A 57671-nucleotide genomic window follows, 5' to 3' on the forward strand; every position below is an offset into this window, starting at 1 on the left:
ACCGGCTCGCTGACCGTGAAGGTCAACGACGACACGCCCACGGTCGAGGTCGATCAGGCGCAGAACGGCCAGCATCAATATGTCACGCTTGATGCCGTGAAGATGGACGAGTCCATCCACACGCTTGCCGGAGATACCAACGCGGCCGCCGACAACGTCAACGGTGTCACGGGCCCGACGGTGACGTCCACGCTCAATCCGGCACTGGCGATCGGCATCCTGTCGACGCCGACCTCGAGCAATGGCACGTCTGTCAAGGAGCTGTTTGATCCCCAGGTCAGCTTCGGCGCCGACGGCGCCAAGGCGGATGCCACCTACACCTACAGCTTCACGCTGAAGAACGACAGCGGCCAGACGGTGAGTGGGCCGACGACGCATGGCGTCGAGACCAACCTGGTGGTGACTGCGCTGACCGGCACCTCGCTGGCCGGCCTATCGGACGCCCAGCGCACGATCTACCTGTTCAAGCAGGCCGACGGCTCGATCATCGGCCGCGTCGGAGACGATCCGAACGGGGCCATCGCGCTGCATATCGTGATCTCGGGTTCGGCCACCGACCCGCAGATCATGGTCGAGCAGTATCTGCCGATCCAGCACGGCAACACGGCTTCGAACGATGAACCCGCTTCGCTGACCTTCGACGACCGCGATGCGAGCCTGGGCATCACGCTGACGGTGTCCGCGACCGATGGCGATGGCGATACCGCGACGGACTCGAAGACCGTCACGATTGCCAGCCAGAGCTCGTCGTTCCTCGTCATCGAGGACGACGGTCCGACTCTGAACGTGACCGCGCCGGGCGCCATCAACGGCCTGGATTTCGGCACGTTCAGCCTCAACAACAATGAGTGGGGATTGGGGAGTGGCACCGCGACCGGCACCAACGGCGGCTGGACCATTGCGGACACCAACAGCGGTCATTCCGGCGGCGATCTGGTCCTCAATGCCGGCGGCGGAGCCGTTCAGCTCGAACGCGTCGGCGATGGCTACCAGGGCATGCATTCGTCGACCGGCAGCTACATGGTCGACCTCGATGCGTCGCCGCACGACGTGAAGATCAGCCAGGTCGTCAATGGCTTGACGGCAGGTCAGACCTACGACCTGAGGTTCGAGGCTGGCGCGCCGTATCCGAATTCGGCGCATCTCGAAGTTTGGTTCGGTGGCGCCAAGATCGCCGACATCTCGCCCACCGGGCAGATGCAGGAATACACGATCCAGGTGGTGGCCGGGTCCGGCCCGAACCAGGACAACGTGCTCGAATTCCGCGAGACCGGGACACCGGACAATCAGGGTACCTATCTTGCCAACGTCTCGGTTGGCACGCTCGTCATCGACGAGACGGCCGGCTTCCAGGCGGATTCAAACGAAGTCAGTTCCGCAACTCTCTCGCCGCTGTTCGCCGCGATCGCCCATCAAGCCACCGATCCGGATATGGCGGCGCAGTACGCGCAGGGGACGACGTCGGCGGTCAGTGTCAGCGCCGATTACGGCGTCGACGGCAAGGCTGCCACCAACGCGATCCTGTACGCGCTGAGCACTGCCGCCAATCATACCGACTCGTCCCTGCAGACCACGGACGGGCACGAGATCTACCTGTTCAACGAGACCTATAACGGCGTCGGCTATGTCGTCGGCCGCTACGACGTGGCCAATGGCACAGTCGACGGCAACGATCCAGCCGCCTTTGCGTTCACGATCGACCCGGCGACGGGCAAGCTGTCGGTCGCGCAATTCGTCTCGCTGCATCAGCCGAACACGAACAGCAACGACGAGGGCGTTTTCCTCGGCACCGGCTCGCTGTCCGTCACGGTCACCGTCAAGGATGGCGATCGCGACACTGCGACCAAGAGTGCCGACATCTCCGCCAGCATCCGCTTCGACGATGACGGTCCGACCGCGTCCTTGGCTGTGACCGAGACCACCGTGACCATCGACGAAACGGCTGGGCAGGATGCGGGCACCAACGATGTCGCGCATCTGTCCGACTATGCCGGTCTGTTCAGCTCGATTGCCGGGACGCCGATCGAGATCGCACAGAGCGGCGTGGCCGTCGTTTCCGCGGCTGGAACGGCCTACGGTGCCGACGGGCAGGGGGCCGCTCCGGTCTTCGCGTTGAACGTCTCCACCAGCGGCGTCGATTCCGGTCTCGATGCGACCGACGGGCGTAGTGTGTTCCTGTTCAAGGAAGGCAACCTCATCGTCGGCCGCGAAGGCCTCGCGGATGGCACGGCCGATTCAAGCGGCAAGGTCGCCTTTGCAATCTCGATCGACAGCGCGACCGGCGTGCTGACGGTCGCCGAATATACGGCGCTCTATCATCACAATCCGCTCGATCCCAACGAGGCTTCGAGCCCGCTGTCAATCGCCACCAATGCCATCCAGGCGAGCGTGACTGTGACGGACGGCGACGGCGACACCTCGGTCGCCTCGGTCGGCATCGGCGGCCAGATTCATTTCCTGGACGACGGCCCGACTGTGGCTGCGGCTCCGCTGAACCAGATCCTCAACGGCGATTTCTCGCAAGGCGTGTGGTCTGCGCCGGACTGGTGGGGTTCGGTCTCGTACAACGTGACGGGTTGGAGCCTCGCCCCATCGCCGGTCGATCCCGGAACCGTCGATCTCGAAAGGGCGCCCGACGGTCTCTACGGCCTGCATAGCTCGACCGGCGGCTACATGGTCGATCTCGGCAGCTCGCCGGGCAACATGCAGATCACCCAGGATTTCCAGGCTGGTACGCTCGTTGCCGGCCAGACCTACGCAATCCAGTTCGAGGCTGGCGCACCGTTCCCGGAGACGGCCAAGCTCGAAGTCATTTGGGATGGCCAGGTGATCGGCACGATCGATCCGACCGGACCGATGACGTCCTACAACTTCATCGTCACGGCGAACGGCACGGCCGGCGATATCCTGACGTTCCGCGAAATTGGCACCGGCAATGCTCCGCTGGGTTATGACTCGCAGGGCCACGACCTCCAGGACGAAGGCTATCAGGGCACCTACCTGGCCAACGTCAAGCTGGTCGCGACCTATGTCGTCGACGAAGATGGCCTACCTGCGGGCAACCACGACCTGCCGACCCCATCGGAAGGCGATACTGCCGGAATTGCGACCTCGATCACCGGCGCCCTCGGCATCAACTGGGGTGCCGACAATTTCGATCCGTCGAACGATGGCACTCATGCCGACGGTTCGTTCGCTCAAGACAACAACGGCACCGCGCTCACCGGCCGCTACGTGACCTTCACCGACGCCACGGTCGACGTCAGCGGCATCGCCGGGCACGACCTCACCTCGAATGGCCAGACCGTCAGGTACCTGTTGACGGACATGGGAACCACGCTGATCGGCTATGTCGGCGACACGAACCACAGGGTCTTCGAGGTTTCGTTGTCCGACGACGGGACAGGTGCGTTCAAATTTACCCTGCTGGGCCAGCTTGATCATGCTCCGAACGGCTCGGAGAACGACATCGATCTGACCTTCCACTTCACCGCGACGGACTCCGACGGCGATTTGGCGACCGGCAGCTTCATGGTCGGCATCGACGACGACGTGCCGGTGGTGACCGCAGCAGGCGATACCGTCAGCGTCAACGAAGCCAACCTGCTCGACGATCGCAACCCGAACCCGGTTGCGCTTCCGGGCGGCGGTTTCGCCGGCGAGGCGCAGGCCGTGACCGGCTTCTTCCACATCAATTGGGGCGCGGATAACGGCGATGCGAAGCATCTCGCCTTTGCCAAGGACGCCCAAGGCAATGTGATTGGTCCGCAGCTCAGCTCTGACGGTGTCCAGCTCGATTACGTCGTCCGCTTTCCGAGCGACTCGCCCGACAACGAGCAGATCATCGCCTACAAGCATGGCACCGACCCCGACGTTCAATCCAACGTGGTGTTCTCCATCACGCTCTACGAACAGGGCCATGGCTACTTCACCTATACCCAGTACCAGAACATCGACCATCAGGGCTCCGGCACCGATGTCACCCAGCTGAACTTCAACGTCATTGCGACCGACGGCGACGGCGACAGCGTCCAGACTTCGCTCACGGTCAATGTGACCGACGACGTGCCGCAGCCGGTCGTGACCGCGCCCACGACGCCGGTTTTGATCGTCGACGAAACTGCTGGCCAGGACAGCGGGACGAACGACGTTGCGTCGACCCCGGCATTGCAGGCGCTGTTCACTGGTGTATCGAGCTCGCCAGTCATCCAGTTCGCGCAGAGCGGCACGGCCCTGTTCTCGACCACGGGCTCGACCTATGGCGCCGACGGCGCCAACGGTTCTGCCTTCGGTCTGTCGGTCACCAACGGGACCGACTCCGGCCTGACGGCCACCGACGGCCACAAGATCTTCCTGTACCAGGAAGGCAATCTGGTGGTCGGCCATGAGGATAACGCGATCGGCAAGGTTGCGTTCGCGATCGCGATCGACCCGGCCACGGGCCAGCTCAGCATCGCTGAATACACGGCGATCCAGCATCCGAACCACAGCGACGCGGATGAGGCGACCTCGCCGCAGACCATCGCGAGCGGTGCCCTCAAGGTCACGTACTCGCTTGCGGATGGCGATCACGACACGGTGGCCGCGTTCGCCGACATCGGAAGCCTGATCCAGTTCCGCGACGACGGTCCGACGGTTACGCCGAAGACGACCCTGATCGTGAACGGAAGCTTCGAGGCTGGCCACGCCGATCTGCAGGCCGGCGGATGGTCGATCTACCACACGCTGGACGGGACCTGGACGTCGGTCGACACAGGTAACGGCAACGTTCCGTTCGAAGTGCAGGTCAACACGTCCAACGGCCCGGCCGTCAGCGGCGTGGCCGCGCAGGATGGACAGGCCTATATCGAGCTCGATTCCGATCTCAACAGCGGGACTCTGTCTGGAGGCGACCACTACAACGACACCGGCCACACCAACGCGACCGTCCAGCAGGTGATCGCGGGCACGGAAGCCGGTCAGACCTACGAGCTGACTTTCTGGTATGCGCCGCGGCCGGGCGAAGGCGGCAATGACAGCGGCGGCCTGAACGTGCTGTGGAACGGCCAGGTCGTGAAGTCGATCAATTCGGACGGCCTGACTGAAGGCCAGTGGCAGCAGGTCACGGTCTTCGTGGAGGGCACCGGGCCCAACAACACGCTCGCGTTCCAAGGCGAGGGCGCCGAAAATACGTGGGGCGCGCTGATCGATAATGTCAGCCTGGTTGCCGCGACGGTCGTCGACGAGGATGGCCTGACGAAGGGGCGCCACGACCTGCCGACCGCATCCGTGGGCGATATCGCTGTCCCCGATGCCGATGGCGACCACAATGAAGCCACTGCGACCGGACTGCTCGATATCAAATGGGGTGCCGACAACGCGGACGCCGGCAACGATACGACCGGCGCCATGGGTGCGTTCATTCAGGATCACCCCGGCGGAGCGGGCAACCGCAGTGTCACCTTCGCCGACAATGCGCTGGCGGCTTTCAGCGGCACTTTGACCGCGGGCGCGCTGACCTCGGATGGCCAGGCGATCACGCTGTCCTACAACGCGGACCACACTCTCCTCACGGGTACCGCAGGCACCGGCGACAACGCACGCACGGTGTTCGAGGTCTCGCTGTCGGACGATGGTACGGGTTCCTATCGTTTCATCCTGCTCGACCGGCTCGACCATGCGAGCGGCAACAATGAGAACAACATCGTTCTCAGCTTCAACTTCGTCGCGACGGACTCCGACGGCGATACGGCGCCGGGCACGTTCACGGTCGTCGTCAACGATGACGTCCCTGTGCTCACCGGCTTGACCGGATCCGGCACGGTCAATGAGGCGAACATCCCCGTCCCGACCACGACCGGCTTCAATTTCTCGTTCAACAGCGATACGCCCAACCAGGCGCCGAATCTCGGCACGTCGCATCTGCACGTGACAGGAAGCTACGTCGCGCTGGTCAGCGCAGAGCACGTCCTGTTCGGACCGGATGCGCCCGGAGGCGTTGGTGCTTCGCCGTTCAAGCTGACGGCGGATGCCGGCACGACCTTCACGGTGGACAGCGTCAAGCTCAGCCTTTGGGGCTCGGGCACGACGACCGCAACGGTCATCGGGATCGACGCAGACGGCGTCCAGCATACGGTCCAGTTGTCGTTGCACAACACTTTGACCCCCGACACGCTCTTCACGGCGTTTGCGGGTCTGCAGCTCACGGGCCTCGAGGTCGATCCAGCGTCCGGCTTCGCGGGGCGCGTGGTCCTTGACGATCTCGGCGTGCATACGACCACCACCCCGGCGGTGAACTACACCCAGTCGACCGTCGACCTGACACCGCTGGTCGACGTCGGCCCGGATCAGCCCGGCTCCTGGTCTCTGGCTTCGTTCTCGTCGCCGCAGAACGTGGGTACGCTGAGCTACAACGGCACCCAGATCACGATGACATCCGATGGTCACACCGTCACCGGCGTTGCCGGCGGCACGACCATCTTCACGATGACGGTAGACCCGGCAACGGGCCACGCTACGTTCGATCTGTTCAAGCCGATCGATGGTGGCCTGCAGAAGCAGATCGACTTCTCGAATCTGGTGAAATTCACCGACTATGACGGCGACAGCGTTACGCTAGGCACCGGTGAGCTCATCATCAAGATCGATTCACCGACCGACAAGTTGCCGACGGTGTCGGCACCTTCGATCACGGTGAACGAGGCTGGTCTGCCGCCGCACAACGGACTGCCGGCCGGCTCGGCCGAAGCCGCCGACGGCAATCCGACCAACAGCAGCGATCACAGCGAGACGCAGACGGGCACGATCGCGGTCTCGCTCGGCGACACGCCGTCGGTCGTGACCATTGCCGGCCACGTCATCGATGTGAACTTCGTCGGTCAGACGATCGATGGTCAGTACGGCACGCTGACGATCACGAGCTTCAGCTCGACCTCGATCGGCTACAGCTACACGCTGACCACGAACGTCACCACGAATCCGTCCGCCAACGACGGCGCGGTCGTATCCGGTCAGGACGACTTCACCGTCAAGGTCACGGATGTCGACGGCGAATCCCAGACTGCTACGCTCTCGGTCAAGATCGTGGACGACGTCCCGGTCGTGATTGCCTCGGGCAGCGTGACGGGAGAGGTCGACGAGGACGGCCTGGCGGCCCCGAATCTGTCCACCGGAAATGCTGATGCCGGCCGGGCCGGCGAAACGGCTGGAACGGGACATGCGACCGTGTCGGGAGATGCTGGTTCGCTGAAGGCGCTGGTCAATTTCGGCGCAGACGGTGCCGGAGCGCATCCGTTCAAGCTCGTCGATCAGACCACCGCGTCGGCCTGGATCAACGGTCTGCATCTGACGTCACAGGGCAAGGCGATCGACCACGCAACGGTTTCGGGCAATACCGTCACGGCGCAAAGCCAGGACGGTCGGAACATCTTCTCGCTCACCGTCAACGACGATGGCTCGTGGACCTTCGCGCTCAACGATCAGCTTGATCATCCCAAGCACGATGATCCCAGCACGCCGACGGTCGAGAAGGAGTTCGAGGACACGATTTCGGTCAGCCTCGGCGGACTGATCAATGCAGTCGACGGCGACGGGGACGTGACCTCGCTCGGCTCTGCGAACTTCTCGGTCACGATCCGCGATGACGAACCCTATTTCGGGACGATCAGCACGGGTTCGGTGACGCAGCTCCATACAGCCACGACCGGAACGTTCGATTTCCACGTCGGTGCCGACGAGCCGGGGCACATCACCGTGACGGCGCCGACCATCAGCGGCGTCGATGTCTCGACGTCCACCGACAGTAGCGGCGTTACGACGGTGACCGGCACGTTCCACGGCAGTGGGCTGACCTACTACGTGCTCACGGTCAATCCGAACGGCACCTACAGCTTCGAGATCGACAATCTTCCCGCCGGCACGCAGACGCTCAATGACGTTTCGGTGGCAGCTCCCGGCAAGCCCGTGGACACCATCGATTTCGGTGCGTTCAAGTTTGTCGCCGACACCGGCCAATTGCTCAACAGCTCTGGGCAAGGAATGGGTATCGGCAGCAATAATTCCAGCAACGGCGGCCACGTCACGATCATCTTCGACAACGAGATGTCTGCGGTCACCCTGCACTTCAAGCAGGGCGGCAACGGTCCGGTGACCGTCAGCTGGGTCGCAACCGACACCGCGACCGGGCACACGGAGAGCGGAACCTTGCCAGCCATTCTGGCGAGCGAGAACGGAACGACCGTGTTTACGGTCGACCCGTCGCTGCTTCCGTCGTTCGACAAGCTGGAGCTGACCACATCGGCGGACGACAGCGGTAAGGTCAAGATTCAAACCGTTGGCGGCACCGAGGTTACGCAGAACGATGCAACCGGTCCGTTCGAGTTCACCCTGGCCGGTGCCGACTCCGACGGAGATGTGGCGACCGGAACGATCCACATCAACGCCAACATCGGCGTCAACGGCATCCCGTCGATTGCGTTGGCCGCCTCCGCGGAACTGAACGACGCTGACGGCAATGATCACGCCGCTGGCCCGACCCCGGACCCCTTCGTTGCACAGTCCGTGACGGGATCCTTGCACATCGACTATGGTCCGGACGGAGCAGGTACGCCGAAGTTCACCGCAGTCTATGACGGCGCCCTGGGATCTGCCGTGTCGCAGACGTCCGCGGGCGGCGTGACGACGATCACGACCGCGTCGTGGACGCTGACCATCAACGAGACCACCGGCGACTACACCTTCAAGCAGGTCGCCGCCTATCACCATGACGCCGGTGCCGACACCGATAGCGGGCACGTCACCGTCACGATCAAGGACACCAGCGGTGACACCGTAACGGGCACCCTGACTCTGTCGATCAACGACGACGTCCCGACGGCGCATGCGGACAGCAATTCGGTCCAGTCGGCTGCAATCGTTGCCGGCAACGTCGAGAGCAACGACGTCGGCGGCGCCGACGGCATCGCGTCGATCGCTTGGGCCAACGTGTCGGTCAACCACACCGTGACGGGCGCGCATGGCGTGCTGACGGTCGGCACGGATGGCTCCTACAGCTATCATGCCAATCCGAACGCCGCGACTGGTTCCGACCAGTTCACCTACACCATCACCGATGGTGACGGCGATACGTCGACAACGACGTTGACGATCAATGTCACGAACGGTCAGCCCGCGGTGACGGCTGCGGTCGCAACGGTCGACGAGGCCGCGCTCGACACCACGAAGGACACCGGGGATCTTGCCTCGAGCACCGTCACCGGCTCGCATCCGGCCTCGGCTGCGGAGACGGCCACGGGAACGCTGTCGATCACGGACGCGGATGGCGCCACGGTCACCGGCGTTGCGGCCGGCACCGGCGGTGGCGATGTCAGCGGACAGGTCGGGACCCTGGTTCAGGGCACCTATGGCGTGCTCGAGATCGATTCCGCGGGCCACTACACCTACACGCTGACAAAGCCTGTCACGGAAAGCCCGGCTGCCAACAACAGCACCGACACCGTCAACGGTGCTGACGTGTTCACCTACACGGTGACGGACGCGCTCGGAAACACGTCGACTTCGACGGTTTCGATCAACATCAAGGACGACGTCCCGACCGCACAGGGGGAGACGGCGAACGTGGCCGAGGCTTCGGCGACCAACGTCGTGTTCATGATCGACACGTCGGGCAGCACCGACGGCACCTCGCTCGTCCGCGAAAAGGCGGCTGCTGTCAGCCTATTGAACGCCGGCATCAATGGCGGTCAGGTCCTGGTGGTCGATTTCAGCGACACCGCCCACGTGTCAGGCTGGATGAACGTGTCGGATGCGATCACTTACATCAACCAGCTCAGCGCTGGCGGTGATACGAACTACGACCTCGCCTTGAGCACCACGCAGGCCTATATCAACAGCCACACCACACCGGACGCCGGCCAGACCATTGCGTACTTCCTGTCGGATGGTCAGCCGAACGAGCCGTTCGGCAGCGTCGGCATCAACGGCTCCGAGCAGACCGCGTGGAATTCGTTCCTCGCGACCAACCACATCAGCACGGTCTATGGCGTCAACGTCGCCTCGACCAGCGCCGACTCCGACATCGCGCCGATCGCGTACCCGACATCGGGCAGCAACATCGGCATCGGCAGCAATGCCAACGGATTGGCGGGCACGATCCCGGCGACGGTGCACACCGCAACCGGCAACGTGCTCACAAACGACACGTTCGGGGCGGACGGCCATGGCGTGGGGGCGGGGATCCTGTCGATCAAGGTCGGTGCCACGACCTATACGTTCGACGGGACGAACTTCAATGACGGGCAGGGTCACACCACGTCGGGCGCCGTGCTGACCGCAACGACATCGCTCGGCACGTTGACGTTCAACTTCTCGACCGGCGCGTATTCCTACTCGACCTCTGCATCCGTCAGCGCCGACCAGACCGAGACGTTCCACTACACGCTGGTGGACCGTGACGGCGATCAGGCCGGCGCCGATCTGTCAATCATCATCAAGAACTCGCCGCATGCGCCGACCGGGCTCGATCTGGCGTCGGCCGATGACAGCGGAAACAACAGCGACAACGTCACCAATCACACGACCGGCCTGACGATCTCGGGTGCGGCGGAGAACGGAACCACGGTGACGCTGTACGACGATGCCAACAACAACGGCACGCAGGATTCCGGCGAAGCGACGCTCGGGTCTGGCAGCGTCAGCGGTGGCACGTTCAGCATCGACGTCGCGCTTTCCGAGGGGGTGCACCACGTCCGTGGTTTCGAGACCGATGGCTCGAGCAATGTGAGCCCGTCGTCCTCAAAGCTCGACATCACGGTCGATACGACCGCGCCGGTCGTGACGATCACTAACATGGTCAACGATACTGGCAGCTCGTCGAGCGACTACATCACCAACGACGACAACAAGCTGACGTTCAACGGGACCGGTGAGGCTGGCGGCATTGTCACGCTCACCCGGGGAAGCACGGTCGTTGGGACGGGGACAGTAGACAATACCGGCCACTGGACCATCACCGACAACAACAATTCCATCAACGATGGGCAGTATACCTACAAGGCAACCGAGACCGACCTGGCCGGGAACATCGGCACGGCAACGGTCAACGTCACGGTCGATACGCAGGATCCAAATCTGCTATCGGTCCAAATGAGCGATACTGCTATCAAGATCGGTGATACCTCGACGGTCACGGTAACGTTCTCTGAGGCCGTCACGGGGCTGTCGATCGGTGATTTCAGTGCGCCACATGGTTCTCTGTCCGGATTGTCCTCGTCGGATGGCGGCAAGACATGGACCATGACTTACACGCCGAACGCCGGCGTGACAGATAGCTCCAACCGGATTTCGCTGGACGACAATTCGTTTACCGACATTGCGGGCAACAGCGGCAACGGAGGCAATTCGGCAAACTTCACGATTGATACCCAGGCACCGAATGCGCCCGTCATCTCCTCGGGTAACGGTTTCACCAACGATACGACGCCAACGGTGACTGGCACCGCAGAAGCGAATTCGACGGTTACGATTTTTGACAATGGCGTGGCCGTCAAGACAGTTACGGCTTCCAACGGGGGGAACTGGACGTTCACCCCCAGCAGCACACTGGCCAACGGCAGTACTCACGTATACACGGCCACGACCACAGATGCCGCCGGCAATACCAGCATCTTGTCATCGAGCTATTCGCTCACGATCGACCTCAACGGGCCAACCGTGAATTCGATCCAGATGAGCGATAGCGCGCTCAAGATCGGCGACACGTCCATCGTCACCGTTACCTTCTCGGAGGCGGTCACGGGTCTTTCGACGGGCGATTTCAACGCACCGAACGGCTCCCTGTCCGGACTTTCCTCGTCGGATGGCGGGAAGACGTGGACGGTGACTTACACGCCAAATTCCAACGTGACGGATACTACCAACCAGATCACGCTGAGTACGAGCTATACCGACTTGGCCGGCAATTCCGGATCTACTGGTGCTTCGGCGAATTTCACGGTCGACACGAAAGCGCCGACTGTTGCGATAACTCAGTCCCACGGTGGTGGAACTGGACTATTTACGTTCACTTTCAGCGAGGCTGTTTCAGGTTTCACGTCGACTGATGTCAGCACCGGAAGCGGGATCACCGGAACTTCGAACTTTCAGCATGTTGGAGTCAACGGTTCGGGCCAGGATGTCTACACGCTAAACTTCTCCTACCAGTCTGGAGGGAGCCGTTCGGCGACCGTCACCGGCGGTTACACCGACCTGGCTGGAAACACCGGAGCCACCGGAGCCTCAACGAATTTCCCCGCCGGCACCTCCGGCGAGGCGATCAACCTGGCGCTTGCCAGCACCGTTGCCGCCTCGCATGCTGGTCCGATTTCGCTGACGATCTCCGGCGTGCTGGACGGCTGGACCCTGAGCGACGGCACGCACAATGCCGACGGCACTTGGTCGGTTCTGTCCAACGACATCTCCAGCCTGTCGGTGACCTCGCCGGACGGCTTCACCGGTGCGCTGGTGTTCAATGTCATGGAAAGCTGGACCAACGCCGACGGCAGCATCGGCACGGCCTATGTCCTCGACAACGTCGAGGCCTATGCCAAGGGCGCGCCGATCTTCGCCTGGTCCGGCGACGACACGCTGACTGCGTCGAGCGGCAACGATACGCTGGTCTTCGCCAACCGGATCGGCATCGATGTCGTGCACAAGTTCGACGTTGCGCATGACAAGATCGACCTGATCGGCTTCGACGGCTTCTCGAGCTTCGCCGACGTTCAGGCGCATCTTTCGACCGATGCGGCCGGCAATGCCGTCGTCACGCTTGGCGACGGCCAGACGATCACTCTGGTCGGCGTCGACGCGAAGACGCTGACTGTTGACGATTTCGTGTTCAACGAGACGCCGGTGATCCACAATACCGGCGATATGGTCCTGGGCGACGGCGCGATGTTGCCGCTGAGCGGCATCGTCGACAATTCGGGCAGGATCGAGCTCGGCTCGGCCGGTTCGACCACCGAGCTCGAGATCATCCAGCATGGTGCGACGCTCCAGGGCGGCGGAACGATCGTGTTGTCCGACAATTCGGAGAACCTCATCGTCGGCAGCCAGGGCGATGTCACGCTCACCAACGTGGACAACACCATCATGGGTGCGGGCGAGATCGGCGACGGTCAGCTCACGCTCGTCAACGAAGGCACGATCGTGGCGACCGGCGTGAACGCGCTGGTGATCGACACGGGGACGAACGTCATCACCAACTCCGGCACGCTCGAGGCTGCCGGATCAGGCGGCCTGATCATTCACGGGACGATCGACAACGAAGGCCTGCTGTGGGCCAACGATGGCGATCTCTCGGTGACGGGCGACGTCAACGGTGGCGGGTCAGCCCTGATCTCGGGCCACGGCCTGCTCGAACTGGCCGGCACGTTCGGCGGCGAGGTCAAGTTCGACGACAATGCATCCGGAACGCTCGTGCTCGACAATCCCTCGGCTTTCCACGGGATCCTGTCCGGGTTCGATAGCAACGACACTCTGGATCTCGAGGGCTTCCTCGGAAGCAACACGACCATGAGCTACAACGAGAACGCGCAAGGCAATGGCGGCGTTCTGACGGTGACGGATGGGAAGACGACCGCGAATATCGCCTTTACCGGCGAGCACACAGCGTCCGATTTCCATGTCGATACGGGCGGCTCTGCGAACCAGATCCTGGTCCATCTCGAGAACCAGGCCCAGCAGCAGGCCGCTGCGATGGTGCACGCAGCCTAGTCGGCTGACCAACCTCTAACAGAAGAAAGGCGCTGGTTCGTCCGGCGCCTTTTTCTTTCTATCGCGGTTGACCCGTGGCGAGCGGTGCTCGCGAGTTGATCACAGCAGGAGCGGCAAGGAGTGGAGGCCGCCAAGGCCACCGCCACCGAGTGTCTCCTCTCCAGTCCATTCGATGCCATCGTTGCTTTCGGCCGCCGGCGCGGCCGCGAGTTCGCCGGTGAGCGGCTGCCGTTTCGCATAGGGTGTCGCGAACAGGTGGACACCGTCATGATTGATCGCGAACAGCGGGGTGAGGCTTGTTGCCTCGCCGTCCTCGATCAGGCTGTTGCGACGGTTGTCGAGAATGAGCCAGTGGCCATTGAGGCGTGCGGCAAGCACCGCATGATCCTGGCGCACGGCGCGGTCGCGCACCAGCACGAGCCGCATGTCCCCGCTCGGGAATCCGGCTTCGCTGAGCGCCGCGAGCTTGGCGATGGCGTAGTCCTCGCAATCGCCCTTGGTCGTGGCAAACGTCTCGAGCGGCGAGCTCCAGCGGTCGGCCTCGCCGTGCTGCGCGAAGTCGCTGACGTAGCGGACGACCATGTTGACGGCTCGGTTCGCCTCGTCGAGGCGATCCCGCCCGGACTTCGATTTGACGGAGGCGATCAGCCGCAGGAACTGCGCGGCATAGGCGGGGCAGTCGCCGGCATCAGCCTGGCACCGTTTCAGTGTCTCGGCGTCCTTCGTGAGCTTGGCCTCGAGGCCACGCCACTTGTGCCACAGCAGCCCCTCGGGCGCGCGGAAGGTGAACAGGCCGAATGGCTCTTCGCCCCTGGCGGGCGCCGGCTTGGGCTCTGGTGCCGCGTCGGTTGCGGTACCAGACGGCGTGAGGGCGGCAAGGCGGACCGCCTTCGGGCCGCGGCCTCGCATTGCGTCGAGCTTGGCGAGCACGTCGTTGATGCGGAAGAACGTCGCCGGCGGGCGCGAAGCGGCATCGATGCCGGGCGCGAAGGCTTCTTGAGAATCCGAAGCCACGGAGTTCGAAGCCATGGCCTCATCGGCCCGGGAGGGCGATGCTGCGCCAGTCGCGATCAATGCAACCAGGCCGACGCCAAGCGCGCGCAAGCCTGCTCGCTGCAATTCCAATTGCAGTGCCATAAACGACGTCCCCTGCCGGGAGCGTCGTCAACGTCTATTGCGTCGATCCACGTCCCGATCCTGTTGTTGGATCGAGACTGCGGCCTGCGCCGCTTAGGTGAGGTTAAAACCCGGAAAGACCAAGGCGATTGTCGCGAAGGCGGTCAATCGCACGCTTCGCGCGGCTGCCAAATTGTCACACCCGGCCTTACGCCTCATTAACCCTATGGCGGCTCAGTGCTCGCGGAGCGCTTCGTCGCGCAGGGTGCGGGCCGGCTTGACGATGTAATCCAGCACCGATTTCTCGCCGGTGAGGACTTCGACCGTGGTGACCATGCCGGGAATGATCGGGAGCGGCTTCTCCTCGGTCCCCAGATGGTTCTTGTCGGTCCGGATCATAACCCGGTAGAAGCTCTCCTGCCGCTCCGGCGTCTTTTCGGCCTTGTCGTCGACGATCGTATCGGCGCTGATGCGCTCGACCTTGCCCTTCAGCGAGCCGTAGACGGAGGAATCGTAAGCCGAGATCTTCACGACGGCATCCTGGCCGGGCCGGATGAAGGCGATATCCTGCGGCCGAATGCGGCCTTCGACCAGGAGCGTATCGTCAAGAGGAACGATGTCCATCACGTTGGCGCCAGGCTGCACGACAGCGCCCACGGTGGTGACGTTCAGCTTGTTGACGATCCCGTGCACCGGGGCCTTCAGGTCGGTTCGCCTGACCCGGTCCTGTGCGGATTTGATGTTTTCGTCGAGCACGGCGAGGTCGCCCTTGGACTTGGCAAGGTCTTCGTCCGCCTGGGAGCGGAAGGAAGAGACCGTGCTCGCGATCTTGGATTGAGCCTCCGCGAGTTGCCCTCTCATTTCGGTCGCCTGGCGGTCGAGGCGCAGCATCTCGATCTCGGGCACGACCTTCTGCTCATACAGCTTCCGTGTCAGCGCCAACTCGCGATCCAGCAGCTTGAGCGTGCCGGTCAGGCGCGTGACTTGCTGATTCAGCACGTCGACGTCCTGCGCCAGCTTCTGCGCGCGCATCTTGAACACGCTGGTTTCTGCGGCCACGGCTGACGGCACGACCTGGTCAAGCTGATCGGGAAACGCCAGCTCGGTCTTTCCCCTGGCTTCAGCCTCCAGACGGGCGACACGTGCGGCCATTGCGGCACGCCGCTCCCTGATCTCGCCGAACTCGGATGCGAATTTCGTATCGTCGATGCGCATCAGCGATTGCCCTTGCTGGACGATCGCTCCTTCCTGCACAAGGATCTCGCCAACGATACCGCCTTCGAGCGACTGCACCACCTGGATCTGGCGCGCGGGCACGACGCGGCCGTTGCCGCGCTTGACCTCGTCCAGAATCGCGAAATGCGCCCAAGTCACGAATACCGCAAGCATGGCGAGGAATGTGAGCAGGAGCATGCGCGAAGTTCGCGGCGTGCGCGTGAGCGCGGCAGCGCGGACGTCATTGGCGAAAGCAAAATCGGAAGAAGCCATGGATCAGCCCTGCGATTGAGCTCGGGACATAGCGGGGTGGGGCGCATTTTCGGCGGAAGGCGCGCTCGGCCTTCCCTGAAGCAATGCGAGGACCTTGTCGCGCGGCCCGTCGGCAACGAGGCGGCCGCTGTCGAACAGCAGCAGCCTGTCGACCGCATTCAGCAGCGAGAGGCGGTGCGTCGAGATGATCAAGGTCATGCGATCGCCGTGGATCGCCTTCAGCCGCTCGAGAAATTCGGCTTCGCTGCGCACGTCGAAATGCGCCGTCGGCTCGTCCATGAACAGAACGCGCGGATTCCTGATCAGGACACGCGCGAGGCCAATCGCCTGCTTTTGGCCGCCCGAGAGGCTGCGACCACCTTCGGCGATGGGCATGTCATAGCCCATCGGATGGCCGGCAATGAAGCTTTCTACGCCAGACAGACGTGCGGCATGAAGCACTTCCTCATCGGTCGCTTCCGGCTTGCCGAGGGCGATGTTGTCACGCAGCTTGCCGAAAAAGAGATCAGTATCCTGCAGGGCGAAGCCGATGCCGGCGCGGAGATCGGCGGGATCGTATTGACGTGAGTCGACGCCGTCGACGAGAATCCGGCCCTCCTGGGGCTCGTAAAAGCCGAGCAAGAGCCGGCCAACTGTCGTCTTCCCTGATCCGACACGCCCGATGATGCCAACGCGCTCGCCGCTTTCGATCTTGAACGTGACCTTGTCGAGCGCCTTGCCCGGCGCGTTGGGGTAGGTGAAGCTGACGTTATCGAAGCTGATGCGCCCCTGATCGATCTTCCTGGAGACGTAGGCGCGCTGCGGGGACCGTTCCCGTTCCAGCGTCATGATGCGATCGATCGACTTCAGCGACGATAGCGTCTGGGTGCCGCGCGTGATCACCGAGGCGATACCGGCGATCGGGGCCAGCACGCGACCGGCCAGCATATTGGCCGCGACCAGCGCGCCCATCGAGAGCTTGCCGTCGAGGATCAGGAGCACGCCGATCACGATGAGAAGCAGGCTGGTTGCTTGCTGGGCGGCGTTGGTGGCGGTCAGCGCCATCGAGGACCAGAAATGCACGTCCTCGCCCGAGCGGGCGGTGGCCGCCACGGAGCGTTCCCAGGCCGTTTGCATCCGGGACTCTGCGCCGGTGGCGCGCACGGTCTCGATGCCGGACAGCGATTCCACGAGCACGCCGTGACGCGCGGCAGACTCCGCCTGGAGCCGCTTCATGGCGCGGTTCAACGGACGCTGCAGCGTGAAGCCGATGATGATCATAATCGGCAACATTGCGAGGGGGATCCAGGCGAGAGGACCCGCGATCGTGAACAGAACGCCGATGAAGATGATGGCAAAGAACAGATCGGTCGCCGAAACCACGCTGCCAGAGGTGAAGAACTCACGGACCGAATCGAAGTCGCGAAGCTGGTTGGCGATGATGCCGACCGACGACGGCCGCTGCGCCATCTTGACCGACATGATGTGCTCGAAGATGTTCGCGGCCAGTACCACGTCCATGGTCTTGCCGGTCGTGTCGATCATCTTGCTTCGTACCATTCGCAGCACGAAGTCGAACAGGATGGCCAGGCCCATTCCGATCGAGAGCGCGATCAGCGAAGGGACGGCTCCGTTCGGCACGACGCGGTCGTAGACGCTCATCGTGAACAGCGGCGTGGCGAGCGCCAGCATGTTGACGAGCAGCGCGGCGAGCGCGATGTGCCCGTAGCTGCGCGAATGCACTTTGGCGGTCGACCAGAACCAATGAGTTCGCGGCAGGTCGCCGGCGACGACGACACGTTCGTTGCTCTCGGCTGCGGCCCTGACGAAGAACGCATATCCGGTGTAACCCGGCGAGAGAGACTGGATTGAGTGGATCTCCGGACTATTGGTCGTCAGGGACGGATCGACGACCCTGACGTCGCGCTCGGCGTTTTCGAACCCCAGAAGGATCAGCGTCGTCCCGTTCTTCATGATCAGGACAGCCGGCAGCACCAGTGCGGGTATGTCCGCGATCTCGCGCTTGACCGCTTCGGTCTCAAGTCCTGCGCGCCGGGCCGCGCGATCGTAGAGCGGGACCGACAATCGCCCGTCGAGGATCGGCAGACCTCCAAGGAGTGCATCTCGACTGACGGCACGGCCGTGATAGGCGCCGAGATACATTAGAGACGATGCGAGCGGGTCGTCGCGACGGGGAGCGGCTGCCGCTTGTTTCGGTGCGGGCGCAGCCGTCACTTCCGCGACGGGGCGCTCATGCGTATGCGTTGACTCGGTTGATCGGAACAACAAGTGCAAATGCCCAAAATGAAAATGACGCGCATTGTTAACGGTCGCTCATTTGAGCGTAGCGGAAAATGCCGAGAAATCATTTAGTTAATCGGCTTAAGTCCGACTAAAGGTTAATCGTCAAGCATACTCTTGTGGTTTGGCGAGCCGCCAAACCCATTTTCGGCCCAATTCCATTCGCGAAGTCGGAGCTATCTCTCAATCGGATCAAAGGCTGTCGCCAGCCAATGCGGCTTCTTGTCTGCTGAATAAGCGGTAACAGGAGAGGCCTCGAGCGCCACCGGAGCATTCGGGCTTTGGTGCTGCGTGAGCCAGGCGTTTGATCCCGTCAAACTTGGCAGATAGGACGATTTTGGCCACCTGTCCTTGAACGCATCAGTGCCAGGCGCTTCGCTTGCGTAGCCCAGACGCTGCGGCGCCGCCTCCGGCGCTGGCACCGGAACTTTCAAAGGCTCGGAGCCGGTCTGCGGCAAATTCACGCGAGGCGTGGGCAATTTGTAGGTGGGCGTTCCGAGGAGCCCGAGGTCCACCGGGGCAGCATCAACCGGTGGAGGAGCCTTCAGGTACTCAAGTAAGGTGCCCATGGCCGCGAGGAGCTGATAGTCGGCAAAGACCACGACGCCACGTGCCGAAGTCAATGAGACCAGCCCATTGAAGTACTGATTCTGGGCGTTCAAAAGGTCGATCAGCGAGCGCTGGCCGAGCTCATATTCTTTCTGGAAGGCCGCGATCGTCTTCCGACTGGCCTCGTTCTCCCGTATCAGCGTTGCAATCCTCGTCGCCGTTACGGTGCGCGCCGCCCACGCCTTGTCGATCGACTCGATGGCGTCGCGCTGCAGGCGTGCATGGCGCGCCGTGCTCTCGACATAACGCTCGGCCATCTCAGACCGGCGCCAAACATCCTGACCGCCCCGGAACACATCCCAGGACATCACGACCTTGCCGCTGTAGTCGTCGTGCGTAACTCCGAGGTACGGGTAGGTATTGTCGTTGTGCGTCGCGCGGCCTTCGAGTGAAAAGGTCGGTACAAATGAGCCGTCCGTTACCCGATAGGCGTGCTTAGCCGCGTCAGCGTCAGCCTGAGCGGCCTGAATTGTGGGGTTGAACCGGACCGTGGTTGCAAGAGCTTCGTCACGGCTCGGCGGCATGCCGGCCAAGGAGGCCGGGAAGCGAAGATTGATGGGTTCGAGCCCGACTACCTTGCGGTACTTGGCACGCGACTCCTCCAGGCTCCGGCGGAACTCGATGAGAGTTGCACGCGCACTTTCAACCCGTTCGCGGGCCTGCTCGAGGTCACCTTCGCCAGCCCGTCCGCCCGAGAAACGGCTGTTTACGTTGGAGAGGATCTTCTCGTGGGCGCTGACGTTTTGCTCGCCGAGCTGAACCAGCCGCAAATAGCGCACGACGTCGACATAGGCTTCTGCCGCGTCCAGAGCAATCAGTTCGGTACGTTCGCGCACCCTGAAAGCCGCCGCGTTAACACGGGCCGTCTGCCGCCAGATGTCCTGGATCGAAGCAAAGCCATCAAACAGAAGTTGCCGGACCACCACAGATTCCTGCGATCCGTTCCGCCACAAACCGTTGCCGGCGATCGGAATGGGCTGGGCCGTGCTGCTTACAACAGCAGCGCTCTGGTCGAATTTTTCCGGCCCCCACCGTGCTTCGACACGCACCTGCGGCAACAGAGTGCTCTGGGTCTGCCGAAGTTCGCTCTCCGTGGCGCGACGGTTGGCAGAAGCCTCGCCGACGCCTGGGTTGGTTTTAACAGCTTGCTTCAACGCATCGTTGATCGAGAACGGCTCCGCCAAGGCGGTTCCGCACGGAACGAGAAGCAAAGCACCAGAAATGAGAATGCGCCCAAACAATTTAACCTCCACCCGTGTCGGTTGAGACGACCGCGGGGCCCCCTAGAAATGGGGCAGACCTTCGCAAGGACTGAGGCGACAATCTAGGCCAATCGAGTAAAAGGTAAGCAAATCTGAGCTAGCTGTCGCATTTTCGCCACTTATTGCGAGAATAAAGGTATTTAATTACCTATTTTATGCGGATGAGAAGTCTCGCGCTCATGATTTGTTTACCTTGTCGCGCGCGAAACAGTCCGATTCTCTTGCGCGCGATGAGAATTCAGCCAAGTCATTGATACCTATAAAGAAGTGCATGCCTCTTTATTGCGGGCTGGATTGCAGGTTCTCCATGTTCATCTCCCGCACCATCGGCACCACCTTGCGTCCGTAGAGCTCGATGCTCTTCATCAGCTTTTCATGCGGCAGGGGGCCGGCCGAGTACTTCAACTGGAAGCGCGAAATACCCAGCGTCTTCGCCGTCTTGGCGATCTTGCGCGCTACCGTCTCCGGCGAGCCGACATAAAGCGAGCCGTGTTCGGCCTCGCTGACGAACTCGTCGCGGCCCATCGGCGGCCAGCCGCGCTCTTTGCCGATACGGTCGCGCATCGCCTTGTAGTCGGGCCACAGTTCTTCGCGCGCCTGTTCGTCGGTCTCGGCGACATAGCCGGGCGAATGCACGCCGATCGGCCTTGCCGGGCGGCCGAATTCCTTGAATGCGCGATGGTAGAGATCGACGTAAGGCGCAAAGCGCGCGGGATCGCCGCCGATGATGGCGAGCATCAAGGGCAGATCGTAATGCGCCGCGCGCACCACCGATTGCGGGCTGCCGCCGACGCCGATCCAGGTCTTGAGCTGACCATTCTCGACCGGCGGATAGACCAGCTGGTTCTTCAGCGGCGGCCGCAGCTTGCCTTCCCAGGTCACAGGCTTCTGCGACAGCAGCGCTGCAAACAGATCGAGCTTCTCCTCGAACAGGTCTTCGTACTTGCGCAGGTCGAAGCCGAACAGCGGGAAGGATTCGGTGAACGAGCCGCGGCCGAGGATCACCTCGGCTCGCCCGTCGGAGAGCGCATCCAGTGTCGCGAAGCGCTGGAATACGCGAATGGGGTCGTCCGAGCTCAGCACCGTCACGGCCGAGCCGAGATGGATGCGCCTGGTGCGCGACGCGATCGCGGCGAGCACGGTCTCCGGCGAGGAGATCGCGAAGTCGGTGCGGTGATGCTCGCCAAGGCCAATGAAATCGAGGCCGAGTTCGTCAGCCAGCACCGCCTCGTCGACGACGTTGCGGATCACCTGCGCATGGGCAAGCATGGCGCCGCTCGCGTCCTTCGTCACGTCGCCAAAGGTATCCAGTCCGAATTCAAGCGGTGCGGTCATCGATCGGGTCTCTGTGGGGGCAAGTGGCGCCTGCCACTATGGGAGGGATGGTTTTGCGGTGGAGCTAGGCCGCGATCGGCGGTTCAACAAGGTCGCTCCGGGAAAGGCTGGGTTTCCGGTTTTTCACCGCGCCGGCTCAGTCGGATCTGGCGAACATCTCGACCAGGGTCTCGCGCAGCCAGCGCTGCGCCGGCACGGTGTCGTTGCGCTGGTGCCAGAACAGGCTGACGATGCGCGGTGGCGCCTTGAGCGGAAGCGGCATGGCGTGCAGCAACGGCGCGTGCCGGGATTGCGAGCGGAGATCGCTCGGTAGCACGGCGATGAGGTCGGACTGACGCACGACCTCGTAGGCGGCGCTGTAGTGATTGACGGTCGCGACCAGATTTCGCGACAGCCCGCGCGACGCGAGGAAAAGATCGTAGGACGGCAAGGTCTTGCCGGCGAGGCTCACATCGACGTGCCCCGCATTCAGGAAGGTCCGGGTGCTCAGCCGCTTCTGGGCGGCGAGCGGATGGCCGCGCCGCATGAAGCAGGCATAGTCGACCATCCACAGCGAGCGCGAGCGAATGGCGGCCGGCTGCTGCGCCTCGTTGACATAGACGCTCAGCACGCAATCGACCCTGTTGTCCTCGAGCTGGTCGGCGATCTCCAGAATGGTGTTGGGAACGGTATGGACGCGCGCCTTGGGCGCGACCCTGCCGAAATGGTTCAGCAGGTTCGGCATCACCAGCGAGGCGACGTAGTCCGACATCGACAGGCTGAATTCGGTCTGCGCACGGGCGGGATCGAACACCTGCTCGTCGAGCGCGCCACGGACGCTTTCCAGCGCCTCGCCGATCGGCTCCCACAGCACTACGGCGCGCTGGGTCGGACGAATCCCGGTGCCTGATCGGACGAACAGGGGATCGCCGAGCGCGTCGCGCAGTCGTGCGAGTGCGTTGCTGACGGCGGGCTGCGTCATCGTCAGCGCGCTCGCCGCGCGGGTGACGCTGCCTTCGGTCATCAATGCCTCGAAGACTTTCAGGAGGTTGAGGTCGAGCGCGCGGAACGACACAGACATTCACCGTAGTGATATATTAGATCATGATTATAAATTATGACGATAATGTCACTTTGTCTATGGTTCCCCCAAGGGACACGCGGAGCGCCGGGCCGCCAGACTGAGGGGACTTTCATGTCGATGATCTCGGCGCGTATCGAGCGCCTTCCATTCGCGCGCTTCCACACGCATCTGCTGTTGATGGGCGGGCTCGGCTACATGTTCGACGCGATGGACGCGGCCGTGCTGGCCTTCATCCTGCCGGTGCTGCGCACGGCCTGGAATCTGTCGAGCGTGCAGATCGGCGTGCTCGGCAGCAGCACCTATATCGGCTTCCTGTTCGGCGCGTTGCTGGCGGGCACACTGGGCGATCTGATCGGCCGCCGTGCGGTGATGATGTCGGCGCTGGCGCTCTACTGTGCCGCGTCCATCGTCAGCGCGGCAGTGGACACCTGGTCGTCGTTCTTCGCCGCTCGTGTCGTCGCGGGCATGGGTACCGGCGCCGAGAGCGCGATCATCGCGCCGTATCTCGCCGAGTTCGTCGCGCGGCGCTTCCGCGGCAGTTTTACCGGCGCGCTGGCCGGGTTCTTCTCCTTCGGTTTCGTCGCGGCGGCCTTGCTCGGCTACTTCATCGTTCCCGCCTACGAGAACGGCTGGCGCATCGTTCTGGTGATCACCGCGGTGCCGGTCGTCATGCTGCTGTGGTGGCGCAGGGCGCTGCCGGAATCGCCGCGCTGGCTGGAAAGCCGGGGCAGGGCGAAGGAAGCCGAGGCGGTGCTCGACCGGATCGAAGCCGGCTTCGCACGCGAGGGGCACGTCCTGTCCCAGCCGGTCGTCGACGCGGTCAGCCCTCCTGCTGCCGGGGGAACGCTGCTTGCGAATTTCGCGGCGCTGCTCGCCGGCCGCCAGACGCGCATCACCATCATGACCTGGATCATGTGGCTTGCGATCACCTTCAGCTATTATTCCTTCTTCGTCTGGATCCCCGGCCTCCTGGTTCAGAACGGCATGAGCATCACCAAGAGCTTCGCCTATTCGATCGCGATCTATTGCGCGCAGATTCCGGGCTATTTCAGCGCCGCCTGGTTCAACGAGCGGATCGGCCGGCAGGCGACGATTGCGTCCTACATGCTGCTCGGCGGCGCCAGCGCGCTCGGGCTCGCCTTCGCGCAGAGCGACCAGCACATCATGCTGGCGGGAATCCTGCTGTCCTTCTTCATGAACGGGACCTATGCCGGGGTCTACGCCTATACGGCGGAGGTGTTTCCGACGCCGATGCGGACCACGGGCGCCGGGCTTGCATCGGCGATCGGCCGCATCGGTGCGATCGTCTCGCCGATCCTGGTCGGCTATCTCTATCCCAATTTCGGTTTCGCCGGCGTGTTCGGGGTCACCACCACTGTGCTGCTGCTCGGGGCAGTCACCGTCGTGCTGATGGGCGTGCCGACGCGCGGCCGCTCGCTGGAAGAGATCGCGGCGGGTGAAGTTGCATGACGCGGACGAAAGTTACCGCTGATCCCTTGCTCTGCGCCGTCGCGGCGGCGCAGGGCAGGGCGGATCAGCCGGATGCACTATTCGCGGCACTCGACGAAGCCGTGAAGTCGGCGATCGGGCACAAGCTGTTCACGATCCTGACCTACGACGGCGACACCGGCGAAGCCGCACGGGTCTATTCCAATCTTCCCGGCCCGTATCCGACCGGCGGACGCAAGCGCCTCGCGCCGGGCCCGTGGACCGAGGCCGTGCTCGACCGCGGCGAGGCCTATATCGGCCGCACCCTGGACGATCTGCGCAACGTCTTTCCCGATCACGAGTTGATCGCCTCGCTCGGCTGCGAAAGTGTGCTCAACATGCCCGTACGCTGGCGCGTCCGCACGCTCGGCTCGCTCAACCTGCTCCATGAGGCGGGCTGGTACGGCGAGGACGATGTCGCCACGTGTCTCCCGTTCGCTCAGCTCGCGCTGCCCGCGCTACTGACGACTGACCAGTCTTGACCAGACAGGAAACGACCATGCCCAGCATCCTTTTCAAGAACGCGGCTCTGCTCGACCCGCTCCAGCCGGACTTGCTGGAGGGACATCACGTGCTGGTCGAGGACAATCTGATCAAGGAGGTCTCCGACCGGCCGCTCCAGGCCGCAGCCGACCGCACCATCGATCTGAAGGGCAAGACGCTGATGCCCGGCCTGATCGACCTGCATGTGCACGCCATCGCCGTCGAGCTCAACCTGGCGCAACAGGTGAACATGCCGAACGTGCTGGTGACGCTGCGCTCGACGCTGCTGCTGCGCGGCATGCTGCGGCGTGGCTTTACCACCGTCCGCGATGCCGGCGGCGCCGGCCATGCGCTGAAGCAGGCGATCGAGACCGGTCTCACCGACGGCCCGCGGCTGTTCGTCTCCGGCCGTGCGCTCAGCCAGACCGGCGGCCACGGCGACATGCGGGCCCGCTCGGATTACCTCGCGAGCGACGCGCCGTGTCCATGCTGCGTGCGTGTCGGCGCGCTGGCACGCGTTGCCGACGGCGTTGACAGCGTGCGCAGGGCGGCGCGCGAGGAGCTCCAGATGGGCGCCGACCAGATCAAGATCATGGCGTCCGGCGGCGTCGCTTCACCGACCGATCCGGTCGGCGCCTTCGGCTACTCCGAGGACGAGATCCGCGCCATCGTCGAGGAGGCACGCGGGCGCCAGACCTATGTGCTCGCCCACGCCTACACCGCTGCCGCCATCGAACGCGCTGTCCGCTGCGGCGTGCGCACCATCGAGCACGGTAACCTGATCGATGCTCCGACCGCACGGCTGATGGCCGAGAAGGGTGCCTATGTGGTGCCGACGCTCGTCACTTACGAGGCGTTGGCCAACGAGGGCGCCCAATATGGCCTGCCGCCGGAGAGCGTGGCCAAGATCGCCGATGTCCGCGACGCGGGTCTGCGTTCGCTCGCGATCTATCGCGACGCCGGGGTGAAGATGGGATTTGGCAGCGACCTGCTTGGAGCTTCTCAACGCCTCCAGAGCGACGAATTCCGGATTCGCGCCGAAATTCTCGGGCCGCATGCCGTCATCGCCAGCGCGACATTGATCGGCGCCGAAGTGCTCGGCATGGAGGGCAAGCTCGGCCGGATCGCGCCCGACGCTATTGCGGACCTGCTCGTGGTCGACGGCAACCCGCTGCGCGATGTGGCCTGCCTGCTCGGCCAGGGCGAGCACATCCCGATGGTGATGAAGGCAGGCAAGGTCCAGTTCGACAGGCTGAACGCTTAGCCGGACCTACCGCCACATTCCCCGCATCCGCGCGCCGATGTCGATCTTCGGTCCCTGTGCCGCGCTGCGGGCAGCGCCCGCCGCGACCTTCGGCCAGGCGGTGCGCTCGAACAGATAGACCAGGGATTCCGGGATGAAGCGGGTGCGCGAGGCGTAGACGTGGCGGTCGCCCTTGGCGGCCTGGCCGTGGACAAAGAAGCGTTGCGGCACGACGAGGTGCAGATCGTCCTTGGCACGCGTCATCGCGACATAGAGCAGGCGGCGCTCCTCCTCGAGCTCCGCGCTGGTGCCGGCGCCGAGATCGGAGGGCATGCAGCCGTCGACGACGTTGAGCACGAACACCGACTTCCACTCCTGGCCCTTTGCGGAGTGGATGGTGGAGAGGATCAGATAGTCCTCGTCGCGGAGCGGAGGACCTGATTTGTCGCTGGTCGCATCCGGCGGGTCGAGCGTGAGCTCGGTCAAGAATTTCTCGCGCGAGGCATAGCCGCTCGCGATCTGCTCGAGCTGCATCAGGTCGGCGCGGCGCGTCTCGGAATCCTCGTGGATACGGTCGAGATGCGGCTCGTACCACAGTCGCACGCGCTCGAGATCGGCCGGCCATTCCGAATAGCGTAAATTCTCGACGGTGCGGACGAAGTCGGTCCAGTCCGCGCCGGTGCGCGCCGGCACCGGAAGTTGGCCGAGCGCGTGCAGCGGGTCCATGCTCTCGGCCATCTGGTCGAGCACGCGCTGCGCGGTTGCGGGGCCGATGCCCGGCAACAGATGCAGGATGCGGAAGCCCGCGACGCGGTCGCGCGGATTTTCGGCAAAGCGCAGCAGTGCCAGCACGTCCTTGACATGCGCAGCATCGAGAAATTTCAGTCCGCCGAACTTGACGAAGGGGATGTTACGGCGGGTCAGCTCGATCTCCAGCGGACCGGAATGCGAGGACGTCCGGAACAGCACCGCCTGGTGCTTGAGCAGCGCGCCTTGCTCGCGGTTGGCCAGCACCTCCTCAACGATGTAGCGCGCCTGATCGGCCTCGCCGTGCACGGTGACGAGCTGCGGTTTTTGCGTGGAGGTGCGGTCGGTCCAGAGGTTTTTGGTGAAGCGCTCGCGCGCCAATCCAATCACACCGTTGGCCGCCGCCAGCACGGGTTGCGTCGAGCGATAGTTGCGGTCGAGTGTGATCATTTCCGCGCGGGGGGAGAAGCTCTGCGGAAAATCAAGGATGTTGCGGACAGTGGCGGCGCGGAACGAATAGATCGACTGCGCGTCGTCGCCGACCACGGTGAGCCCGCGCCCGTCTGGCTTCAGCGCCAGCAGGATCGAGGATTGCAGGCGATTGGTGTCCTGATATTCGTCGACCAGCACGTGATCGAAGCGGCCGCCGATCTCTTCGGCGATCAGCGTATCGCTCATCATCTGCGACCAGTAGAGCAGCAGGTCGTCGTAATCGAGCACGTGCTGGGCCTGCTTGGCCTCGACATAAGCCGCGAACAGGCCCTTCAGCTCGGCTGCCCAGCCCGCACACCAAGGATAGTGCTGGCCGAGCACCTTTTCGATCTCCATCTCGGCGTTGACGCAGCGCGAATAGATCGACAGGCACGTGCCCTTGGCCGGAAAGCGGCTCTCGGTCTTCGACAGGCCGCGCTCGTGCCGGACCAAATTCATCAGGTCCGCGGAATCCTCGCGGTCATGAATGGTGAAGGCGGGATCGACGCCGATCCGCTCGGCATATTCGCGGAGCAACCGCGCGCCGATGCCGTGGAAGGTGCCGGCCCAGGTGAGGGCGTCGCGCATGATCGCGGCGTTGTTCTCGCCCAGCACCTTTCGGGCGATGCGCTCGACCCGGCCGGCCATCTCGGCCGCCGCGCGCCGTGAGAACGTCATCAAGAGGATACGGCGCGGATCGGCGCCTGCGACGATCAGGTGCGCGACGCGATGAGCGAGCGTGTTGGTCTTGCCGGAGCCAGCGCCGGCTATGACGAGCAGGGGAGCGCCCACGGTCGCGCCATCGGCCACGCCATGCTCGACGGCGCGGCGCTGCTCCGCATTGAGCGTGTCCAGATATGTCGCCACGAATCGCCCCGGTGAAAGGGTGAGAATCGGCGATCCCGACGCGAATCGCAATGCAGCTGGACGGAACCGGTGTTAAGACCTAGGGACAAGGCGGCCCGAAGTTCCAGCCCGAAAAACGCGCAACGGCATGACCGAGCTCAAGCCCGACCAATTCGAGATGCGGCGGCTGGAGTCGCTCAGCAATACCATCTTTGGTGTCGCCATGACGCTGCTCGCCTATGACCTGCCCAAAGCCGCGGTGTTCACCAGTGCCCCGAGCTGGAGCGATCTCGCCCATGTCTATTCCGGCAAGCTCGCCGGTCTCGCGCTCAGCTTCATCATCGCCGGCGTGTTCTGGATCAGCCACCACCGCCGGCTCGCGCGCCAGCCCGTGGGCGGCCGCGGCATGGTGATCCTCAACCTGTTCTTCCTGCTCTCGATCGTGCTGCTGCCGGTGACCAACGGCCTTTACACCAATTACGGCATGAGCAGCGCGGTCGCCGTGCTCTACGGCCTGCATCTGACCGCGATCGCCGGCCTCAATGCCTGGCTGTGGTGGACGATTTTGGGCGGCTGGCGCCACGAGATCATGGCCTCGATGTTTCCGCTGCTGGTGTTCGTTCCGGGCACGATCGTTGCGGCTTTCGCGCCACACGTCGCGCCCTTCGTGTGGTTCATCGCCTTTGGCGGGCTGCTGATCCAGCGCTTCTATGTCGCGCCGACCGAGCCAGGCGCGTGAGGCGACGGCTCACCCCTTTGTCGCGCCGAACCCGTCGGACGGCACGTAAAGCTTGACCGGGCGGATTTCGTAGACCGCCGACGGGTTGACCTCGCGCAGCTTCCGCGCCGCCGCGATCGCCTCTTCCTCGGTGTCGTAGTCCACGAGGTGGAAGCCCAGAAGCTGCTCCTTGGTCTCGGCGAACGGGCCGTCCAGCACCATGCCCGCGCCGGGGCCGCGCAGGGTGCGGGCCTTTCGGGTCTCATCCAGACGGGCGGCCGGCCCGAAATGTCCGCTTGCCCTCAAGGGCGCCTGAACCTCGATGACCTTGGCCACGACCGCGGCGTCCTGCTCCGGCGTCCAGGACAAGAGCTCGTCTTCCACATGATAGGCCAGGATGGCGTAAAGCATCGTCACCTCGTAGATTTTTGCTGCGCGCGTCCAAAGGACGTATCACTACGGGCTGCGCCGACAATCCCCAACCACAAAATATTGCGTTGGGTAGGCCTCGATGAAACCGTCCTGAAACCCGATTGCGGCCCGACCGGGTGAACGCCGTCCAACGTCGAGGCGACTGATGGCCACAAGAACACGGAAGGCCATCGGAGGCGGCAATGTCGGGTCAGACCATCAAGATCATCTGCGACGCGCGGCGGGCGGCACAATCGGAGCCCGCCGATTTGCACGACCAGAGCGGCCATCACCGTTATTACGGCAGCTCGGTCGAGAACGGCGGCGAACGCATCGTCGAGAGCCGCCGCGGAAAACGCCCTCGCGTGCTCAACGTGTGTGGCTTCTGAAGCCTTCGGCAACACCGTCTTTCAACATGGACGTCCTGCAAATATCGATCGCGGCGATGCCGTTCCTGCTCTCGCTCGCGAGCCGGACGCGCAAGGCGATCGCACCGTGTCTTCTGACGAGCATCCTCACGGTGCTTCTGAGCGGCGAGCCGCACCGGGCGGTCATCGCCTGGTGCGTCGGCGTGCTGATCGCCGCGGTCGCGTTGCGCGAGCGACTTCGCACGATCTGAACCGGCGCCGTCACGGCGCGCTCAGGACCTGCTTGATGAGGGCCTCGCGCAGCTTCGCCAATTCGCCGCTCGCGTCCATCTGCGCGATCACCTTTCCAACTTTCGGCACGAGATCGTGATGGCGTTCGTGCAGATAGTGGTAGATGTGGATGCGCTCGAGCGGCGGGGAAAGCGGGTATATCCTGGTCTGCAGATTGAGCTTCCGGACCGCGACCAGCCCACTGAAGAGGTCGGTGACCATCACGTCGAAACGGTCGGCATCTAGCATCCTGGCCATGTTCTCGAGGCTCGTGGTCGCGGTGACGCGGCTCATGCCGCGCGTGCCGGCCTCCGATGAGCCGACGCCACGGACGATGCCGATGCTGTAGTCCCTGATCGAATTCCAGCCGTCGACGTCGAAACGGAGTTTCGTCGCGAAGACCGCCGGCTCGATGTAGTTGATCGCCGGCGTGACCTGAATCAGCGTCGGGTAGTCGCGGGAGAGCGTTCCGATCCGCTGGATCTCGCCGTCGACATCGCCGGCGCTCGATAGCGCCAGCGCCCGCTTGCCGGGGACGTCCTCGAACTCCAGCTTGATGTTCAGCTTGGCGTAGACGGCCCGCAGCATCTCGCCGCCGACATATTGGTCGGGGATGTCGGCGATGCGCGCCAGTCGGATCAGCTGCTGCGCCTGCGATGGGCCGGCTGCGAGCAACGACAGGCAGAGGACAACTATCCGCCACATGCCGCGTCTTTCCAATCGCCCATTGCTACCATTGGATTCAAATGCCAGCGCGGTCGACCGCAGATGGTGCCGGGGCAGGGCCGCAACGATCGCGGCTCGCCCGACGTGCAGGCGACTCCGGACCTTCACCGATATGTCATTCTAGCACGCGAAGTGGTAGTTTGCCCAACAATCCTGCTGCAGGGCGCAAGGCATGATTCCATCGCCGCTGGGCCGACAGGATCGCTGCCCGCATCGGGTGCTGAGGGAGAGTCTCAACCGTCGAATTGCTCGAGGCTGCGGCCTGCAGGCCGGAGCTGGGTGTCGCCATTCCGGGGAAGTGGTGCATGGGCAACGCAGGTGACGAGGAACCCGGCCGGGCCATTGCGCCGGCGGCGGCGAAGCAGGATTTGAACGGCATTGGCGCTGCGATCGCGCCGTCGATGTTTGCGGCGCTGCTGGCGCGGATCTTCCACTGGTCGCGCAGCGGCGTCGGGCCGCGCCTGCTTGCCGCCGTGCTGCTGTTCTCCTCGATCGTGACGCTCACGCTGACCGCGCTTCAGCTCTACTTGGATTACGATCGCGAGGTCGGCATCATCAAGACGCGGCTCGACGAGATCGGACGCAGCTACACGGACAGCCTCGGCGAGAGCCTGTGGAATCTCGACCAGAACCAGCTCAGGCTCCAGCTTGACGGTATCCTGCGGCTGCCCGACATCCGTGCTGTCGAGGTCCGCGAGATCGCCGATCGCCCCAATCCCATCAGTGTCTCGGTCGGGGAGCGAAGCACCCGCTCGGTCATGACCCGGGACTATGCGCTGAACTACACCACGCAGGGGGCGTCGCGTTCCATCGGCCAGCTCCACGTCGAGGCCACGCTGAGTGACGTCTACCAGCAATTGCTGAACCGGGCTCTGGTCATTCTGGCCAGCCAGGCTGCAAAGACGTTCCTGGTGTCCCTGTTCATCATCTACATGGTCCATCTTCTGGTGACGCGGCACCTCGTCGCCATCGCCGAGTTCGTCAGCAAGTACAGCGTTGCACGACCGCCTCCGCCTTTGCACCTGGAGCGGCGCCGACCCTACGATGCCGACGAGCTGGACAAGGTGATCGACGCCTTCAACGCCATGTGTGCGAAGCTCGAACGCGCCTACGATGAGATTCGCGACGCGAACGCGAATCTCGAGCGCGATCTGAAGATCCGCCGGCGTGCCGAAGAGGACGCGCGCGCGAGCGAGCAGCGCTTCCGCGACTACGCCGAGACCGCGTCCGACTGGTTCTGGGAGACCGGACCGGATCACGTCTTCACCTACATATCGGACCGGGCCGGCGCCTTCGGCATGGACCGCAAGGCCCTGATCGGCAAGCGCCGGTGCGATGCCGCCTTCGACCGCGATGCCGAGCCGCAGAAGTGGCGCGAGCACATGGCGACGCTTGACCGCCACGAGCCGTTCCGGAAATTCGAGTATCGCGGCCGCGATGTCGTCGGGCGCGTGCGCCATTTCAGCGTCAATGGTCAGCCGATCTTCGCCGCCGACGGCCGTTTCATGGGCTATCGCGGTTCGGCCACGGACCTCACCGGGCAACACGAGACCGAGGAGCGGCTTCGCCAGTCCCAGAAGATGGACGCGATCGGCCAGCTCACCGGCGGCGTCGCGCATGACTTCAACAACGTGCTCACGGTCATCACCGGCACCATCGAGATCATCCACGAGGGGCTTGCGGACAAGCCCGAGCTTGCCGCGATCGCGCAGCTCATCGACGATGCGGCCTCGCGCGGCGCGGAGATCACCTCGCAGCTCCTGACCTTCGCGCGCCGGCAGCCGCTGGAGCCGCGCGAGATCGACGTCAACGGCCTCGTGGTCGAAACGGCGAAACTGTTGAAGCCGATCCTCGGCGAGCATATCGAGATCGTGACCCGGCTTGCCGACGACGCATGGTCCGCGATGGCCGATCCGTCGCAGCTCTCGTCCGCGATCGTCAATCTCGCCGTCAATGCGCGCGATGCGATGCCGGGCGGGGGCAAGCTCGTGCTCGAGACCGCGAACCGGGAATCTGACGGCACCGGCAGTGCCGATGACGGCGATGTCTCACGCGGTGCCTTCGTGATGATCGCGGTGACCGACACCGGCCACGGCATCCCGGCGGACATCCGCGACCGCGTATTCGAGCCGTTCTTCACCACCAAGGGCGTCGGTCGCGGCACCGGGCTCGGTCTCAGCATGGTCTACGGCTTTGCCCGTCAGACCGGCGGCACCGTCGCCATCGAGAGCGAGGAGGGCCGTGGCACGGTGGTGCGGTTGTTCCTGCCACGATCGGAGGGGGAGGCTTCCAGCAGAACGGACGCCGTGCAGGCGCGCGCGGCGACACGTGGGCACGAGACGATTCTCGTGGTCGAGGACGATCCGCTGGTGCAGGGCTACGTCATCGCCCAGCTCGGCAGCCTCGGCTATCGCACGCTTGTTGCCGCCGACGGCGCGACCGCGCTCACGCTGGTCGACCAGGGCGCGAGATTCGATCTCCTGTTCACCGACATCATCATGCCCGGCGGCATGAATGGACGGGAGCTGGCCGAAGCCGTCCGCCTCCGCCGCCCCGGGGTGAGGGTGCTCTACACCTCCGGCTACACCGACGACACCATCATCCACGAGGGACATCTCGATCCCGGCGTGGCGCTGCTCCAGAAGCCATATCGGAAGTCGGAGCTGTCCCAGAAGATTCGCGAGACGCTCGCGGGTGAGCCGCCGGCCTGAGCGGCACACGCCCCGTCAACGAAAAAGGCGCGGCGGGGAGGCCCCGTCGCGCCCGATTTCTTGCTCGCTGGTCCAGGGCTGAGAGCGCCCCGATGCCAGGCCTTTCGTCAAAGCCTAGCGGGCGATCCCAGCGAGGTGACAGCGCTTGAGATAAGACACTGGATCACCTCCTTTCATTGGTTTCGGGACTCCCAATATAGGACGGAATCCCGCCGCCGTTAAGGGGGCGCCGGAGGCGGGAACAAGCCTGCTCGCGAGGCGGGAAAGACCGGCCCGAAGCAGTTGAGACTGCCGCCCGGCCGTGTTAGGTGATCGCCCGACGCGGGTGTAGCTCAATGGTAGAGCAGCAGCCTTCCAAGCTGAATACGAGGGTTCGATTCCCTTCACCCGCTCCAATGTTTTCAAGCGCTTATCGGATTTCTTGATTCCATTCCGACAAGACGGCGCAATCCATTCCGACAAATGTTCACTTTCCGGTCGCCTGCTTGCGCCGCTTGATCTGCGCGTCCTGTTTGGCTTCATCGTCATGGTGCAGGTAGTGCGCCATCGCTTTCGTCGATGACCATTGGCCCTTCTTCATCAACTGCGTTTCCGTTAAGCCGGACGTGCTCGCTTCGGTGGTCCCGCGATGCCGGCCGAACGACGTGAAGGTCAGCTCAGGCCGCAGGCCCGCCGCCATGATGATCTTCTTCGAAATGCGCTCGACCTGCGTCAGCATCTCACCCTTGCCCCCACGGTAGGCCACTGTCGTCAGGACGAAGCATGAGACCGCCCGTGGGGCGCAACGCCTTCATGGCCAACGACGGATAGCCCATCTCGATGGCTGTGGCGCGGAACGCCGCCAGCTCGGCCAAGTTCGCATGCGGCGTTTCGCGCGATGTCGATTGCAGGCCCATCTTCTCGAACGGGTTTCTCGGCGGAAACATGTGAGGGTGCGCCCCTGAGATCGTGTTCCACGCGCCGCGCGCTCCAGGACCTGTGTACGGCGAGCCGCGCGATTGAGTGGTCAAGTTGCTCCGGCGTCAGGTTGGTCTGCCGCTCCTCGGCAGGGACGTTTGAGATCGCGCGTTGCGTCGCAACGCATCGGTCACGTCACATCGGACGATCTACTCATAAGATCGGTCTCGGGCGCCATTGATCAGACTAGCAGGTTGGTGAAGAATCGTTCGGTGATCTTGTCAGTTGCCGACGGCTCCTTTTCGTCGGAAGTAACGATCGTGACAAATTCGTCTTTGCAGTCCCAGCAGCGCCAAAGATCCTGGACTTCCTGCGCATTCACGCGTTCACGCCACTCGAGGTGGACTGCCCCAGAACCACATCGAGGGCATTTTTCGCGATGAGGTGTTGAGACCGAAATCATGCGGAGCCTCCCTCGTTACCTCATGTGCAGCATGCGCTTCCTGACAGCCTCGGCAAATGATCTACATCAAAGATTTGCTCGTTTGAGGGGCGAGTAGCGCGCCAGGTTTGCGAGCTTGTCGAAAGAATTCCTTTTCGAGGACTTCCTCACGAGCCGTGTTTCGCTACATGGACCCAATCGATGTCATTTTTTGTGCAGGACGACCATGTTGGACGATGAATCTAACGAGCAGCGCGCGAAGATATTGCGTGCTCTGGCCGGGCAAGCTGATCCCTTCATCAAAGGCGCCTTCTGAAGTTGGTGAAGCGCTACGAACCCAAGCGGCGGACCGCACCAATTGACCAATAATTTGAAGCCGGGCTTCACGGGAAGTCGAATATCGCGACACCGCTTCTGACTAATCATTGAGATCCGACTCTTTGTAAGCCGGTCAAAATAGAGCTGGCGTTTGAGAGCTAGAGGGTAGAAACTCTCATCCAATTGCATCACCTCGGGCAGAAATTCGAAAGTGGCGAATTCGCAGTACACGCTGGAGTAGCGTCATGCGATATACCTTTGGGCAGACTATCTCGCTTCGGGACCAGCTCGCGAAACTCGCGCAAGAGAGCCGGGAGCAGGCGAAAATAATGCCTGCCGGAAAGAAGAGAGAGGAGCTTCTGAGGAGAGCCGGCCAAGCCGATACCGCCGCCCGCATCAATGAGTGGGTCAATTCTCGCGGGCTTCAACGGCCAACCTAGTTTCAGATCAAGATCGTGATGCCTGTGCTTGGGCTGCCCCCGGTTGGCGGTCTTCTCATTCCTTCGATAGCCCACGGGAGAGCAATTGGTCTGTGTCCCTGCAATTCCACGGTACCGTCGAGCACATGGAAATGTGGAGCGCTAGTAGCGACGGCTTTTCGTCCGTGATCAACGACGATGACGACCCGAGTGCTGCTGGACCAGCGGCCGGCACCGGGCGCGAAATCAAATCTAGGACGAACGCGGAGCGCGCGCACAAGTTTGCTGAGGCGTTGGGCACCCGTCCTGAACGCCGCCAAACTTAGGGCGCTAGCGCTGGCCCGCGCGAGTCACAGCTAGGCGATCGTCTTCAGATACAGACTTGGATCGAAATACCTACTTGCGGGCGTAAAGTCCTTGATTCCGGCATTTGCCATGAAGAAGTCTGTCGACTGTTGCAGCCAATTGGTGACGGTGCCGTCGGAATACATCCGCTTCCAGTCCCGCGACGAGAACATCTTTTGGGCCTTGAAAGACTCGTTGATGTCGGCCATCGGCGTCTGGCTGTAATGGCCCTTCTGCAGCTTCTCCATCGCTTCGGTGCTGTTCGCAATGATGTAGTCGTTGGCATCGGCCCAGCCCCGTATCAGCTTGGCTAGCGTTTCCTTGTTGGGCTCGTAATAGTCGTTGGCTGCAGCCCAGCCGCCAATGATCGCCGCCTTTGGATAGTAGGCCGACGCGTCGGCGAGCATCGTCGCGCCCGGCACCTTGTCGCGTACGGTGACGTTGAACGGCACCCAAAGCGCGACCGCAGGTACCGCACCGGAAATGAAGGCAGTCACGGCCGCCGGCATGGTCTGGTTGACGAGCTCGACCTCCTTGGGATCGATCTTGTTGGCGCGAAGCGCGGTATCCAGGAACACATGCGCGGTGGTGCCGGTCGCGGTCGCGATGCGCTTGCCCTTCAGGTCCGCGAAGGTCTTGATGCCCTGGTCGCTGCGGACCCAGAGCTGCGCCGTCGCGACCTCGATATCGTTGATGAGGAAGACCTTGCCCTGGCCACGGGCCGGGAAGTTCGAGAGCACCGCGCCGGTGGCCAGCACGTCGAGGCTGCCGCCGATCAGGGCCTGGAAGATTTCCAGGCCGGTATTGAACTGGCGCAGCTCGAGATCGAGACCCTGTTTCTCGAAGGATCCGCGATCCATGCCGGTCCAGATCTGACCGTCGACGGCGACGGTGTGGAGATAGCCGACGCGAACTTTTGTCTTGGCCTGCGCAATCGCGGGCGCTGCGGCCGTGAAGGTGCCGAGTGCAAGGCCCGCCGTCGTGGTCAGAAATTGCCGCCGATCCATGATGTCCTCCGTTTGTTTGTTATTCTGAGAATGAGACCGGACGCATTTGCGCCTGCTGGGCGCGATATTCGTCCATCACCAGCTGCCTGATATGGCTTCGCAGCTCGGCGAATTCCGACCGCTCCTGGATCGACTCGTCCCGCGGGTAGGCGAAGGGCACGTCGATGATCTCCTTGATCCGTGCCGGCCGCGCCGTCACCACCACGATGCGGGAGGCGAGGTAGATCGCCTCCTCCACAGAGTGGGTGATCAGCATAACGGTCTTGCCTTCGGTCTCCAGCACCTTGAGCAGCAGGTTCTGCATATTGGAGCGGGTCTGGGCGTCGAGCGCGCCGAATGGCTCGTCCATCAGCAGGAATTGCGGCTTCACCGCATAGGCCCGCGCGATCGCGAGCCGCTGCCGCATGCCGCCCGACAGATGCTTTGGATAGGAATTGGCGAAGTCGGACAAGCCCATCAGGCCGAGATAGTGGTCGGAGATCGCATCGCGCTCGGCGGTCGGGACATGATTGGCGTTGAGCGTCAGGCCGAAGGCGATGTTCTGCTTCACCGTCAACCAGGGGAATACGCCATATTCCTGGAAGATGACGCCGCGCTCGGGGCCGGGGCCGGCGACGGGACGTCCGTCGAACAGGACATTGCCCGTCGTCGGCTTCTGGAAGCCGGCGAGCATGCTCATCATCGTGGTCTTGCCGCAGCCGGACGGGCCGATCACCGCGATGAAGTCGCCGTCGTTAATGTCGTAGCTGACGTCCTCGACGACGTTGAGGCGGCCCTTCTGTGTATCGAAGGACAGCGAAACCTTGTCGAACTGTGCGCGCTTGGTCATGCGATGGCCCGATCCTGCCAGACCAAGAGCCGGGCCGTGATCTTGCGCAGGATCAAATCCATGATCAGCGCGATCAAGCCGATGCAGATGATGCCGACATAGATCACGTCGAGCAGAAAGTAGGTCGAGGCATTCTGAATCATAGCGCCGAGCCCGCGCTGCGCCGCGATCAGCTCGGATGCGACCAGCGTCGCCCAGGCCACGCCCAACGCCACGCGCAGCGCGGTGAGGATGTGCGGGACGGTGAGGGGAATGATGACCTTGCGAAAGATTTCGGCCTGGTTGGCTCCGAGTGTCTGCGCCACGCGAATGTAGAGCGGCGTGATCTGGGACACGCCCTCATACATCACGATCACGCCGGAGAAGAACGAGGCGTAGAACAGGATGACGAGCTTTGCGAGCTCGTCGACGCCGAAATAGACGATCACCAGCGGGATCAGTGCGATCGGCGGCAGCGCGCGAAAGAAGTTGATCATGGGGTCGGCGAAGGTGCGGGCGGGGCGATACCACCCCAGCAGAAATCCGACCGGCACTGCGACGAGGATGCCGAGTGCGACGCCAAGGAAGACGCGCCGGGTCGAGGCGAAGATGTCGATCAGCAGCCCTTCCTTGGTGAGGAGCTCAAAGAATTTTGCGGCGACCTGGTGCGGCGCTGGGATCAGCGAGACGTTGACGAAGCCGCTCCAGCGCACGGCGTACCAGAGCAGTATCGCACCGATCCACGGTATCAATCCGAGACCAAAGCGTCTCAGGCCAGCTCCGTTCATTCGACGCGTCCACCCAGATTGCGGTTGATGTTTTCAAAGGTCATATTATAAATAGGATGACCATACAAGTGGCGCCTTTGGTCGTAGGCGTCGCAGGCTTTCCCGCATGACATCGTCGCCTTTCACCATCCGCAGCGTCCAGGCCTTTGGCTATCGCTACCCGTTGACGACGCCGGTCATCACATCCTTCGGGCGGATGAGGGATCGGCCGGCCGTCTTCGTCCGCGTTGAAGACACCGACGGACATGTCGGCTGGGGTGAAGTGTGGTGCAATTTTCCGGCACCAGGTGCCGAGCATCGTGTTCGGCTCGTCAACGAGGTGCTCGCGCCGGCCCTCGTCGGATTCATTGCGCCGGAGCCGTCTGCCGCGTTCGAGTGTCTGACGCAGGGAACTTCGGTGCTCGCGCTGCAATCCGGTGAAGCCGGCCCGTTTGCGCAGTCGATCGCCGGCATCGATCTCGCTGTCTGGGATCTCCACGCGCGCCGCGAGAACGTTGCGCTGTGGAGGCTACTCGGCGGTGCGAGGCGCGAGATCAAGGTCTACGCCAGCGGCATCAATCCGGTGGGATCGGAGCGGACGGCCGAAGCGGCCCTGGGCGGCGGCTACCGCGCGTTGAAGCTGAAGATCGGCTTCGATCCGGCAGGTGACCGCGCCAATCTCGCCGCGCTGCGTCGCCTTGTGGGCGAAGGCCTGCTTGCCGCCGACGTCAACCAGGGCTGGACCATTGCGCAGGCGCTGGAACTCGCACCTCAGCTCGAGCACTTCGGTCTCGCGTGGCTCGAGGAGCCGATCCGTGCGGATCGCGCGCGGCAGGAATGGAAGCAGTTGTATGAGACCGTCCGCTTTCCGCTCGCAGCCGGCGAAAACATCGCGAGCTACGCGGGCTTTGCCGAGGTGTTGAGCGAGCCGGTTCTCGGTGTCGTCCAGCCCGACATCGCCAAATGGGGCGGGCTGTCGGCTTGCGCAAACATTGCTCGCGACATCCTGACGTCGGGAAAAATGTTCTGCCCGCACTATCTCGGCGCCGGCATCGGCCTTCTGGCGTCCGCGCATCTTCTCGGCGGTGTCGGCGGCGATGGGCTGCTCGAAGTCGACTGCAACGAAAACCCGCTGCGCGATCGTTTCTGCGGTCCCGTGCTTGAGGTCCGCGACGGCATGATCGCGCTCGGCGACGAGGCAGGCCTCGGGATCACGCCCGATCTTGCCTCCATCGAACAATACCGGACGGTCTGATGTCAGCACGCGGTTATGACTACATCATCGTCGGCGCGGGCTCGGCCGGCTGCGTCGTTGCGAACCGGTTGTCGGCCGATTCGGCCTGCCGCGTGCTGTTGCTGGAGGCCGGCGGCTCGGACCGGAATTTCTGGCTGAAACTTCCGGTCGGTTACTACCGGACCATCTACGACGAGCGATTCTCGCGTCTGTTCAAGACCGAGCCGTCGGAAGGGAGCGGCGGTCGCGCCATCGTCTGGCCGCGTGGCCGCGTCCTCGGCGGCTCTTCGTCGATCAACGGGCTGATCTTCATCCGAGGTCAGCACGAAGACTTTGACGATTGGGAACGCCTTGGCGCCGAGGGCTGGAGCTATCGCGAACTCCTGCCGTATTTTCGGCGATACGAACGCTACCGCGGCGGCGAGAGCCAATTTCACGGCGGGCTCGGCGAGTTCGAGGTCTCCGATCTCCGCAACGACAATCCGGCATCGAGGGCCTGGGTCGAGGCGGGTGTGCAGTTCGGCCTGCCGCGCAATCCCGACTTCAACGGCGCCACGACGCTCGGCGTCGGCACCTACCAGCTCGGCATCGGGCGGCACTGGCGGACCAGTTCCGCTTCTGCGTTTCTGCGCCCCATCGCCGACCGTCCCAACCTCACGATCATCAGCCATGCGCAGGTCAGCAAGGTCGTTTTCAGCGGTCGCGTCGCGACCGGCGTCGAGTGGATCAGCAAGGGACAGGTCCATAGCGCGACCGCGGATCGTGAGATCATCCTGTCTGGCGGCGCGCTGCAGTCGCCGCAGATCCTTCAGCTCTCCGGCGTAGGTCGGGCCGACCTGCTGCGCAAGCTCGGCATTCCCGTAATTGCCGATTCTCCGGAAGTCGGCGCCAATCTTCAGGACCATTATCAGGCCCGGCTGATCGTCCGCCTGAAGGAGCGAATTTCGCTCAACGATCAGGTCCGCAATCCCGTTGAACTGGCGAAAATGGGCTTGCAGTGGATGCTGGCAGGGAGTGGTCCGTTGACGGTCGGCGCGGGGCAGGTGGGCGGCGCAGCCTGCACTGAACACGCCGTCGGCGACCGGCCGGACGTGCAGTTCAATGTGATGCCGCTCTCGGTCGATAAGCCTGGTGAGCCCCTGCACAGCTACTCCGGCTTCACCGCTTCGGTCTGGCAGTGCCACGGAAAGTCGCGCGGACAGCTTGCGATCAGCTCGACCGATCCGTTCGAGCAGCCGCGGATCGCACCGAACTATTTTGCCGAGGAAATCGACCGCAAGACCGTCGTTGCGGGTCTGAAGATTCTGCGCGAGATCTATCAGCAGAAAGCATTTCGTCCGCTCTGGGATGTCGAGATGGTGCCGGGCGAGGCAGCAAGGGATGATGCCGGGCTGTGGGATTTTGCGCGCAACACGGGGGGCACGGTGTTTCACTGTGTCGGGACCTGCCGCATGGGCCGGGACGCGCAGGCAGTGCTCGATCCGCAGCTGCGCGTGCGCGGTGTCGAGCGGTTGCGTGTGATCGACGCCTCTGTGATGCCGCAGATCACCTCGGCCAACACCAATGCGACCAGCCTGATGATCGGCGAACGCGGTGCGGCCTTTGTCATGGCCTGAACGGGCCGCCTGATTTCTGGAGGACGAGATGGAATTGAGTTCCGACAGTCACGTCCCCAAATACGCGCAGATTGCTGACATCTTCCGTCAGCGGATCGCGCGCGGCGTCTGGGCTCAGGGTTTTCGCCTGCCGGCCAACGAGGAGCTGGCGGCCGAGTTCGGTGTGTCACGCGTCACGATCAGGCAGGCGGTCGAGCTGCTCGCCCGCGACGGCGTGATCGAGGCGCAGCAGGGCCGCGGCACCTTCGTTACCGGGACGGTGCGGCAGGATCGCTGGCTCAAGGTCGAGACGACGCTGTCCGATCTCGCCGAAATGTACCGCGACACCTCGCCCGAGATCATCAACATCTCGGAAAGCCGCAGCGATGCACCGCTGCTTCCCGGGGACGGCAAGCCGGCCGAAAAATACGTCTTCATGCGTCGGCTGCATTCGCGGGAGAAGCAGCCTTACTGCGTCATTTCCATCTATCTCGACGAGAAGATCTTTCGCAGGTCGCCAAAGCGATTTCGCAACGAGACCGTGATCCCGATCCTCAACGATCTCAGGGACCCCGCCATCGCCAGCGCGCGCCAGACCCTGACGATCGGTACCGCGGATATCGAGGCGGCGCGGCTGCTGCGCGTGCCCCTGAACTCGCCGGTGGCCGAAGTCCGCCGCATCTTCACGACGCAGGACCGCACCGTGATCTATCTCGGCGAAGTCACCTATCGCGGGGACTTCGTGCGGATCGATATGGATCTGCGGCCCTAGCGGCCTCAACGCGAAAACAGTTCCTGGTTTCGACGCTCGAGCTCTTCCCCGTAGGTGCGCAGGACATGGGCTTCGCTCAAGATGCCGATCGAGGCGCGATGGTCGGCGCGGTCGACAACCGCGAGCACGTCGGCTTCGCTGCGTTCAAAGGCCTTCAGGATCTCGCGAACCGGCGTGGTCGGAAGCAGGCATTCATCCTGTTGCTGCGCCAGCGACCCAAGCAGCTGGTCGTCCTGATTGGCAACGGAATGCAGTGTCGCGGCGGGGACGATGCCCGCATAGATACCGTTGGGATCGCGCAGCACGATCTGGCGGACCTGCGCCGGCGAAAACAGCTTCTGCGCCTCGCCGATCGCCATCGTCGTCAGCGCACTCTCGAAATCGGTGCGCATCAGGGATGCCGCACTCATCTGCCGGACCCAGCCAATGTCCTGTGGGCCGCGGATCACCTCGCCGCGCAAATGAAAGCGCCATGTCGCAAAGCTGTAGCCGAACAACTCGCGGACGATCAGCGCGCAGACCGATGATGCGACCACTGCTCCGACGGTGACGGAGAAATCGCCGGTGATCTCGAGCGCGAGACAGACCATGCTGAACGGCGCTCCGAGGACGCCGGTTCCGAGCGCGGCGAGCGCCGCAATGGCTGCCGTGCCGGGCTGAAGCGCGAGCGCGGGAAGAGGGCCCGTCAGCACAATGCTGTAGAGCTGCCCGATCAGCGCGCCGAGCAGGAGCGAGGCGAAGAACAGGCCGCCGCGAAAACCGGACCCGAGCGAGACGGCGGAGGCCAGGATCTTGAACACGATCGTGGTCGTGAGCAGGAGCCAGGTCGGATTGCTGACCAGCAAGATCTGCATGGCGCCGTGACCGGCGCCGAGTACGGTCGGCGTCAGCAGGGCGAGGCCGCCGAGGAGAAAGCCGCCGAGAATTGGCCGCAGGAAGCCCTTGAACGCTGTGATGCGCTGAAAGCAGCGCTCGGAAAATGCGACCGAGAGCATGACAAGGATGCTGATGAAGGCGCAGATGAGGCCGATCAGCACCGTCTGTGCGATCATCTCGACGGAAACCGGAGAGGGGAAGCCAGGCACCATTAGGAAGGACTGGTGCGTCAATTGCCGCGCGACGAGCCACGCGGTGACGGCGCTGGCGATGACCGGCACGAGCCCGGCGGACGTATAGGCGCCGAGCACGACCTCGAAGGCGTAGAAGGCGCCGGCCAGCGGTGCAGAAAACGCGGCACTGATCGCCCCCGCCGCGCCGCAGGCCACCAGGAGCCGCATGTCGTTACGGCGGGCGGCCAGCCGCTGGCCGACATGAGAGCCGAACATCGAGCAGATCTGGGTATAGCCGGCCTCCAGCCCGACCGATCCGCCAAACCCGTTGGACAGCAATGTCTGGATTGAGATCAGCAAGCTGCCGCGAAAGGACACCCGGCCGCCATAGAGCGCATTGGCCTCGATTGCGTCGGCGAGCTGCTGTCCCTTCACGCGCCGGGCGAAGTACAGCCCGATCAGCGCAAGCACCAGGCCCCCGAGCATCGGGATGAGCAGCGTGCGCTGCCAGGAGATCACGCCGGTGGCGCTGAGGTGTGCGTCCAAAGGAATGTCGAACAGCAGCGCGTGAGAGACCTGGCTCAGGCTCGAAATCGCGGCCACGAGCACGCCGCTGAGCAGTCCGACGACGATGGCGACCAGCACGAGGCCAGTCTCGCGATTGCGCACGAAATTGCGCAGAAACAACGGCAGCAGGCGGATGCCTGGAGCAGCCGCCGGCTTCGCAGGATGTGGCGCCGGCTCCATCCTATGCCGGATCCCGCAGCGGCTCGGTGCGCACGACGCGGAAGCCGATATTGCTCGACGCGGAGTCGGGCGTGTTGGAGCTTCGCGCCGCGATGCGGTAGCGATTGCAGTAGGACTCGTGGCAAAGAAATGATCCGCCACGCATCGACCGGTTGGGAGCTAGCTCGCGGTTCAAGGGATCTCGTGATGGCGTGAGGCGGTGATAGCTCGGCGAAAAATAGTCTTCGCACCATTCCCAGACATTTCCGGCGACATTGTGCAGGCCATATCCGTTGGGCGCGAAAGTGTGAACGGGCGCCGTACCGAAATAGCCATCATCCACGGTATTGCGGTCGGGAAAGTTGCCCTGCCAGATATTGCAGCGATTCTCGCCGCCGGGCTGCAGCTCGTTACCCCAGGGATAGATGGCCTGGTCCAATCCGCCACGTGCGGCCATCTCCCATTCCGCTTCGGTCGGAAGGCGCGTGCCGGACCATGCGCAGTAGGCCTGTGCGTCGTTCCAGGAGACGTGGACGACGGGGTGATCGAGCCTGTCGAGGATGCTGCTCGCGGGTCCCTCCGGCTGCGCCCAATAGGCGCGCGACACCGGTACCCACCACGGCGTTTCCTGAACCCGCGTCGTGCGCTCGGTGCGCGTCTCTTCGGGCAGGAGCCCGTCGAAGACAAAACTCCAGCCGTAGCGCTCGGCTTCCGTCATGTAGCCCGTGGCACGGACGAAGTCGCCGAATTGCAAATTGCTCACGGCGTGACAAGCGATAGCAAACGGCGACAAGGTGACGGGCCGCACCGGTCCCTCGCCATCTTCGACAAAGCCCCGATCGGCAGATCCCATGTGGAAGGTTCCGCCGATCAGTGAGCTCCAGCGGCGCGGGATCGGGGTCGGACTGGGAAGGATCGCTGCTTGTGCATCGTTGGCCGTCGCCGGCTCCTTGCCGGCGGCGCCCCGGGTGCAGCAATGCGAACGATCCCGAGTCATGTCCTATTTCTGCTTCTCTTCCTCCCAGAAGGCCGTACCGCCTTCCGCCTTCATCAATTCGAGAATCTTCTCGCGCGGGATCACGCCGCAACGATTGGCCCATTGCTGATACTGCTCCGTCATCTCGCGGACGCGGTCCTGATGCTGCGTGGCCAGATCGTTCATCTCGGTGCGATCCGTCTCCATGTCGTAGAGCTCCCACGGGCCGGGATACTTCCGCACCAGCTTCCACTTGCCGACGCGCACGGCCGCATTGCCCTCGTGCTCCCAGAACAGCGGGCCACGGTTGCCATAAGCCGACGCGAATGACGGCACAAGGCTCTCCCCCTCGCAGGGCAGGATGGCGTTGCCGTTGTACTCCTTGGGATAGGTGGCGCCGGTGACGTCGAGGATGGTCGCCATCACGTCGGTGAGCTGGCTCGGATTGTGCCGCAGGCCGCCCTTCTCGGAGATGCCGCGCGGCCAGTGCACGATGAACGGTGTCGCGATGCCGCCTTCGTGGATCCAGTGCTTGTAGAGCCGGAACGGCGTGTTGGAGAGGTTGGCCCAGGCGGTGCCATAGCTCTGATAGGTATCCTCGGCGCCGGGCATCAGGGTCGGATCGTTGCCGAAGCGCACTGGCCGGCCGTCGCGGGTCTTGGCCTGCGCGATCATGAGCTGGTCCACCAGCTCCTTTGCCGTGACGCCTTCCGGAATGTCCTCGGCGCAGGCGCCGTTGTCGGACAGGAAGATGATCAGCGTATTGTCCATCTGACCGGTCTCTTCCAGCGCCTTCAGGATCCGGCCGATGCCCTGGTCCATGCGGTCGATCTGGGCTGCATAGACCTCCATACAGCGCAGCGTCCATTCGCGCTGTTCTGCGTCGGTCCACGGCGGCTGGGTCGGATCGCGATCGGTCAGGCGCCAGTTCGGATGGATGATGCCGTCGTCGACGAGCCGCTTGAGGCGCTCCTCGCGCAGCTTGTCCCAGCCCGCATCGAAGCGGCCCTTGTATTTGGCGATATCCTCGTCATGGGCATGAAGCGGCCAGTGCGGCGCCGTGTAGGCGACATACTGGAAGAACGGCGCGTTGGGCTTTTCCGCCTTGTGCTGGTGGATGAAGGCAGCCGCTTGGTCGCTGATCGCGTCCGTATAGAAGAACGAGGGATCCTTGACGGCTTCGTGCTCGATATTGTCGTTACCGCGGGTGAGCGTGTTCGGATGATAGAAGCTGCCGGCGCCGATGATGGTGCCGTAGAAATGGTCGAAGCCGCGCTGCATCGGCCACGCGTCGGTTGGCGAGGTCAGGCTGCTAGCGATATGCCATTTGCCGCTGAGATAGGACGTGTAGTTCTTGCTCTTGAGCGCCTCGGCGATCGTCACGCAGCTCTTGTTCAGATTGCCGGCATAACCCTCCGGCCCATTGCTGTAGGTCAAAATGCCGATGCCGGTCTGGTGCGGATGCAGGCCGGTCAGGAGCGAGGCGCGCGAGGGGCTGCAGCGCGCGGTGTTGTAGAACTGCGAATAGCGTAAGCCATTGGCCGCGAGACGATCGAGGTTCGGCGTCTGAATCTCGCCGCCGTAACAGCCGATGTCCGAAAAGCCCATGTCGTCGTTGAGGATGAGCAGGATGTTTGGGCTGTCGGGGGTCTTTGCGCCATTCGGCATGTTTGTGTCCTCGTTATTGACGTGTGGCGATGTTAGTGGCGGCGCGTCAGGCTGATGCTGAGGCGGAAATATTTCGGCAGATAGATGGCGCGCAGCAGCTCCAGCGCCCGTCCGTCCTTGCCGAAGGTGACGCGCTCGATGGAGAGCAGTGGCGAGCCGATCTTCACGCCCAGCAGCTTGGCGCTGTTGGCGTCGGCGAGATCGGCGCTGATGGTCTGCTGCGCGTCCTTAATGGCGAGGCCGAGCTCGTCCTCGAAGACGCGATACATCAGGATCGAGATCAGGTCGCGCTTCTCGAGTTCGAGGCCGATATCCGGTGGATAGAAGGCGTGCTCGATGGCGATCGGCGTGTCGTCGGCGAGTCGCAGGCGCCGGAGCTGCCAGACCGCGCGCTCGCGCAGTTGCTCGCGCACCGCAGCGTCGTGCCGGTTGGTCATGCCCTGCTGCAGGATCTTTGCGCCGGCCTGGTAGCCGGCGTCGCGGATCGTTTCCGAAAACCCCATGAGATGGCCGACCCAGTTTTCAGGCTGGTTCGAGCGCAGGAAGGTGCCGCGGCCGCGTGAACGGTCGAACATGCCTTCGTTCACCAGGGGCGCGATGGCGTTGCGGATGGTGATGCGGCTGACGCCGAAATGACGGCCGAGCTCGGCTTCGGTCATCAGGCGGCCGGTCCCGTCGATCAGCTTGCCAACGCGTACCTGGCTGCGAATGGATTCGCGGATCTGGATGTGCAGGGGCGTCGAGCCCTCGGTAACCACATCACTGCCGAGCGGCGCCGGCTTCTTCTTGCGCGTTTGAACAGCCATGGTGTCAGAGCCGCATGCGTGTCGCTGGGTCGAACAAATGAACGTCTTGCGGGCGGGCGGTGATCGAGATCGTGTCGCCTTCGCCGGGAATGTTGCCGTCGGCAACGCGCATGCGAATCATGGTTCCGGCGCAGTCAAGATCGAGCACGGCGGTATCGCCGAGGTCTTCGATCAGGTCGACGCGCGCACCAAGTCCGCCCTCCGACATGCGCAGGGCGCCGGGGCGCAGCCCGACCACCACATCGCGCTCACCGGCGGTCGTGATCGTCGTCTTCAGACGATGGCCGGCGATGATCACGTCGCCGTCCGCGTAGCGGGCGGGAACGAGGTTCATCGGGGGATTACCGATGAAGCCCGCGATATCGATCGAATTCGGACGCGCGAACACCTCCGCTGGCGTGCCGACCTGCTGGATCTCGCCGGACATGAACACAGCCATGCGGTCCGCCAGCGTCATCGCCTCTTCCTGGTCATGGGTGACGTAGACCGCGGTGACGCCCAGCGAGCGCTGCAGCTTCTTCAGCTCGGCGCGGGTCTCCAGCCGGAGCTTCGCGTCGAGGTTCGACAGCGGCTCGTCGAGCAGGAACAGGCGCGCCTTGCGCACGATGGCCCGGGCCAGCGCGCAGCGCTGCTGCTGGCCGCCCGAAAGCTGGCCCGGCTTGCGGTCGAGAAGATGATCGATCTTCACCTTTCGCGCGGCGTCCTTCACGGCCGGCGCGATCTCGGACTTCGGCAGCTTGGCCATCTCCAGCGGGAAGGCGATATTCTCGGCCACCGTCATATGCGGATAGAGCGCGTAGCTCTGGAAAACCATGGCGATATCGCGGTCGCGCGCGTCGGTCGAGGTCACGTCCTTGTCGTCGATGAGAACGCGGCCGGCGGTCGGCGCATCCAAGCCCGCGAGAATGCGCAGCGTCGTGCTCTTGCCCGAGCCGGAGGGACCGAGCAGGGCAAAGAACTCACCCGGCTTGATGTCGAAATTCACGCCCTTGAGCGCGGCGAACTCGCCGTGCATCTTGACGATGTTGCGAAAACTGACCTGACCCTGGCCGCTCATCGGCGCCCTCCGCCCTTGACTGCACCGACCGTCAGGCCCTTTACGATATGCTTCTGCGCGACCACGCCGAGCACGACGACAGGCAGCATGGCGAGGACCGAGACCGCCGCGAGCTTGGCCCACAGCGTCTGCTCGACGGAGACGAAATTGAACATGGCGACCGTGACCGGCCGCACCGTGTTGCCGCTGAGCACGACGGCGAACAGGAATTCGTTCCACGCATTGAGGAACACGAACACGACGGTCACGGCGATGCCGCCGCGGACCTGCGGAATGATGATGCGCCACAGCGTTTTCAGCCGGCTCGCGCCGTCGAGATAGGCGGCTTCCTCCATCTCGAAGGGAATGTCCTCGAAATAGGAGACCAAGAGCCAGATCGCGAAGGGCAGTGAGAACGACAGATAGATCAGAATGATGCCCTGATAGGTGTCGATCCAGCCGATGTTCCGCAGCACCAGGAAGTAGGGGATGATGATGCCGACCGGCGGCAGCATCTGCGTTGCCAAGACGTAGAAGCCGGCGAATTTCTTGCCGCGAAAGCGCAAGCGCGCCAGGGCGTAAGCCGCCGGCACCGCCATGAGCATGGTGACGATCGTGGTGCCGACCGAGATGATGACGCTGGAGAGCAGGTTCGGCAGTATCGATCCCGAGCCGAACAGCACGTCGCGATAGGCTTCCCACGTCGGCGCGAACACCAGCTTGGGCGGATAGGCCAGCACGTCGGAATCGGTCTTGAGCGAGTTCAGCACGCTCCAGATGATCGGGAATGCCCAGGCCAGCAGGAAGACCATGGAGATCGCGAGCAGGGCGATGACGCGAAGGCGCTTTGCGGTCATTTTGCCCTCCGCATCGCGAACAGGATACCGGAAATGATGATAGTCACGATCAGCAGCGCGACCGCGAGCGCCGAGCCGTAGCCGATCGACAGTTCGGTGAAGGATTTCCGGTAGGCATAGAGATTGAGGATCTCGGTCGCGGTGCCGGGGCCGCCGGCCGTGACGGTGAAGATCGCCGCGAACGCGGTCAGCGCCACCATGGTCCGCATGATGATGACCATCACGATCGCCGGCCGTAGCAAGGGCAGGGTGATGCGGCGGAAGCGCTGCCAGGCCGAGGCGCGGTCGAGCCGCGCGGCTTCGTAGATGTCCTCGGGCAGGGAGGCCAGCGAGGCCAGCAGCACCATGAACGCGAACGGCGTCCATTGCCAGGTATGGATCGCGATGACCGAGACCATCGCGAGCGTGGGATCGCCGAGCCAGTTCTTGCTGCCGAGCCCCGCATTGATCGCGAGGAAGTCGACGATGCCGAATTCCGGCGCCAGCATGAAGGTGCGCCAGATCATGCCGACCACGGCCGGCGACAGCACGACGGGCAGGATGGCGATCACCCGGAACCAGCCCTGGCCGCGCTTCATGTCCATGACGAGCAAGGCGAGCGCCAGTCCGATGATGACCTGGAGTGCGACAGTCGAGCCGGTATAGACGAGGCTCACCAGCAGCGAGGTCCAGAAGCGCTCGTCGGAGAGCAACACCTGGTAGTTCTCGAACCCGACGAAGCCGTTGGTGAACGGCATCGCCAGATCCATCCGGAACGCGCTGGTATAGACCAGGAAGAGCAGCGGAAACGTCGTCGTGGCGAGCAGGGCGAGAAACGCCGGTGCGAGCAGGGCTGCTGCAAACCGGTGCTCGCGCTGCGCCAATATGCGGCCGAAATCGCTGCGAGGCGCCTCGCTCGCAATGTCGGCCGATGTCACCGCTGTCGTTGCCATGGCTCAGCCGCGCATCATCGGCTCGATGCGGCGCTGCGCATCGTCCAGTGCGGCCTTGATCGTGGCCTGGCCGGAGAGGGCCGACTGAATTGCGGTCGCCATGGTATCGCCGATCGCCGGCCATTGCGGCACGCGCGGACGCCAGTCGACATCGGTGTCGTCCTGGAGTGCGCCCATCGTGGCCTCGACGAAGTTCTCGCCAAAGCCGTTCATCAGCTTGATGTAGTCAGGATCCTTCCAGACCGAGGTGCGGTTGACGCCGGAGCGCTTGGTCGGGCCCGCGAAACGATGCGCGGTGCGCGCCTGGGTCTCGGCGCTCGCGGCCCACTGAATGAACAGCCATGTCGCTTTCCGCTTCTTCTCCGGAAGTGCGGAATTGATCGGAAAGCCCCAGTTCCAGATCGACGTGGTGCGTTTGCCCGAGGGGCCCTTGGGCCAGCGCGCATAGGCGACCTTGCCGATCACCTTGGACTTCTCGGGATTGTTGACGACCGAGGCCGACGAATGCGCGTCGATGTAGCTTGCGACGGTGCCTTGCGAGAAGGCGTCGGCGATATCGGGCCAGTTCCAGTTCGCGGCCGCCGTCGGCGCGTACTTCTTCATGATATCGACGTACCAGGCGAGCGCCGCCTCGGCCTCGGGGCCGTTGACGGTGAGTTTGCCACCCTTCATCCAGTCGCCGCCGAACTCGCGGAAGATCGACGGATAGATGTACATGTTCTGGCCGGCGCCGGCGACGCCGCGGAGCGCTGCGCCCCAGACGCGGTCATTCGGCGTGTTCAGCGCCGCGGCGTTCGACATGTAGGCTTCGAGCGTGTCGGCCGGCTTCAGCCCCTTCGCGTCGTAGAGGTCCTTGCGATAGACCTGAATGGTGACTTCGCCATCATAGGGCATGCCGTAGAGCTTGCCGTTGATGCCGTTGGCACTGCGCCAGGCCGGAATGATGTCGTCGAGCTTGAACCAGGCCTGATCCGTCAGCGCCTTGTCATTGAGGTAGGTGTCGAGCGGTTCAACCCATTTGTTTGCCGCGTAGAGCGCATAATACATGGGGTCGGCGGCGTGGGTTGCGTAGGTGCCGGTCTTCGAGGTCAGGTCGATGACGCTCTTCTGCCGGATCTGCGCCGGCGGTATCTTTTCAAAGCGGACATCGATGCCGGTCAGCGACTTGAACTGCGGAGCGAGAGCGATCAGGTTTTCGAAATAGCTCGCCGGGATCACTGCGACTGTGATGGTCTCGCCGGAGACCTGCTGCCAGTCGATCTGCGCGGATTTGTACGGCGCGAGGTCGGCGTCCTGTGCCGATGCGTGCCGCAGGATGCCAGGCCCAAACGTCGCCAGAGCCGCAGCCGCGGTTCCGGTTTTGAGTAGCGTTCGTCGCGTCGGCTTGAATGACGTCATGCTGTCCTCCCGAGAGTTCGGATTTTTTGCTTCCGATTAGTTAGGACATTTGCCTAAATGTTATAACAAGTCAATCGCCGTTAGGTTCGATTGATGCGCGGTCACTTGCGGCGCCCGCGACACTTGGAGCCCGTCGAGCTAGATGCGGTAGAGGCGCATATCGAAATCTATCCGTCGCAGTGTGGACGAGATCTGAAACAGCTAGTCGGAGCAGGGTAGGCCGTTGAATGGCGCTGATACCGCGATGATCCGGCACGAACTGCGAGAGTTCTGGGGGCTTGCGCGCTGTTGTCGACGCTGAGCGGACCCTGGTCCACGCGAGCATCGCCTGTCGCGCGGATGCGGTCGCGATACTTCGCCGCGGTGGCCGCAAGCGCTGCCGGCAACGGACCGTCCGTGAAGAGATGACCATCGAGGTGGCCACCTCGCACGGTCGCGTTGCGACCGAACTTCGGCGGAGAAGAAGCGTGCGGCCGCTTCTCCGACAATGTCCCGATCGAGTGGACGTATCGTGCCGCCGGCTATCGATATCTCCACGCCGCGTGGACGACCAGCCAAACTGCGCTTGCAATGTTTAGTAAATCGTGCATTACTAAACAAATCGAGCCTGCCGGGCCTATAGAATCCGGGTGGCGCGAGGAAACGTCAGTTTAGTTATTCAGCTCGTCACGGACTGTGTCGCTCTGCTCGAAGCATTCGAGCGGGTAGGAAAGCCGCGCCATGTCGATGGCCGGCCCACTCGGAGGGAACGTGCAATGAAACGGACAATGAAGACGCTTGTTGTGGCATGCGGGGCTGTTGCCGTTGCGTTCGGCGTCGCGGCGGGGACCACGCCCGCGCGGGCGCAAGGCAAAACCATCACGCTGTGTTGGGCCGCATGGGATCCGGCCAACGCGTTGGTCGAATTGTCGAAGGACTTCACCGCCAAGTCGGGCATTGGTATGAAGTTCGAATTCGTGCCGTGGACCAATTACGCCGATCGCTTCCTGAACGAACTCAATTCCCACGGGTCGCTGTGCGACCTCATCATCGGCGATTCACAATGGATCGGCGGCGCCGCGGAGAACGGCCAGTACGTCAAGCTCAATGATTTCTTCAAGAAGGAAGGAATCAGCATGGACGACTACATGCCGGCGACGGTGGTCGGCTATTCCGAGTGGCCCAAGAACACGCCGAACTATTGGGCGCTGCCGGCGATGGGCGATGCGGTGGGCTGGACCTATCGCAAGGACTGGTTCGCGCGGCCGGACGTGCAGAAGGACTTCAAGGCCAAATACGCCCGCGATCTCGCTGTGCCGAAGACGCTCGATGAGCTCAAAGACATCGCGCAGTTTTTCCAGGGCCGCGAGATCGACGGCAAGAAGGTCTATGGCGCCTCGATCTACACCGAGCGAGGCTCGGAAGGCATCACCATGGGCGTCTCGAACTACCTCTACGACTACGGCTTCAAATACGACGATCCGAAGAAGCCCTATGCGATGGACGGGTTCGTGAACTCGCCCAGTGCCGTGAAGGGGCTCGAGGCCTACAAGGAGCTCTACAAGTGCTGCACGCCGCCCGGCGCCTCCAATTCCTATATGTCGGAGGGGCTTGATGCCTTCAAGTCCGGCCAGGTCGCGCTGCAGATGAACTTCTTCGCCTTTTTCCCGGGTCTCTACAAGGACCCGAATGTCGGCGGCGACAAGATCGGCTTCTTCGTCAATCCGGCCGGTCCTGCCACGCAGGCGACGCAGCTCGGCGGACAGGGCATCTCGGTGGTCTCCTACTCGAAGAACCAGGCTGAGGCGCTGCAATACATCAAGTGGTTTTCCGGCGGCGACGTCCAGAAGAAGTGGTGGGCGCTCGGCGGCTATTCCTGCGCCAAGTCCGTGCTGAACGATCCGAGCTTCCCGAGCAGCGCGCCCTTCGCCAAGGAGTTCCTGCAGTCGATGGGCATGGTCGTCGACTTCTGGGCCGAGCCTTCCTACGCCCAGCTGCTGCAGGCCGAGCAGAAGCGCGTGCATGACTATGTGGTGGCCGACAAGGGCACCGCGAAGGAAGCGCTCGACGGTCTGGTGAAGGACTGGAAGGCGATCTTCAAGGAAGACGGCAAGAAGTTCTGAGGCGAGCTGCCCGGAGCACGCGCGAACGCGCTCCGGGCTTCCTTCGAGATGACCGGATCTGTCGCATCGTCGACGACCCCGGTGCCAGGATCGGTCGATGCAATGAATGAATTGAGTGCCTCTTCGCGGATCACCTATCGGGCCGTCATGGTCCGGCCAGGCGTGGCACGTCGTATCAGGGGACTGTCGGATAAGACGCTCGCCTGGCTCTTCATCACGCCGACGATCGTGCTGCTGCTGGCGATCAATATCTTCCCTCTGCTCTGGACGATCTATCTGTCGTTCACGAACTACCGCGCCAACCGGGCCAACGTGCCGACGATCTGGTTGGGGGCTGACTGGTATCAGTCGATCCTGACCGATCCCGACATCTGGGCGGCGATGCAAGTGACGGCGCATTTCGTGATCTGGACGGTGGTGATCGAGGCCGTCCTCGGATTTGGCCTTGCCTATCTCATCGACAAGAAGTTCCGCGGGCATGGCCTATGGACCACGATCATCCTGCTCCCGATGATGCTGTCGCCCGCCGTCGTCGGCAATTTCTGGACGTTTCTCTACCAGCCGCAGATCGGATTGTTCAATTACGTCGTCGCCTTCTTTACCGGTCGCGCGGCCTCGTCATTCCAGATGCTGGGCGATGTCACGCTGAGCCCATGGGCCATCGTCATCGTCGATGCCTGGATGTGGACGCCCTATGTGATGCTGATTTGTCTGGCCGGCCTGCGTTCGATCCCGGACTACATCTATGAGGCGGCGGAGGTCGATCGCGCGTCGAAATGGCGGCAGTTCTGGTCGATCACGCTGCCGATGTCGTTGCCTTTCATCATGCTGGCGGTGCTCTTCCGTGGCATCGAGAATTTCAAGATGTTCGATATGGTCAATCTGCTCACCGGAGGTGGACCGGGATCGACCACGGAAGTCGCCTCTATCACGCTCAAGCGAGCGGCGTTCGAGAGCTGGCGCACCGGCTATTCCTCGGCCTTCGCGATCATCCTGTTCGTGACGGTCTTCGGTCTCGCCAACATCTATGTGAAGGCGCTGAACAAGGTGAAAAGCCGATGACCTCAGTCACCACAGCCCATTCCGTCGTCGAGCCCTCGGCCACGACGCGGCGGTTCGCCGGCTCGCTCGTCGTGCTCTACGCCGTCATCACCATGATCCCGCTGGTCTGGATCATGCTCACCGCGTTCAAGTCGCCTGACGATGCGATCTCCTATCCGCCCAAGGTGATGTTCAAGCCGTCGCTCGAAGGCTTCTGCAACCTCTTCACGACCCGCTCGCGCCAGACGCCGGAGTTCATTCGCTCGCTGGGACCTCCGCAGGGGCTTTGCGACAGCATCGCGCGCGAACGCAACATGGTGGTCGCCGGTCCATCGAACTATGTGCCGCGCTTCGTCAATTCGCTGATCATTGCGTTCGGCTCGACTGTGCTCGCCGTCGCGCTTGGCACCCTGTCGGCCTACGGCTTCTCCCGATTCCGCGTGCCTCTGAAGGACGACCTGCTGTTCTTCATCCTCTCGACCAGGATGATGCCGCCGATTGCGGTCGCGATCCCGATCTATTTGATGTACCGCACCATCGGATTGTCGGACACAAGGCTCGGAATGATCCTGCTCTACACCTCGGTCAACGTCTCGCTCGCGGTGTGGCTGCTCAAGGGTTTCATCGACGAAATCCCGCGCGAGTACGAAGAGGCGGCGATGATCGACGGCTATACGCGCTTTCAGGCCTTCGTGAAGGTGGTGCTGCCGCAGGCCACTACGGGAATCGCGGCGACCGCGATCTTTTGCCTGATCTTCGCCTGGAACGAATATGCTTTCGCCGTGCTTTTAACCTCGGGCAACGCGCAGACGGCGCCGCCTTTCATTCCGATCATCATCGGCGAGGGCGGGCAGGACTGGCCCGCGGTGGCCGCCGGCACGACGCTGTTCCTGGTGCCGATCGTGGTGTTCACGGTGCTGTTGCGCAAGCATCTGCTGCGCGGGATCACCTTTGGAGCCGTCCGCAAATGAGTGTCGATGCCACCCCATCCATCGCGCGTCGCGGTTTAGCAGACCGCATTCTGCGCCGCGGTCCGCTCGAAGCCGCGGCGACGACGATTATTGCCGCCGGCGTCGTGATGCTGATGCAGCCATTCTCTTTGACACTGTATTCCTGGTCGTTTGCCATGACCCTGTTCGGCACGGTGATGTTCACCATCGTGTCGAAGGTTCGGGAGTAGGACGCTATGGCACAGATCAAGGTCGAGGCGCTCGACAAGTCCTTCGGCACGTTTCATGCGGTCAAGTCTGCCAGCTTCACAGTAGAGGACGGTCAGTTTCTTTGCCTGCTCGGACCGTCCGGCTGCGGCAAGACGACGACGCTCCGCATGATCGCCGGCCTGGAGCTGCCGACGGCCGGCACCATCCGGCTCGACGGCGAGGACGTGACGATGAATCGCGCATCGGCGCGCGACATCGCCTTCGTGTTCCAGCTCTTCGCGCTCTATCCACACATGAATGTCCGACGCAACATCGGCTTTCCCCTGAAATGCGAGGGCATAAGTGCGGCCGAACGCGACCGGCGGGTCGTCGAGGCTGCGCGTATCCTGCGGATATCGCATCTCCTCGATCGATCGGTGTCGGGCCTCGCCGGCGGCGACCGGCAACGCGTCGCGCTGGGGCGGGCGATCGTGCGCAAACCGAAATGCTTCCTGATGGACGAGCCGCTCGGCGCGCTCGATACCGAGATGCGGGAAGCCATGATTCATGAGCTACGGGCCCTGCATGACCGCTTGGGCGCGACGACTGTCTATGTCACGCATGACCAGCTCGAGGCCATGGCGATGGCCGACAGGATCGCGGTGATGAACAATGGCGTCGTCGAGCAGGTCGCGAGCCCGCGCGACATCTATGACCGGCCAGCCTCGCTGTTCGTCGCCGATTTCATCGGCTCGCCGCCCATGAACTTCTTGCCGTTCCGTGGCGAGTTGCAGACCGGTGCTGAGGCGATCCGGCTCGGCGAGCGTGATGTCGCAATTCCTGCGGCGCGCGAGGCGCTGGCGGAAAGCGAGCTCGTGCTCGGAGTGCGGCCCGAGCATGTGCGCTTCACCGATCGCGGCATGGTCCGCGGTGAAGTCTATGGCACGGAGTATCTGGGCACGACGCAGGTCGTAACCGTGAAGACACACTACGGCGCACTCAAGGCCCGCTCATCCAGCAGCAAATCCTTTCAGACTGGTGAAACTGTCGGGCTCGACTTCCGGCCCGATACGCTGTCGATCTTCGACAAGGCGTCGGGCCGGGCCATCCGCACCGCGCTGCATGAGCGAGGTGCGCATGGCTGAGGTCGAGATCAACGCCGTCTCCAAGGCATTCGGCAAGACGCAAGCCGTGAGCGATCTGTCGCTGACAATCGGCGACGGCGAATTCGTCGCATTGCTCGGGCCGACGGGTGCCGGCAAGACCACGGCCCTGCGTTTGATCGCCGGATTGGAGCGGCCAGATAGCGGTTCGATCCGGATCGATGGGCGCGATGTGACCGGCGATGCACCGGCGGACCGCGATGTCGCCTTTGTCTTCCAGCAATATTCGCTGTATCCGCACCTGACCGTGTTCGAGAACATGGCCTTCGCGTTGCGTGCGCCGACCCGCCGCTTGCCCGAAGCCGATATCCGCGCGAAGGTGCAGGAGGTGGCGCGTCTTCTTCATATCGAGACCAAGCTGGACAACAAGGCGACGCATCTGTCGGGCGGGCAGATGCAGCGCGTCGCGATCGGCCGCGCCCTGGTCCGCTCACCCTCGATCTATCTGATGGACGAGCCGCTCTCCTCGCTGGATGCCAAGCTGCGCGGCGAACTGCGCCTCGAACTTAAGCGGATCCAGGTCGATCTCGGCGCGACGATCCTCTATGTCACCCACGATCAGACGGAGGCGATGACCATGGCTTCGCGCATCGGCGTGATCGAGGCCGGGCGACTGATGCAGATCGGTTCGCCGCGAGAGATCTACGAGAACCCGATCAACGCTCATGTCGCGGCGCGGCTGGGGCAGCCGACGATCAACCTGCTGCCCGCGGCTCTCTTCGCCGGCATGCCAGCCGGCGCCGAGACAATCGGCGCGCGGACCGAGCACCTGACGATCGCGCGGGGCGGCGGGGACGTATCGGCAACCGTC

Annotated in this window: 40 protein-coding genes and 1 tRNA gene (1 of these 41 running past the window's edge); 18 read left to right on the forward strand and 23 right to left on the reverse strand. The window is 63.3% G+C overall.

Annotated elements, in window-relative coordinates; all coding sequences use genetic code 11:
- Positions 1 to 15 precede the first annotated feature (15 nt).
- Positions 16 to 13728: a DUF5801 repeats-in-toxin domain-containing protein gene (locus JQ627_RS35145; protein ID WP_212488921.1), complete on the forward strand. Its 13713-nt coding sequence runs from the start codon at positions 16 to 18 to the stop codon at positions 13726 to 13728.
- A gap of 99 nt (positions 13729 to 13827) precedes the next feature.
- Here the strand turns inward: JQ627_RS35145 and JQ627_RS35150 are convergent, their stop codons facing one another.
- The 6 genes from JQ627_RS35150 to JQ627_RS35175 all read right to left on the reverse strand — a co-directional run bounded on the left by JQ627_RS35150 (position 13828) and on the right by JQ627_RS35175 (position 22878).
- Positions 13828 to 14865 (reverse strand): transglutaminase-like cysteine peptidase, encoded by a 1038-nt coding sequence (locus JQ627_RS35150; protein WP_212488922.1) that lies wholly within the window; start codon positions 14863 to 14865, stop codon positions 13828 to 13830.
- A gap of 213 nt (positions 14866 to 15078) precedes the next feature.
- Complete coding sequence (locus tag JQ627_RS35155) at positions 15079 to 16332, reverse strand: HlyD family type I secretion periplasmic adaptor subunit (protein WP_212488923.1); 1254 nt, start codon at positions 16330 to 16332, stop codon at positions 15079 to 15081.
- Between the two features lie 3 nt (positions 16333 to 16335).
- On the reverse strand, positions 16336 to 18474 hold the full coding sequence (locus tag JQ627_RS35160) for a type I secretion system permease/ATPase (RefSeq protein ID WP_249143659.1): 2139 nt from the start codon (positions 18472 to 18474) through the stop codon (positions 16336 to 16338).
- A 314-nt stretch (positions 18475 to 18788) separates the two neighbouring features.
- Entirely contained in the window at positions 18789 to 20462 is a 1674-nt protein-coding gene (locus JQ627_RS35165) for a TolC family outer membrane protein (protein WP_212488925.1), read from the reverse strand.
- A gap of 300 nt (positions 20463 to 20762) precedes the next feature.
- Positions 20763 to 21818 (reverse strand): LLM class flavin-dependent oxidoreductase, encoded by a 1056-nt coding sequence (locus tag JQ627_RS35170; RefSeq protein ID WP_212488926.1) that lies wholly within the window; start codon positions 21816 to 21818, stop codon positions 20763 to 20765.
- A 136-nt stretch (positions 21819 to 21954) separates the two neighbouring features.
- Positions 21955 to 22878 (reverse strand): LysR family transcriptional regulator, encoded by a 924-nt coding sequence (locus JQ627_RS35175; protein WP_212488927.1) that lies wholly within the window; start codon positions 22876 to 22878, stop codon positions 21955 to 21957.
- 114 nt (positions 22879 to 22992) lie between these two features.
- Here JQ627_RS35175 and JQ627_RS35180 point away from each other — a divergent pair, with 114 nt between their 5' ends.
- Genes JQ627_RS35180 through JQ627_RS35190 form a run of 3 tightly spaced genes read left to right on the forward strand, consistent with a single transcriptional unit; the run spans position 22993 to position 26116 of the window.
- Positions 22993 to 24351, forward strand: coding sequence for an MFS transporter (locus JQ627_RS35180; protein ID WP_212488928.1), 1359 nt, complete (start codon positions 22993 to 22995; stop codon positions 24349 to 24351).
- Positions 24348 to 24851, forward strand: a complete 504-nt coding sequence (locus JQ627_RS35185; RefSeq protein WP_212488929.1) for a GAF domain-containing protein — start codon at positions 24348 to 24350, stop codon at positions 24849 to 24851. Before JQ627_RS35180 ends, JQ627_RS35185 begins: the two co-directional genes overlap by 4 nt.
- Before the next feature lie 17 nt (positions 24852 to 24868).
- Entirely contained in the window at positions 24869 to 26116 is a 1248-nt protein-coding gene (locus JQ627_RS35190; RefSeq protein ID WP_212488930.1) for an amidohydrolase family protein, read from the forward strand.
- A gap of 6 nt (positions 26117 to 26122) precedes the next feature.
- Here the strand turns inward: JQ627_RS35190 and JQ627_RS35195 are convergent, their stop codons facing one another.
- Positions 26123 to 28180, reverse strand: coding sequence for an ATP-dependent helicase (locus JQ627_RS35195; RefSeq protein WP_212488931.1), 2058 nt, complete (start codon positions 28178 to 28180; stop codon positions 26123 to 26125).
- A 127-nt stretch (positions 28181 to 28307) separates the two neighbouring features.
- On the opposite strand from JQ627_RS35195, the gene JQ627_RS35200 reads away from it, so the two are divergent.
- On the forward strand, positions 28308 to 28898 hold the full coding sequence (locus JQ627_RS35200) for a TMEM175 family protein (RefSeq protein ID WP_212488932.1): 591 nt from the start codon (positions 28308 to 28310) through the stop codon (positions 28896 to 28898).
- A 9-nt stretch (positions 28899 to 28907) separates the two neighbouring features.
- On the opposite strand, the gene JQ627_RS35205 is transcribed toward JQ627_RS35200, so the two are convergent.
- Positions 28908 to 29288, reverse strand: a complete 381-nt coding sequence (locus JQ627_RS35205) for a YciI family protein (protein ID WP_212488933.1) — start codon at positions 29286 to 29288, stop codon at positions 28908 to 28910.
- Positions 29289 to 29491: 203 nt separating this feature from the next.
- Between JQ627_RS35205 and JQ627_RS35210 the strand changes: the two genes are divergently transcribed.
- Entirely contained in the window at positions 29492 to 29677 is a 186-nt protein-coding gene (locus JQ627_RS35210; protein WP_212488934.1) for a hypothetical protein, read from the forward strand.
- 26 nt (positions 29678 to 29703) lie between these two features.
- Positions 29704 to 29907, forward strand: coding sequence for a hypothetical protein (locus tag JQ627_RS35215; protein ID WP_212488935.1), 204 nt, complete (start codon positions 29704 to 29706; stop codon positions 29905 to 29907).
- Between the two features lie 10 nt (positions 29908 to 29917).
- Here the strand turns inward: JQ627_RS35215 and JQ627_RS35220 are convergent, their stop codons facing one another.
- Positions 29918 to 30631, reverse strand: coding sequence for an ABC transporter substrate-binding protein (locus tag JQ627_RS35220; RefSeq protein ID WP_212488936.1), 714 nt, complete (start codon positions 30629 to 30631; stop codon positions 29918 to 29920).
- Between the two features lie 326 nt (positions 30632 to 30957).
- Between JQ627_RS35220 and JQ627_RS35225 the strand changes: the two genes are divergently transcribed.
- Both JQ627_RS35225 and JQ627_RS35230 read left to right on the forward strand, forming a co-directional pair.
- Positions 30958 to 33363, forward strand: coding sequence for an ATP-binding protein (locus tag JQ627_RS35225; protein ID WP_212488937.1), 2406 nt, complete (start codon positions 30958 to 30960; stop codon positions 33361 to 33363).
- A gap of 321 nt (positions 33364 to 33684) precedes the next feature.
- A tRNA-Gly gene (locus JQ627_RS35230) sits at positions 33685 to 33758 on the forward strand.
- Between the two features lie 71 nt (positions 33759 to 33829).
- On the opposite strand, the gene JQ627_RS39420 is transcribed toward JQ627_RS35230, so the two are convergent.
- From JQ627_RS39420 to JQ627_RS35255, 6 genes are all read right to left on the reverse strand, one after another.
- Complete coding sequence (locus JQ627_RS39420; RefSeq protein ID WP_249143660.1) at positions 33830 to 34042, reverse strand: hypothetical protein; 213 nt, start codon at positions 34040 to 34042, stop codon at positions 33830 to 33832.
- A gap of 40 nt (positions 34043 to 34082) precedes the next feature.
- Positions 34083 to 34289 (reverse strand): hypothetical protein, encoded by a 207-nt coding sequence (locus JQ627_RS39425; protein ID WP_249143661.1) that lies wholly within the window; start codon positions 34287 to 34289, stop codon positions 34083 to 34085.
- A 212-nt stretch (positions 34290 to 34501) separates the two neighbouring features.
- Positions 34502 to 34723, reverse strand: coding sequence for a hypothetical protein (locus JQ627_RS35240; protein ID WP_212488938.1), 222 nt, complete (start codon positions 34721 to 34723; stop codon positions 34502 to 34504).
- A gap of 1072 nt (positions 34724 to 35795) precedes the next feature.
- Positions 35796 to 36791 carry an ABC transporter substrate-binding protein gene (locus JQ627_RS35245; RefSeq protein WP_212488939.1) on the reverse strand — a complete coding sequence of 332 codons (996 nt, stop codon included), beginning with the start codon at positions 36789 to 36791 and terminating at the stop codon, positions 35796 to 35798.
- A 19-nt stretch (positions 36792 to 36810) separates the two neighbouring features.
- A complete protein-coding gene (locus tag JQ627_RS35250) occupies positions 36811 to 37620 on the reverse strand; it encodes an ABC transporter ATP-binding protein (protein WP_212488940.1) in 810 nt (269 codons plus the stop codon).
- Positions 37617 to 38387: an ABC transporter permease gene (locus tag JQ627_RS35255; protein WP_092258897.1), complete on the reverse strand. Its 771-nt coding sequence runs from the start codon at positions 38385 to 38387 to the stop codon at positions 37617 to 37619. The genes JQ627_RS35250 and JQ627_RS35255 overlap by 4 nt, the downstream gene beginning before the upstream one ends.
- Positions 38388 to 38493: 106 nt before the next feature.
- Here JQ627_RS35255 and JQ627_RS35260 point away from each other — a divergent pair, with 106 nt between their 5' ends.
- Genes JQ627_RS35260 through JQ627_RS35270 form a run of 3 tightly spaced genes read left to right on the forward strand, consistent with a single transcriptional unit; the run spans position 38494 to position 41967 of the window.
- Positions 38494 to 39621: a mandelate racemase/muconate lactonizing enzyme family protein gene (locus JQ627_RS35260; RefSeq protein ID WP_212488941.1), complete on the forward strand. Its 1128-nt coding sequence runs from the start codon at positions 38494 to 38496 to the stop codon at positions 39619 to 39621.
- Positions 39621 to 41216, forward strand: coding sequence for a GMC family oxidoreductase (locus JQ627_RS35265; protein WP_212488942.1), 1596 nt, complete (start codon positions 39621 to 39623; stop codon positions 41214 to 41216). The genes JQ627_RS35260 and JQ627_RS35265 overlap by 1 nt, the downstream gene beginning before the upstream one ends.
- Before the next feature lie 28 nt (positions 41217 to 41244).
- On the forward strand, positions 41245 to 41967 hold the full coding sequence (locus tag JQ627_RS35270) for a GntR family transcriptional regulator (protein WP_212488943.1): 723 nt from the start codon (positions 41245 to 41247) through the stop codon (positions 41965 to 41967).
- Between the two features lie 5 nt (positions 41968 to 41972).
- Here JQ627_RS35270 and JQ627_RS35275 read toward each other — a convergent pair whose 3' ends face one another.
- The 8 genes from JQ627_RS35275 to JQ627_RS35310 are packed head-to-tail and all read right to left on the reverse strand — an operon-like array spanning position 41973 to position 51415.
- Positions 41973 to 43763: a chloride channel protein gene (locus JQ627_RS35275; RefSeq protein ID WP_212488944.1), complete on the reverse strand. Its 1791-nt coding sequence runs from the start codon at positions 43761 to 43763 to the stop codon at positions 41973 to 41975.
- A gap of 1 nt (position 43764) precedes the next feature.
- Positions 43765 to 44739: a formylglycine-generating enzyme family protein gene (locus tag JQ627_RS35280; RefSeq protein WP_212488945.1), complete on the reverse strand. Its 975-nt coding sequence runs from the start codon at positions 44737 to 44739 to the stop codon at positions 43765 to 43767.
- A 3-nt stretch (positions 44740 to 44742) separates the two neighbouring features.
- Positions 44743 to 46386 carry an arylsulfatase gene (locus JQ627_RS35285; RefSeq protein WP_212488946.1) on the reverse strand — a complete coding sequence of 548 codons (1644 nt, stop codon included), beginning with the start codon at positions 46384 to 46386 and terminating at the stop codon, positions 44743 to 44745.
- A 32-nt stretch (positions 46387 to 46418) separates the two neighbouring features.
- Entirely contained in the window at positions 46419 to 47192 is a 774-nt protein-coding gene (locus tag JQ627_RS35290; RefSeq protein WP_212488947.1) for a GntR family transcriptional regulator, read from the reverse strand.
- Between the two features lie 4 nt (positions 47193 to 47196).
- The gene (locus JQ627_RS35295) at positions 47197 to 48249 is read right to left on the reverse strand and encodes an ABC transporter ATP-binding protein (RefSeq protein ID WP_212488948.1); all 1053 of its coding nucleotides are present in this window, start codon (positions 48247 to 48249) and stop codon (positions 47197 to 47199) included.
- The gene (locus JQ627_RS35300; RefSeq protein ID WP_212488949.1) at positions 48246 to 49085 is read right to left on the reverse strand and encodes a carbohydrate ABC transporter permease; all 840 of its coding nucleotides are present in this window, start codon (positions 49083 to 49085) and stop codon (positions 48246 to 48248) included. Before JQ627_RS35300 ends, JQ627_RS35295 begins: the two co-directional genes overlap by 4 nt.
- Positions 49082 to 50017, reverse strand: a complete 936-nt coding sequence (locus JQ627_RS35305) for a carbohydrate ABC transporter permease (RefSeq protein WP_212488950.1) — start codon at positions 50015 to 50017, stop codon at positions 49082 to 49084. The genes JQ627_RS35300 and JQ627_RS35305 overlap by 4 nt, the downstream gene beginning before the upstream one ends.
- 3 nt (positions 50018 to 50020) lie before the next feature.
- The gene (locus JQ627_RS35310; RefSeq protein ID WP_212488951.1) at positions 50021 to 51415 is read right to left on the reverse strand and encodes a sugar ABC transporter substrate-binding protein; all 1395 of its coding nucleotides are present in this window, start codon (positions 51413 to 51415) and stop codon (positions 50021 to 50023) included.
- 755 nt (positions 51416 to 52170) lie between these two features.
- On the opposite strand from JQ627_RS35310, the gene JQ627_RS35315 reads away from it, so the two are divergent.
- The 6 genes from JQ627_RS35315 to JQ627_RS35340 all read left to right on the forward strand — a co-directional run.
- Positions 52171 to 53517: an extracellular solute-binding protein gene (locus JQ627_RS35315; RefSeq protein WP_212488952.1), complete on the forward strand. Its 1347-nt coding sequence runs from the start codon at positions 52171 to 52173 to the stop codon at positions 53515 to 53517.
- A 102-nt stretch (positions 53518 to 53619) separates the two neighbouring features.
- Positions 53620 to 54579 carry a carbohydrate ABC transporter permease gene (locus JQ627_RS35320; protein WP_212488953.1) on the forward strand — a complete coding sequence of 320 codons (960 nt, stop codon included), beginning with the start codon at positions 53620 to 53622 and terminating at the stop codon, positions 54577 to 54579.
- Positions 54576 to 55529 carry a carbohydrate ABC transporter permease gene (locus JQ627_RS35325; protein ID WP_212488954.1) on the forward strand — a complete coding sequence of 318 codons (954 nt, stop codon included), beginning with the start codon at positions 54576 to 54578 and terminating at the stop codon, positions 55527 to 55529. The genes JQ627_RS35320 and JQ627_RS35325 overlap by 4 nt, the downstream gene beginning before the upstream one ends.
- A complete protein-coding gene (locus tag JQ627_RS35330; RefSeq protein ID WP_212488955.1) occupies positions 55526 to 55738 on the forward strand; it encodes a hypothetical protein in 213 nt (70 codons plus the stop codon). The genes JQ627_RS35325 and JQ627_RS35330 overlap by 4 nt, the downstream gene beginning before the upstream one ends.
- Before the next feature lie 6 nt (positions 55739 to 55744).
- Complete coding sequence (locus tag JQ627_RS35335) at positions 55745 to 56842, forward strand: ABC transporter ATP-binding protein (protein WP_212488956.1); 1098 nt, start codon at positions 55745 to 55747, stop codon at positions 56840 to 56842.
- Positions 56835 to 57671 carry the 5' portion of an ABC transporter ATP-binding protein gene (locus JQ627_RS35340; RefSeq protein ID WP_212488957.1) on the forward strand. The gene runs 171 nt beyond the window's last position, so only the first 837 of its 1008 coding nucleotides appear in the window; it begins with the start codon at positions 56835 to 56837; the stop codon falls past the right edge of the window. Before JQ627_RS35335 ends, JQ627_RS35340 begins: the two co-directional genes overlap by 8 nt.

The organism is Bradyrhizobium liaoningense, from assembly GCF_018130785.1.
GTDB classification, from domain to species: Bacteria; Pseudomonadota; Alphaproteobacteria; order Rhizobiales; family Xanthobacteraceae; genus Bradyrhizobium; species Bradyrhizobium liaoningense_A.

Bases quoted from the DNA above. Each gene is read 5' to 3' on its own strand.
- JQ627_RS35150 (WP_212488922.1), bottom strand. From the start codon at position 14,865: ATGGCACTGCAATTGGAATTGCAGCGAGCAGGCTTGCGCGCGCTTGGC.
- JQ627_RS35155 (WP_212488923.1), bottom strand. From the start codon at position 16,332: ATGGCTTCTTCCGATTTTGCTTTCGCCAATGACGTCCGCGCTGCCGCG.
- JQ627_RS35160 (WP_249143659.1), bottom strand. From the start codon at position 18,474: ATGTATCTCGGCGCCTATCACGGCCGTGCCGTCAGTCGAGATGCACTC.
- JQ627_RS35170 (WP_212488926.1), bottom strand. From the start codon at position 21,818: ATGACCGCACCGCTTGAATTCGGACTGGATACCTTTGGCGACGTGACG.
- JQ627_RS35175 (WP_212488927.1), bottom strand. From the start codon at position 22,878: ATGTCTGTGTCGTTCCGCGCGCTCGACCTCAACCTCCTGAAAGTCTTC.
- JQ627_RS35180 (WP_212488928.1), top strand. From the start codon at position 22,993: ATGTCGATGATCTCGGCGCGTATCGAGCGCCTTCCATTCGCGCGCTTC.
- JQ627_RS35185 (WP_212488929.1), top strand. From the start codon at position 24,348: ATGACGCGGACGAAAGTTACCGCTGATCCCTTGCTCTGCGCCGTCGCG.
- JQ627_RS35190 (WP_212488930.1), top strand. From the start codon at position 24,869: ATGCCCAGCATCCTTTTCAAGAACGCGGCTCTGCTCGACCCGCTCCAG.
- JQ627_RS35200 (WP_212488932.1), top strand. From the start codon at position 28,308: ATGACCGAGCTCAAGCCCGACCAATTCGAGATGCGGCGGCTGGAGTCG.
- JQ627_RS35205 (WP_212488933.1), bottom strand. From the start codon at position 29,288: ATGCTTTACGCCATCCTGGCCTATCATGTGGAAGACGAGCTCTTGTCC.
- JQ627_RS35210 (WP_212488934.1), top strand. From the start codon at position 29,492: ATGTCGGGTCAGACCATCAAGATCATCTGCGACGCGCGGCGGGCGGCA.
- JQ627_RS35215 (WP_212488935.1), top strand. From the start codon at position 29,704: ATGGACGTCCTGCAAATATCGATCGCGGCGATGCCGTTCCTGCTCTCG.
- JQ627_RS35220 (WP_212488936.1), bottom strand. From the start codon at position 30,631: ATGTGGCGGATAGTTGTCCTCTGCCTGTCGTTGCTCGCAGCCGGCCCA.
- JQ627_RS35225 (WP_212488937.1), top strand. From the start codon at position 30,958: ATGGGCAACGCAGGTGACGAGGAACCCGGCCGGGCCATTGCGCCGGCG.
- JQ627_RS39420 (WP_249143660.1), bottom strand. From the start codon at position 34,042: ATGGCGGCGGGCCTGCGGCCTGAGCTGACCTTCACGTCGTTCGGCCGG.
- JQ627_RS39425 (WP_249143661.1), bottom strand. From the start codon at position 34,289: ATGTTTCCGCCGAGAAACCCGTTCGAGAAGATGGGCCTGCAATCGACA.
- JQ627_RS35240 (WP_212488938.1), bottom strand. From the start codon at position 34,723: ATGATTTCGGTCTCAACACCTCATCGCGAAAAATGCCCTCGATGTGGT.
- JQ627_RS35245 (WP_212488939.1), bottom strand. From the start codon at position 36,791: ATGGATCGGCGGCAATTTCTGACCACGACGGCGGGCCTTGCACTCGGC.
- JQ627_RS35250 (WP_212488940.1), bottom strand. From the start codon at position 37,620: ATGACCAAGCGCGCACAGTTCGACAAGGTTTCGCTGTCCTTCGATACA.
- JQ627_RS35255 (WP_092258897.1), bottom strand. From the start codon at position 38,387: ATGAACGGAGCTGGCCTGAGACGCTTTGGTCTCGGATTGATACCGTGG.
- JQ627_RS35260 (WP_212488941.1), top strand. From the start codon at position 38,494: ATGACATCGTCGCCTTTCACCATCCGCAGCGTCCAGGCCTTTGGCTAT.
- JQ627_RS35265 (WP_212488942.1), top strand. From the start codon at position 39,621: ATGTCAGCACGCGGTTATGACTACATCATCGTCGGCGCGGGCTCGGCC.
- JQ627_RS35270 (WP_212488943.1), top strand. From the start codon at position 41,245: ATGGAATTGAGTTCCGACAGTCACGTCCCCAAATACGCGCAGATTGCT.
- JQ627_RS35275 (WP_212488944.1), bottom strand. From the start codon at position 43,763: ATGGAGCCGGCGCCACATCCTGCGAAGCCGGCGGCTGCTCCAGGCATC.
- JQ627_RS35280 (WP_212488945.1), bottom strand. From the start codon at position 44,739: ATGACTCGGGATCGTTCGCATTGCTGCACCCGGGGCGCCGCCGGCAAG.
- JQ627_RS35285 (WP_212488946.1), bottom strand. From the start codon at position 46,386: ATGCCGAATGGCGCAAAGACCCCCGACAGCCCAAACATCCTGCTCATC.
- JQ627_RS35290 (WP_212488947.1), bottom strand. From the start codon at position 47,192: ATGGCTGTTCAAACGCGCAAGAAGAAGCCGGCGCCGCTCGGCAGTGAT.
- JQ627_RS35295 (WP_212488948.1), bottom strand. From the start codon at position 48,249: ATGAGCGGCCAGGGTCAGGTCAGTTTTCGCAACATCGTCAAGATGCAC.
- JQ627_RS35300 (WP_212488949.1), bottom strand. From the start codon at position 49,085: ATGACCGCAAAGCGCCTTCGCGTCATCGCCCTGCTCGCGATCTCCATG.
- JQ627_RS35305 (WP_212488950.1), bottom strand. From the start codon at position 50,017: ATGGCAACGACAGCGGTGACATCGGCCGACATTGCGAGCGAGGCGCCT.
- JQ627_RS35310 (WP_212488951.1), bottom strand. From the start codon at position 51,415: ATGACGTCATTCAAGCCGACGCGACGAACGCTACTCAAAACCGGAACC.
- JQ627_RS35315 (WP_212488952.1), top strand. From the start codon at position 52,171: ATGAAACGGACAATGAAGACGCTTGTTGTGGCATGCGGGGCTGTTGCC.
- JQ627_RS35320 (WP_212488953.1), top strand. From the start codon at position 53,620: ATGAATGAATTGAGTGCCTCTTCGCGGATCACCTATCGGGCCGTCATG.
- JQ627_RS35325 (WP_212488954.1), top strand. From the start codon at position 54,576: ATGACCTCAGTCACCACAGCCCATTCCGTCGTCGAGCCCTCGGCCACG.
- JQ627_RS35330 (WP_212488955.1), top strand. From the start codon at position 55,526: ATGAGTGTCGATGCCACCCCATCCATCGCGCGTCGCGGTTTAGCAGAC.
- JQ627_RS35335 (WP_212488956.1), top strand. From the start codon at position 55,745: ATGGCACAGATCAAGGTCGAGGCGCTCGACAAGTCCTTCGGCACGTTT.